The sequence below is a fragment of the Stenotrophomonas sp. GD03877 genome (genome assembly GCF_029840555.1).
In the GTDB taxonomy this organism is placed as follows: domain Bacteria; phylum Pseudomonadota; class Gammaproteobacteria; order Xanthomonadales; family Xanthomonadaceae; genus Stenotrophomonas; species Stenotrophomonas geniculata.
Genome location: NZ_JAOCCT010000002.1, coordinates 113644 through 171314 on the forward strand (window position 1 = coordinate 113644; position 57671 = coordinate 171314).

Sequence of the window (57671 nt, forward strand, 5' to 3'; positions counted from 1 at the left end):
CGCTTTCTTAGGAGATTGCAATGGGTTGGGATCAAATCATCATGATTGCCGTGTCGCTGCTTATCAGCTATGCGACACGCACCAAGCCGCCGACTCCAAGGCCGGCAGCGCTGGAGGAATTCAACGTGCCCGTAGCAGAGGATGGTCGCGAGTGCGCAATGATCTTCGGCACGGTCTGGATTGATGACCCGAATGTTCTTTACTACGGTGATCTGCGCAATACGCCGATCAAGGTTAAGGGCGGTAAGAAGTGATGGACGTCCTGATCTGATGACCATCGAAAACCAGCAGTGCACGCGGAACGGCACGCCGCACATTACCTGCATCAGCGTTTGGAGTGACCGCCGCGCTATATCTGTCAACAAGAGCAGTCGCAATTTTGCTTCGATCCGTCAGGTTTTGGGAGGATGACGTGGCAAATAGTGATTCGAAGACGCATATCCGCCACAAGAAAGGTGGTGCCACGCTTCCAGACAGGTGTCAGACACCCGCGACTGCCGCCAGTGCTATCGGTGGGCGAACCCAGAGCCGGCATGGAACCGTGGGCGGTCTCGTTGCCTCGCCCCATGAGGGTTCCGGCGTGCTTGAGAGCTTGGGTGGGGCCGTTGAGCTGGCGCTGCGTAGCTTGCGTGCCGAGGTAGATATCCCCACGGTTGTCCAGGCAGTGGTCCAGCGCATCGCCGATGAGTACGGCGGGGCCAATCTTTGCTTTCCAGTTTCCGCCGAGAGCGCTGGACGCCTTAGCTATACGAGGGTGCGCCGCGACGGGTTCATGCAGTGCCTGAAAGACGAGGTCATTGCTCAGTTGGCGAAACTGGGCTGTGACCAGGCACGCCGGGAATCTGCCGGAGGAGCTGCGGTGGCAGCAGTGGCCACGACATTCTCTGGCGGCTCGGTCTATATCCCTTCGATGGCAGCTGCCCGCCAGGCCGAGCAGCACGTGGCAATTGTTGCTCGCTACCGCGCAGGCGAAAGAACCCACGACATCGCCGCCACCTTTGGCATCTCTGAGCGCTCCGTTCGTCGCATCTTGCAGCGAACGCGCGAACGGAACAGGCGCAGTGCAAACAGCCGAGGAAGCGCTGATTAAGGCAGTGCATTCCAACCAGCACCGTTGACCAATCAGCGGCTATCCACCTATTGCGTGACAGGACTTCCACTATGGCACTACGTGCATTTCAGATATTTCGGGCGGGCACATGGAACTCTCAGTCCGGTCCCATCACCGTCGACAAACGGGCGGTCAGTGCCGTTGCGATCAACTACAGCCAGGCACTGAAGTCTGCGCCCCTGGTGATCGGACACCCTGACGATGAGTCGAACACCTTTGGCCAGGTGCGTGGTCTGGCCGATATGGATGGCGAGCTGTACGCCTTCGCCGATGTGGCTGATGGCCTGATCAGTTCTGTGCGGAGCGGCAATTACAAGAACGTTTCAGCCTCGATCTACTTTCCCAACACGCCAGGCAATCCCATGCCGGGTAGCTACTACCTCCGTCACGTGGGCTTTCTGGGCGCTCAGGCTCCGGCTGTGAAGGGAATGCAGCCTTTGAGCTTTGCAGAGCCAGCACATGGCGGCACTCCTGCTGCGGCGAACTTCTCCACACCCGTTGGAGTTCAGGTTGATCGCACGCAAATGCAGTTGTACGAGCTCGCGCGTGACGTGCAGCACGCCAATCCATCTATCGGCTTTATCCAAGCCGCGATCATGGCCCAAAGGGCCATCCAACGATAAGAGGTCACCATGAGCAGCATCACGGAAATCCAGTCCAGCATCGAAAGCCTGGGCGCGATCAAAGAGAAGATCAACACCGCCGTTGCCGAGCGCTACCAGCGACTGGAAGCCCTGGCGGCAGAGCGCAGCAAGATCACCTCACAACCCATTTCACGCACGGACTACATCGCGCTCATGTGGCGCATGTTGGATTTGAAGGCTGACCACTATCGTGCGCGGCTGACACAAAATCTCAGAAACAGTATCTTCGGGAGTCATGACCGCGCCGATAAGAAGCCCACGGTTGAGACGGCGATGAGCGTCAACGCAATGGATGCCGACGACATGTTGGGCACACTGCCGGGCGGACTACGTGGAGCCGTCTACGGCGGGGATTTTGACCCGGACCCGATGAGCCAGCTTGCCGCAACCTACTTCCTCTTGGATGAAATGAAGCTGGCTACGGCTGACGCCCTGGATGGCATCGCCAATTGGCCGAAGGCTCTTCCGTTGAAAGAGTCCCTGGCGAAGATCGGTGACATTGACCGGGAGATGCTGACCATCGAATCCGAGCTGGAGTTGCTGAAGAAGGATGCGCATCGCATCGGCCTGGCACTACCGCCCAAGCCGGTGAAGGTCGAACCGATGCAGCCGGGTAGTTGGGAGTGGCTGAATAAGATGACTGAAGACATGGCTCGCCGTCGGCGGCAGGAAGAGATTGATGATCCGCTCCGCGCCAAGGCAATCGTCGTGCGAGATGGTGTCCGGGGCTGGATGCGCTTGAACCTGGAGACCAACCTGGAGGAATTCGTTCCCGAGCGCTGAGCCAGGCGCTGACGGACAAGCGGTGCGTGTCCGTGGGCTGCGGCCCAAACAACGACCGCAGGGTGGGCCGCTCTTTCGGCCGTTGGCCGTTCGCCAGGTTCTCCGATGGCGGAGTCACGGGGCGGTGACCACCCGACCCACAAAGCTGTTGCATGAGAGGGCGTCGGGGTGTAGTGTTTCTCACGTCGCCCCACATGGGCGGCCGGGATTTGCAGCCCGGAATCACTCAAGGCGCACAAGCGCCCATCGCCCGATGAAGGCGCTTTTTTGTTGTCCCGCATCGGGCGGGGGCAAGCCGCAGTTTTCTATGGCGGGCGGTGCGTGGAGGCCTCTGTGCCTGCCGGTCCTTGAGCCGGTCTGCAAACCGCGTACCGTCCGCCACCCCGTTTTGCAGTGGGGTTGCGGTCCTTCATATCTCAAGGACCTGACAATGAACATGATTACCGCAAGCTCGCCGCAGTCCAACTCGCTCCAGCGGGCAGCATTCCAAGCCCATGATGACCTGGGCACCGTCTCTTCCGCTTTGAACGGCCTGCGCGATGCGCTTGAGGTCCGGCGCGGCCATGACGCCATCAACCGTGACAACCTTGCCATGCTCTTCTACGCCATCGAGCCACGTAACTTCCCTGAGGGTGTGGGCGAGGAAGGTGTTGCCGAAGCGCGGGCCGCTATCATTGACCTGATCTCGCCCGAGTCCAACCTGAACGGAATTTCGCGTGCCCGCGTGTGGTCGCTGGTCTGCCTGCTGGCCAAGTTGCAGGAGGCGGCCGTCAACCGGCTCGGGGAGATTGTGCACGGCCAGTCAGCTGCCGAGGCGTAAGCGCCGCCCACCGGCACAGGACTCAAAGAAAGACGCCCCGGCCTTCCGGGGCGTTTCTGTATCCGCAAATTCGTTGCACTCTCCGCAAACTGCGGCAGCATTCATTTATCGCGCGTTCCCTGCCTCATTTATCGCGCGCCTCTACATTCTGTCGGAGCACGGGGTAATTGCTCTTGGGGTCAGATCCGTTTTCCGAAGGAAAACGGATCTGACCCCGGATTCAACTCGATATCTGCCAGATTTCATCCACGCGTGGCGTGGATCTACTGGGCGCCGGAAAACTGTCGAAGGCGGGGCACTGTGGGTTTGCGGGGTGTGAGCCGCATGGATGCGGCGACCAAGGCTACATGGACGTACTTGCGCCGTCCCCGCAAACCCACAGTGCCTCGCCATCCCACGGAATGCACGCTGTTGCTGTTGCTTCGGTCGTTGCTGTTGCCGTTGCGTCTGCAGGTGCAGGGCGCAGCCCTGCCGAAAACCCTATTTCACCCGACGACCCGAGCGGTCGATCCGGAACCACTCTCCGCCTTCCATCGGCGTGTGGCCATCGGCATCCGGCGTGCCGCGACGGCAGCCGTTGCAGACCTCGGCCACGCCATCGCGGAACGGCCAGGCGAAATCGAAGGTGCCCGGCACCACCTGGCGGAATGTCAGATCGAAGTAGCCCACGCGATTACCGACGCGGCCGCGCAGCAGGCCTTCTTCCGGCATCTCCGGGCCGTTGTCCCAGGTCAGCACCGGCAGGCTGCGGCCCTTGCGGTCGACGTAGTGGAAACCCTGGTCGGCATACACCACGGCCAGGCCGTGGTCATCAAAGTTCAGGTCTTTCAGGGTGTCCGGCTGGATCTTCGGCCGGTGGTCGACCACTTCGCAGTTGGGCAGCGGCCACAACCCGTGTTCGTCGGTCAGCAGCTTGCACGCCGGTGCCTGCGCCAGCGCGTTGGCGCTGGCCAGCACGCCGAGCAGGGCCAGCGACCGCGCGAAGCGGCCGCTGGCAGGCGCAGGGCGGGCCTGCAGTGCGATCACTTGGCCTCGGCCTTGCGTTCGAAGGCCGTCGGCGCCGGCAGCTGCACCGGCACGCCCTTGTCATCGCAGGTGCCGGCCTGGCACAGGCGCTCGCGCAGGGCCGGGGTGGCCTGCACGATCATGTGGTAGATCGCGTTCTGTTCCAGCGTGCCGCGGATCGCCTTGCTGCCCGGGCCGCGTGCCCAGATGCCGACGTCTTCGCCGCCGTGCGACTCGGACTTCATCGGCACCAGTGCTTCCTGCATGTAGTCCGGATGCTCGGTGTCGACCTCGCGCAGGTTCGGGCGGCCGTTGGCCGGTTCGAAGCTGCTCGGGTTGTGCGGGTAGCGCTTCGGGCCGGCCGGCTGCTGGTTGCTGCTGCCGGTATGGCCCGGGCCATTGGCGTAGCTCAACGTGGTGTACGGCTGGCCGGTGCCGTCCAGCGCGTAATCCAGCTTGCCGGCGCCATCTTCGCCACCCTTGTCCTTCACCTTGCCCAGGATCGGGTTGCCGCGTGCCGGGTAGCCGACGAAGTTCAGCGTGTGCGAGTGGTCGGCGGTGACGATGATCAGGGTGTCGTCGGCCGAGGTCAGTTCGTTGGCCACGCGCACTGCATCGGACAGGGCCACGGTCTCGGTCAGTGCACGGTAGGCGTTGCCGCTGTGGTTGGCGTGGTCGATGCGCGCGCCTTCGATCATCAGTACGTAGCCTTCCTGGTGCTTCGACAGATTCCTGATCGCCGCAGCCGTCAGTTCGGCCAGGCTCGGCTCACCGCCCGGATCCTGCGGTCGCTCGTACTCGTAGCGCATGTGGTCCGGCTCGAACAGGCCAAGGATGGCCGGCGCATTGGTGGCGGCGGCCAGCTGCTTGCTGTTCCAGACGTAGGCGCCCTGCGGATGGGCCTGCTGCCATTCCTGCACCAGGCTGCGGCCATCCAGGCGCTGGCCGACCTTGTCGTCGTATTCCGGATCGCGCTCTTCCACGGTGGTGAATTCACCGCGGCCACCGCCGAGGGCGACCAGCGGGCCACGACCATAGCGTGAAGTCGATAGCAGCTGCTGGGCGATGTCCTTGCAGCCGGCGGCCTTGGCCGCGTCGGTCAGGTCGGTGTCGTTCTCCCAGTTGCGCTCGGGCGAGTGCGCGTAGGTGGCGGCCGGGGTGGCATGGGTCAGGCGTGCGGTGGACACCACGCCCGTGGCGAGGCCGGCGCTGTCGGCCAGCTGCAGCCAGGTCAGCAGGCCCTTGGACAGGCTGTCGGCGCAGTCGGTGCGGCTGCCGGCGCTGACGCCGATCGCGCCCATGTGGGTCTTCACGCCGGTGGTGATGGCGGTCATGGTGCCGGCCGAATCTGGGGTCTGCGAATCGGTGTTGTAGGTCTTGCTGAACGCCGTGGCCGGGAAGCGTTCCCAGGACAGCAGGTTCTCTTCGCCCGAGCCACCCTTCTGCTGGCCCTCGTAGATGCGCGAGGCGGCCACCGTGGTCAGGCTCATGCCGTCACCGAGGAACAGGATGACGTTCTTGGCCTTGCCGGACATCGCACCGTTCGCTGCAGCCTGGGCCGCGCCGCTGCGGTACCACCACTGCGGCGTCTCGCCGGCCGGGTGGGTAACAGGATCGACGGCGACCTTCAGGCCGGCCGGAGCGGACGCGGGGGCGGTGCTGGCGCAGGCGCCCAGCAGCAGGGTGGTGGCGCAGGCGGCCAACAGGGAGACGGAACGGCGCATGGACGCTGGGATCTCACAAACTGTAACGGGACGTTCATTATGCCCGCCCTCGCAAGGCACGCCGATGACACACTGATTTGCCGGCCGGGCGGTCGTTCTGCGGGCCGCCTTGGGCTATCGTGCCAATATCCCTTCCTTCCCCTCTGGATTGCCTATGAAGCTGGTCTCTGCCTGGCTGCGGATTCCATTCTGGCAGCGCGTGGTCGGTGGCTTCGTGCTCGGCGCGCTGGCCGGCTGGGCGCTCGGCCCGGCCGCGGAAACGTGGTTCGGCCCGCTCGGCGAGCTGTACGTCACCCTGATCAAGATGATCGCCGTGCCGCTGGTGTTCTTCGCGGTCATCAACGCGATCTCGTCGCTGCACGGGCAGAAGTCGGTCGCCGCGCTCAGTGGCCGCACCTTCCTGTGGTTCGTGATCACCGCCGCGCTGGCGGTGTGCGTGGGCCTGGCCGTAGGCACGGTGCTGCAGCCCGGCGCCGGTGGCCTGCAGTTGTCGATGGCCAGCAACTACGTGCCGCGCGAAGTGCCCAGCGTGGTGCAGGTGCTGCTGGACGTGGTGCCGGCCAATGTCTTCTATGCGCTGTCCGGTATCGGCACCAAGGTCAATGCCGCCGGTGAAACCGTGCTGGCCGCGGGCCGTGGCTCGATCCTGCCGGTGATCTTCTTTGCTGGTCTGGTCGGTTTCGCCATCGTCAAGCTGGGCGAGAAGGTGACCGAGGCGCGCAAGCTGGTCGGCCAGATGAGCGACATCATGATCCAGGTGACCCGCTTCGTGCTGGAAGTCACCCCGATCGGCACCTTCGGCCTGATCGCTGGCCTGGTCGGCAGCTACGGCTTCGAGAAGCTGCTGCCGCTGGGTCATTTCGTGCTGGCGCTGTACGTGGCCTGCGCCCTGCACATCGTGGTGGTCTACAGCGCGCTGCTGCTGGCGCACGGCCTGAACCCACTGAAGTTCTTCCGTGGCGCCGCGCCGGGCATGCAGGTGGCGTTTGTCAGCTCGTCCAGCTTCGCCGCGATGCCGGTGGCGCTGCGTTCGATCACCCACAACCTGGGTGTGAACAAGGACTACGGTTCGTTCGCGGTGCCGCTGGGCGCCAGCATCAAGATGGATGGCTGCGGCGCGATCTACCCTGCGCTGTGCGCGGTGTTCATTTCGCAGTACAGCGGTGTGCCGCTGACCCCGGAACAGTACGTGGTGGTGCTGATCGCCTCGGTGCTGGGCAGCTTCGGTACCGCCGGCGTGCCGGGTACTGCGGTGATCATGGCCACGGTGGTGCTGAGCGCGGCCAACCTGCCGCTGGAGACCATCGGCTACCTGTATGCCATCGACCGCATCCTGGACATGATGCGCACGATGACGAATGTGACGGGCCAGATGCTGGTGCCCGTGATCGTGGCCAAGGAGACCGGGCTGCTCGATCAGGCGGTGTATGACAATCCGTCCAGCAATGTCGGGGTGGACGATCCGGACCCGACGCCGCCGCGCGCCTGAGGTTGCGTGGAGATGAAAGGCCCGCCCAGACCGGCGGGCCTTTTGTTTGGGAGATGGCCGACGCGGTGCCGGCCAAGGTGGGCCCCTGGTAGATCCATGCCATGCGTGGATGGAGGCAGTGCCGACCAAGGTCGGCACCTACCGGGGGCGCAAACAAAAAAGCCGCTGCAGGGCAGCGGCTTCTCGCATCAGGCGGCGCGGAGGCGCCAGCGGGTGTGTCAGAGGTCGACCCGGCGGGCCTGCATGAACTTGTTGCCCCAGTAGCCGCTGAGCAGGGTGTCTACGCGGACGTCCTTGCCCGAGCTGGGCGCGTGCAGGAAGCGGCCATCGCCGACATAGATGCCGACGTGGTCGACGCGGCCCTTGCGGCCGAAGAAGACCAGGTCACCCGCCGCCAGCGCGGTACGGTCGTTGATCAGCTCGGCGTTGTCGTCGTGGGCCATTTCGCGCGAGACGCGCGGCAGCTCGATGCCCAGCGCCGAACGGAACACATAGCCGACCAGGCCGCTGCAATCGAAGCCGCTGTCCGGGTTGCTGCCACCCCAACGGTACGGGGTGCCCAGCAGGGTCATCGCGCGGCGCAGCAGCGACTGCACCTTGCCGTTATCGGCGGCGGTGCCGACAACGCTGCCATTGGCGGCGCTGCTGGTGTCGTAGTTGGCGAGCAGGCGGCTGAGATCGCCGGCCACCACGGCCGAGCGGTCCATCAGCGGAATGGTGTCGTTGGCGGCCAGGTGCGGCAGCAGGGCGGCCAGCGTGGCGCTGGCGGCGGCATCGACGCGGCTGCGCTGCGGAGCGGCAGTCTCGGCCTTGGCGGCCGGGCGGGCGGTGCTCTCGGCCACCGGGGCCGGGGTCACATCGGAACGGTTCGGAGCAGTCTGCGACCAGGCCGGAAGGCTGGTCAGACACAGTGCCAAGCCAAGCAACAGCGGGCGGGCACTACGTGAAGATACGGAAGTCTGGCCTTCGCTTTTCAGGTCGTCAGTCGTCACGCGTCGGTCACAGGAAAAAAACGATGGGGCATCATGCCCTGTAAAAGCGGCAATAAGTTAAAAATTCCGTTAGTAAATCGTTAGTTTTCGAGTGATGGGCGTCACAGTTTTGAACATATCGCCTGTTCATTTTAGCGAAGGACGCGTTTCGCCCCTGTGTAGTGGTCTTTCCAGTAGGGACCGCTGAGCGAGTCGAGGCGTACCGTGCCGCCGGTGCTCGGCGCGTGCACGAAGCGCCCTTCACCCACATAAATACCGACATGGGTGACGCTGCCGCGGCTGCCGAAGAACACCAGGTCGCCGGTGGCCAGGCGCTGCGGATCGATCTTCGGACCCTGTACTGCCGCCAGGTCGCGCGAGGTGCGCGGCAATTTCAGGTCCAGCATCTCGCGGTAGACGTAGGCGACCAGGCCGCTGCAGTCGAAGCCGGAATCCGGGGTGTTGCCGCCGTAGCGGTAGGGCGTGCCGACCAGGCTGATGGCGCGCATCAGCACCGAGTTGGCGGCTTCGGGGTTGTCCGGCACGGTCTTCGGCCAGTTCGCCGTCGGCGGGGGCGGCGCGGGGCGGGTGGCCTTGCCGCCGCCGCAGGCGGTCATCAGCACGGGCAGGGCCAGCAGCAGGGCCGGGGCGAGGAGCCGGCGCAGGCCGGACGAAACTGGCGTGATGTGCATGATCTCCGGATAATGCGCCACCTTAGGATTGGCCGTCATGATGGCGGCGTCCCCGCCGGGCGACAACCCGCCCCAACCCGCCTGCCTTCGGCAGATCCAGACAGAGTTGCGCATGAAGATCGAAAAAGACCGCGTTGTCCGCTTCCACTACACCGTTTCCGAAGCCGGCCAGGAGCCGATCGAATCGTCCAAGGACCGCGGCGAGCCGCTGGCGATCCTGATCGGCCACGGCAACATCATTCCGGGCCTGGAAAACGCCATGATGGACAAGGAAGCCGGCGCGACCTTCAGCGTCGACGTCACTGCCGCCGATGCCTACGGCGAGCGCCGCGAGGGCCTGTCCCAGCGCGTGCCGAAGAAGCACTTCGGCAACACCAAGCTGGCCCCGGGCCAGCAGGTCGTGCTGCAGACCAACTTCGGCCCGCGTGCGGTGACCGTGCAGAAGGTCGGCATGAGCGTCGTCGACGTCGACCTGAACCACCCGATGGCTGGCAAGGACCTGCATTTCGACGTGGAAATCGTTGACGTGCGCGAAGCCGGCAAGGAAGAGATCGACCACGGTCACGTCCACGGCGACGGCGGCCACCACCACTGATCGCAGCGCGATCGTGATGGCAGCAACGGCCCGCTTCGGCGGGCCGTTGCGTTTCTGGAACACGACGCGGCCATCCATGGCGTGCGGGCCGGCGGCATAATGGCGGACCTGCCTGACGGATGCCCCGTGAACGCCGCTTCTCCTTCCCTGCAGCCGATGGCTTCCGGCGAACGCATCGCCATACTGGACGTGCTGCGCGGTGCGGCGTTGCTGGGCATCCTGCTGATGAACATCGAGGCCTTCAGCGGACCGCTGGATCTGGCCTTCACCGGCATCGACACGCACTGGCAGGGCATCGACTACTGGGCCGATGCGTTCGTTTACGTGTTCGTGCAGGGCAAGTTCTTCACCCTGTTCTCATTGCTGTTCGGCGCCGGCTTCGCGGTGATGGCGCAGCGCGCCGAGGCCGCCGGGCGCGACTTCACCCCGTTCTACCTGCGCCGCAGCGCTGGTCTGTTGCTGATCGGCCTGTGCCACGCGCTGCTGGTCTGGTCCGGCGACATCCTGGTGATGTACGCGCTGGTCTCGTTGCCGCTGCTGGCCTGCCGCGAGGCGCCGCGCAGCTGGCTGCCGTGGATGGGCGTGACGGTCTACCTCGGCGGTATAGCGATGATGCTGCTGGTGGGCGCGATGGTGTCGATGGCTTCGACGGAAGACCTGCAGAAGATGCTCGCCGACGCGCAGCAGAGCATCGATCTGCAGCGCCTGGTGTACGGGCACGGCAGCTGGATGCAGGCCAATGCGCAGCGGCTGAGCGAGTTCGGCACGTCGATGGGCGCGCTGCTGATCACCGGCCCGGAGGTGTTGGGCATGTTCCTGATCGGCAGCTGGTTTGCCGGCAGTGGTGCGCTGGCGGCGCCGGAGCGCTTCCCGCGCCTGTACGCGACGCTGCGCTGGATCGCGCTGCCGTTGGGCCTGCTGGTCACGTTGATCGGTGTTGCCTGGAAACCCTACCTGGCACCGGGTGCCTATAATCTGCCGGTGACAGCCGCAATGGCACTGGTGACGATCGGTGGCCTGCCGATGTGCCTGGGCTACCTGGCGTGGATCGTGCATTGGCGTGCGCGGTTGGCCTGGCTGGCACCGGTCGGGCGTATGGCGTTGACCCACTACCTGGGCCAGTCGCTGCTGTGCACCTGGTTGTTCTACCACTACGGCCTGGGCGCGTTCGAAATGATGCCACGCAGCGTGCAGCTGCTGTTCGCACTGTTGTTGTTTGCCGTGCAGGTGGCCCTCTCGCACGCCTGGCTGTGCCACTTCCGTTTCGGGCCCATGGAATGGTTGTGGCGCGCCATGACCTACCGGCAGTGGCCGCCGATGCGGCGCGAGGCCGGGCAGGGCTGATCGATGCAGGGCGCGCGCGAGGATGTGATCGTGGTCGGCGCCGGTGCCATTGGGCTGGCCGCCGCGCTTGCGCTGCGCGCACAGGGGCGGCAGGTGCGGGTGATCGACCGTGGGCGCATCGGCGGCGCGACCTCGCATGGCAACTGCGGCACCATCACCCCCAGCCACGCGCCACCGCTGGCAGCGCCTGGTGTGCCGTTGCGGGCGCTGCGCTGGATGCTCGATCCGCGTGCGCCGCTGTACGTCCGTACACGCCTGGACCCTGCATTGTGGCGCTGGCTACTGCAGTTCGGGGCGCGCTGCAACGCGCGTGACTGGCTGCACTCCACGCGGGCACGCGGCGCACTGTTGAATGATTCACGGCTGCGCCTGGCGCAGTGGGTGCGGACGCATGCGCTGGACTGCGAATTCGAGGCGCGCGGTCTGGACTATGTGTTCGGTGACGCCCGCAATTTCGATCACCATGCAGCCGAGTGTGAGGCGCTGAACGCGCAGGGCATCGCCACGGTGCGCATCGATGGCGCCGACTACGCGCGCGACAATCCAGCGTTCCATGATCGCCTTGCCGGTGCGATCCACTTCCCCGGCGATGCGCAGCTGCGTCCGGACCGCTACACCGCCGAGCTGGCGCGCGTGCTGCGCGCACAGGGCGTGGTGATCGAAGAGCACTCGGACGTGCGGGATTTCAGCGCCGACGCGCAGGGTGTGCGCGTGCACGTCGGCGAACGCACGCTGCACGCACGCGAGCTGGTGCTGGCGACCGGGCCGTGGTCACCGCGCTGGGCACGGCAACTGGATCTGCGCGTGCCGATCCAGCCCGGCAAGGGCTATTCGCTGACCTGGTCGCGACCGTCGCAGGTGCCGCAGCGCCCAGTCGTGCTGAAGGACCATTCCGTGTTCGTGATTGCCTGGCGTGAAGCACTGCGACTGGGCGGCACCATGGAATTCTCCGGTGCCGACCCGCAGCTGCGCACGACCCGCCTGCAGGCCCTGCAGCACGCTGCCGACCACTACCTGCGCGCGCCGCGTGGTGCGCAGCTGCAGGAGAAGTGGTGCGGTTGGCGTCCCATGAGCGTGGACGATGTGCCGTTGATCGGCCGCGCGCCCGCACATCCTCACGTCTGGCTTGCAGCGGGGCATGGCATGCTCGGCATCAGCATGAGTGCCGGCACCGGCCAGCTGATCGCCGATCTCGTCTGCGGCCGCACGCCGGCGATCGATCCTGCCCCTTACCGACCCGAGCGATTCCGATGAGCACTGCACCCTATGATTACGACCTGATCGTCCTTGGCGGCGGCTCCGCTGGCCTGGCCGGTGCGATCCGCGCCGCGCAGCACGGCAAGCGCGTGGCGATGCTGGAGCCTGGCGAACTGGGCGGGACCTGCGTCAATGTCGGCTGCGTGCCGAAGAAAGCCATGTGGCTGGCGGCAGACCTGCACGAGCGCATCGGTCTGGCCAGTGCGATGGGCTTCAATGTCGAGGCGCGCCCGGCGCTGTCGTGGAAGGAACTGGTGATCCACCGCCAGGCCTACATCAGCAACATCCACACCAGCTATCACAAGCGCCTGGATGAAACCGGCGTGGTGCGCATTCCGGCGCGCGGTCATCTGCTCGATGCGCACACCGTGGCCTGCAGCGATGGTGTGCGTTACAGCGCCGAGCACATCCTGATCGCCACCGGCGCGCACCCGCTGCGGCCCGACATTCCCGGCGCGGAACTGGGTCTGGTCTCCGATGATTTCTTCGATCTGCGCGCGGCACCTGCCGAGGTGGCGATCATCGGTGGCGGCTACATCGCGGTGGAGCTGGCCGGCCTGCTGCAGGCACTGGGCAGCAAGGTCAGCCTGCTGGTGCGCGGCAAGCGCCTGTTGGAGCGCTTCGACTACGAGCTGACTGATCAGTTGGCCGAAAACCTCAAGCAACAGGGCGTGCGCATCCATTTCGGCTATCGCCTGCGCGAACTGCAGCGCGATGGCGAGCGTGTGCGTGCATTCGGCCATGATGGCCCGCTCGACAGCGTGTTCGACGCGGTGTTCTTTGCCACCGGCCGGCGCGGCAACAGTCGCGACCTGGGCCTGGAAGCGCTGGGCATCGGCATCGGCGAGCACCAGCAGGTGGAGGTGGACGAATGGCAGACCACCAGCGTGCCGAGCGTGCATGCGGTCGGTGACATCGCCGGCAAGGTCGGCCTGACGCCGGTGGCGGTGGCTGCATCGCGGCGCCTGATGGATCGCCTGTTCGGTGGCCGCCCGCAGTCGAAGATGGATTACGAGAACGTAGCCAGCGTGGTGTTCTCGCACCCGCCACTGGGCGCGGTGGGCATGAGCGAAGAAGAGGCGCGCGCACGTTTCGATCAGGTGAGCGTGTACCACAGCCGCTTCCGCCCGATGCTGCAGGCGCTGGCCAACGGTACCCAGCGCAGCCTGTTCAAGATGGTCTGCGTGGGCCCGGAAGAGCGGGTGGTAGGCATCCATCTGCTGGGTGAAGCGGCCGACGAGATCCTGCAGGGATTCGCGGTGGCGGTGAAGATGGGCGCGACCAAGGCCCAATTTGACGATACCGTGGCGATCCACCCGACCTCGGCCGAGGAAGTGGTGCTGATGCGCTGAGCCGGGCCGTTGTAGAGCCGAGCCATGCTCGGCTGCTTGTCGCCCAGGGTTGGCGAAGCCGAGCGCGGGCTCGGCTCTACAGGTCAGCGGGCGCCTCCATGCGACAATGATGGCCCCCATGCGTTTCCGGGCCGCTCCATGCGGCCCGCCGTCGTCCTGATGTCCAGCCCCGCTTCCCGTATCGCCACCGCTTCCTCGCGCATCGCGCTGGGGGGTATCGGCCTGGCCGCGATCGGCGCCATCGCCGCCTCCGGCAAGGCCATCATCGTCAAGCTCGGCCTGCGTCATGGCGTCGATGCCACCACGCTGCTCGCCCTGCGCATGCTGATGGCGCTGCCGCTGTTCGTGCTGATGGCACTGTGGGCTGCGCGCCGGGCAGAGCCGCTGTCCTGGGCCGACCGCGCCCGCGTTCTGTGGCTGGGCTTCACCGGCTACTACCTGTCCAGCCTGCTCGATTTCCAGGGCCTGCAGTACATCAGCGTGACGCTGGAGCGGCTGATTCTTTACTTGAACCCGACCCTGGTGCTGCTGATCAACGTGCTGCTGGCACGGCAGCGCCCGGGCCGCTGGCAGATCGGTGCGCTGGTGCTGAGCTATCTGGGCGTGCTGCTCGCCTTCGGCCACGATCTTCAGCGCGAGGGCGGGCAGATCATCGTCGGCAGCCTGCTGGTACTGGGCAGTGCGCTCAGCTACGCGCTGTACCTGTTCGGCAGTGGCCAGGTGGTCGCGCGCATCGGTGCGGTGCGCCTCACCGCCTACGCCAGCTGCGTGGCCAGCGTGCTGGTGCTGCTGCATTTCGCGGTGACCCATCCGCTGCCATTGCTGTGGCAGGCACCGGCGCCGGTGCAATGGCTGTCGCTGGTCAATGCCACCGTGTGCACGGTACTGCCCGTGCTGGCGATCATGCTGGCGGTGCAGCGCGTGGGTTCGTCGCTGGCCGCGCAGGTCGGTATGCTGGGCCCTGTTTCCACCATCGTGATGAGCCTATGGCTGCTCGACGAACCGATGGGGCCGGCACAGATCGCCGGCACCGTGCTGGTGCTGATCGGTGTACTACTGGTGACCCGCCTGCGGCGCTGACGCCGGAGCAGGCGCGGGCGCGCATCCTGGCGGTGATCCGCGCGATCCCGGCGGGGCAGGTGATGGGCTATGGCCAGGTGGCGATGCGTGCCGGCCTGCCGGGGCGTGCGCGCTTGACCGCGCGCATCCTCGGCCAGAACGACGATCCCGACCTGCCCTGGCATCGCGTGCTGCGTTCGGACGGGCGCATTGCCATGGAAGAAGGGTCGGCTGGTTGGCGCGAGCAGTCACAACGGCTGCGTGCCGAAGGTGTGGTGGTGGAGAACGGCCGGGTGCGGATGCCGGCCACCGATCCGGCCGCGGCGCTGGATGCCGCCGTGTGGGGCCCGGGCTGAGCACCGCTGGCGACTGAACAGGCTGCGCCTGCCGGTCGCCAACAACACACGGTGCTGCGGCTATGATGGAGGCCGTTCCATGCCGGTGCTCCCATGTTCCCGCGACTGCCTACCGTCACCAAGGCCCTGCTGATCGCCAACGCGATCCTGTTCCTGCTGCAGCAGCCGTTCCTGCTCGGCATGCAGACCTTCGAGCCGTTCATGCTGCAACCGCTGCAGCAGGGCTTCGATGCGTTCTCGCCGGGCGGCAACTTCCAGCCGTGGCAGCTGCTGACCTATGGCTTCCTGCATGGCAGCTTCGGCCACCTGTTCTTCAACATGCTGGCGGTCTTCATGTTCGGCGCGCCGCTGGAGCAGACCTGGGGCGAAAAGCGCTTCCTGCTGTACTACCTGGTGTGCGTGGCTGGCGCCGGTGTCTGCCAGCTGCTGGTGGGTACCCTGCTGGAGAATCCGGCCACGGTGCTGGGCGCCTCCGGCGGCGTGTTCGGCCTGCTGCTGGCCTACGGCATGCTGTTCCCGAACCAGCGGGTGATGCTGCTGTTCCCGCCGATCCCGATGAAGGCACGGACCTTCGTGATCCTGTTCGGTGTGGGTGAGCTGGTGCTGGGCATGACCGGCTGGCAGCCGGGCGTGGCCCACTTCGCGCATCTGGGCGGCATGCTGTTCGGTTGGCTGCTGATCCGCTACTGGCGCGGGCAGCCGCCATTCAACAAGCGTCGCCCGCCCGGCCCGCCGAAGCGCCCGAACCATCTGCGCAGCGTCAAATGATCCGAAAGATCATTTGACGCTGTAGGTGCCGACCGTTGGTCGGCACAGCTTCTCCCACGCGGGTAGGTGCCAACCTTGGTTGGCAATCATCCCTGTCGTTTCGTGCCAACCAAGGTTGGCACCCACCAATGGCAGGTCATGCATGCGGCGGGTACGTGCGCATCCACGCATGGCGTGGCTCTACAGATCCTGCAACACCACCTGCGCCGCATTGTGACCTGGCGCGCCGGTCACGCCACCACCGGGATGGGTACCCGACCCGCATAGATACAACCCGGGCAGGGCACCGCGATAGCCGGCCTGGCCAACCATGGGCCGTGCCGAGAACAACTGGTTGGCACTGAGCGCACCATGGAAGATGTCGCCGCCGATCAGCCCGAACGTGCGCTCCAGATCCAGCGGTGACAGGACCTGGCGGCCCAGCACGCTGTCAGCGAAACCCGGCGCATACCGCTCAACGGTGGCGATCATCAGATCGGCCACTGCTTCACGATGATCATCCCAGTGACGTCCGTCGGGCAGCACCGGCGCCACGTGCTGGCAGAACAGGCTGGCGACGTGCTGCCCCGCTGGCGCCAGCGAGTCATCCAGTGTGCTGGGAATCAGCATCTCCACGATCGGTTCGCGCGACCAGCCGTCGCGCCGCGCCTCCAGCCACGCGCGATCCATGTAGTCCAGGCTGGGGGCCAGGATGATGCCCGCGCTCAGGTGCGGGCCGGGGCCGGGCAGGGCACGGAAGTCGGGCAGCCGCGACAGCGCCACGTTCATCCGGAAGGTGCCGGAACCGCAGCGCCAGTTCGTCATGCGTTCGCGTGTGGCAGCTGGTACCTGCGCCGGCTCCAGCAGCTGTTCGTACAGCAGCTTCGGATTGACGTTGGCAACCACCGCGCGTGCACGCAGGGTTTCGCCGTTGGCCAGTTCCACCCCCACGGCGCGGCCCTGTTCGGTCAGTACCCGTTGCACGCCGGCATCCACGCGCAGTTCCGCACCGGCCTCGCGTGCAGCGGCGGCGATGGCCTGGCTGATCGCGCCCATGCCACCGATCGCATGGCCCCACGCACCTTTCACGCCATTGCACTGGCCGAACACGTGATGCAGCAACACGTAGGCACTGCCCGGCGTGTACGGACTGGCGTAGTTGCCGACGATGCCATCGAAGCCGAACAGCGCCTTGATCGGCTCGCTCTCGAACCAGCGGTCCAGGTACTCCGCCGCCGACAGCGTGAACAGGTCCAGCAGCTCCTGCCGCAGTGGTGCATCCAACGCCGCCAGTTCGCGGCCGAGCTTTCCCATCTGCCACAGTGCGGGTAGTGCGCGCCAACCACCCGCCACGCCCAGGTCCGGTGGTGTACGCAGGGCCCACGCACGCAGCACGTCGGCGAAAATCTCCAGTCGCGCTTCATATGCGGGCAGGCGCTGTGCATCCCGCTCGGAAAATTTCGCCACCTCGGCTTGGGTGCGGCCGGGCGCCGACAACAGGTGGCGGCCGTCCGGCAATGGCAGGAAGTTGTTGACGGGGCGCGCGACGATGCGCAGCCCATGCGCATGCAGCTGCAGGTCGTCGATCACCTTCGGCTGCAGCAATGACACCGTGTACGACGCCACCGAGTTGCGGAAGCCGGGATGGAACTCCTCGGTGACCGCGGCGCCGCCGAGCACACCACGCCGTTCGAGCACCAGCACCTGCTTGCCGGCGCGTGCCAGATAGGCTGCACAGACCAACCCGTTGTGGCCACCGCCGATGATGATTGCATCCCAGGACATCAGCACCTCGGGAAAAGGGGACGGAGGGGATCAAGTCGCAATTCGCATGGGGTCACCGGCAATGGGGAAAAACGACTTAATCCCCTCCGTCCCCTTTTTTGATCGCTGCTTCGATGGTGGCGATGTCGATCTTCTTCATCGGCATCATCGCGTTGAAGGCGCGCTTGGCCAGTGCCTTGTCCTTGCTGGTCACCGCTTCGATCAACATGCGCGGGCTGATCTGCCAGGAGATGCCCCAGCGGTCCTTGCACCAGCCGCATTGGCTCTCCTGGCCGCCATTGCCCACGATCGCGTTCCACAGGCGGTCGGTCTCGGCCTGGTCCTCGGTCTGGATCTGGAAGGAGAAGGCTTCGTTGTGCTTGAACGCGGTGCCGCCGTTGAGGCCGACGCAGGGGATGCCGCAGACCGTGAATTCGACGGTCAGAACGTTGCCTTCCTTGCCGTCGGGGTAGTCGCCGGGTGCGTGATGCACGGCGGTGACCGCGCTGTCGGGCAGGATACTGGCATAGAAGGTGGCGGCCTCGAGCGCGCCGTTGTCGTACCAGACACAGATCGTGTTCTTGTGTGCCATCAGCGTGGGCTCCGCAGCGGGGGAGATACCAGCGATAGCACGTCGACCGTTAATCCGGCATCTGCTGACACTCGCACGTAAAGACGCGTCAGGGGAGGGCCGGAGATGGCTGCAAGTGACTGAAAGATAAATTAAAAGCGGATTATTTTCACTATTGTGTCGAAATTTGTCTTTCAAGATCAAATGGTTACATTTGTTCATCTGCCGTTGCGGATTCGTGATTGATGAAATTAAGATCGGGTTCAGTTGTCGTAAGGCCTTCGCTTTGCTGCAGCGCAATTGCCACAGACGCCTGATCTCACTGAATCAAGGAAACTTCATGACCAGCCGCACCAACGTTGCACGGTTGAAGCGCACCGCCCTCGCAGTCGTCCTGACCTCATTCATTGGCGCAGCCGCCGCGCAGAGCACCACCGGCTCGCTGTTCGGCAGTGCCCCCGCCGGCACCACCATTGTCGTGCAGAGCGACACCGGCCTGACCCGATCAGCGACGGTCGACAGCAGTGGACGCTACAACCTCGGTTCGTTGCCGGTAGGCAAGTACACCATTACCCAGCAGCGCGATGGCCAGATCGTCGAGCGTCGCGAGAACGTGCTGCTGAGGGTCGGCGGCGGTACCGAGGTGTCGTTTGGCGGCGGTGCGGCCGGCGCGACTACGCTTGGCACTGTGAACGTGGTTGCGGCCAACGTGCCGAAGATCGACGTCAGCAACACGGTCTCCAAGTCGGTGATCACCTCCGAGCAACTCGACGTGCTGCCCCTGGGCCGTAGCGCTGAAGCCATTGCGCTGCTGGCGCCGGGCGTGGTGTCTGGCAGTGGATCATTCACCAACGGTTCGCGGTCGGTGTTGTCGTTCGGTGGCTCCAGCGTTACCGAGAACGCCTACTACCTCAACGGCTTCAACGCGTCCAACCCGCTGAGCAACCTCGGTGGTGTCAGCCTGCCCTATGGTTCGATCGACCAGCAGGAAACCTACATGGGCGGCTACGGTGCCGGCTATGGTCGATCTACCGGTGGCGTGATCAATCAGCTGGGCAAGCGCGGTACCAACGAATGGCATTTTGGTGTGCAGGCAACGTGGGCACCCGACTCGTTGGCTGCCTCCGCGGCGACGGTGATGTATCCGGACCGCGAGTTGCCCGCAGGCTACGCCTATACCAAGGATTCGCTGCGTGGCAGCCTCTATCGCTATCGTAAGGACGATGCCGCGACTCGCACCACGTACAGCGGTTATGCCAGCGGCCCGTTGATCGAGGATCGCCTGTTCATCCACTTGGCCGCCGAGAAGGACCGTACGGAAGGCGTGTCGACGAACAGTGCTGCGGCCTCGCAACAGGTTCGCAACCACTACACGATCGACACGCCGAAGTTCTACGGCAAGATCGACTGGAACATAAACGACAGCAATACCCTTGAGTACACCCGTGTGCAGAACACCGATCGCACTGGTGGCTACTACCGGTCGTTCGAGTACGACGACCTGACCGAAGGCGATCGCACCGGGACCTTCCCGAATACCACGAAGGTCAAGGACGATTTCGATATTTTCAAGTACACCGGCTACCTGACTGATGACCTGACCCTCAGTGCGGTCTGGGGACGCAGCAAGCAGAGCAACCTGGAATCCAACCCGGCCTCGTCCGGTATCCCCTATCTCAGTGCCCCGGGTAACCAGGACCCCGCCATCACGGGCGGACGTCCGATCCGCAACAGCCAGCCTGAGCTCTATGAAAAGGCTGCAGATGCGGGCAGCAAGACGCGTGGCTTGCGACTGGATCTGCAGTATCGGATCGGTGACCACGAGCTGACCGGTGGTATCGACAACATGTACTACCAGGGGCACAACGAAGGCCAGAAGGTCACGGGCCCCGGCTACGCGTGGATCTATGGACGCGTCGAGCCCGGCGAATCGCCGAGCCCGCGCTTTGACATCGCGCCACCGCCGGGTGATGGCTACTTCGTGCAGAAGTACATCTTCTCCACCACCACCAGCATGTCGGTCAAGCAGAAGGCCTACTATCTGGAGGATCGCTGGCAAGTCACGCCGAACTGGCTGCTGACCATCGGCGTGCGCAACGACAAGTTCACCAACTACAACAGTGATGCCAGGCCTTATGTGGAGAGTGGCGATCAGTGGGCGCCGCGCCTTGGTGCAAGCTGGGACGTGTTCGGCGATTCGTCGCTGAAGTTGTTTGCCAATCTCGGCCGCTACTACCTGGCACTTCCGAACAGTGTGGCTATTCGCGGTGCTTCGGCATCGACCTTCACTCGCGAGTACTTTGCCTACAACGGCATTGATGAGAACGGTGTTCCGACGGGCCTCACCGCGCTTGGCCCGGGTCCGGTGTCGTCCAACAACGAGTATGGCCAGACCCCGGATCCGCTGTCGGTAGCTCCAACAGACCTGAAGTCGCAGTATCAGGACGAACTCATTCTTGGTTTCGAGAAGACGCTGGGTGAGCGCTGGAACTCCGGTGCCAAATTCACCTATCGCCGCCTGCAGTCGGCCATCGACGACACCTGTGACTCGGACCGCATCATCGACAAGCTGGACGCGATGGGCGTTGATTCGAGCGATCTGGTGATCCCGGGTTGCGTGATCTTCAATCCCGGCAAGACGAACACAATCATGCTCAAGCATGCCGATGGCTCGGGCTATACGCCGGTACGGATGAGTTCGGCAGACTGGGGTTTCGGGAACAAGAAGGCCAAGCGCGACTACATTGCTGTGGACCTGTTCATCGAACACCCGCTGAGTGACAAGTGGTATGGCCGCCTGGACTACACCTGGTCGCGCAACTTCGGCAATACCGAGGGCCAGGTGAAGTCGGACATCGGACAGGATGATGTATCCAAGACGCAGGACTGGGATGCCGGGGCGTTGATGGAATACGCGGGCGGGTACCTCGCCAACGACCGACGCCACCAGCTGAAGGGCTACGGTGCATACATGTTCAATGACGAGTGGTCAGCGTCGGCGACCCTGCGTATCATGTCTGGAATGCCGAAGAGCTGCCTGGGCTACTACGGCACCGATGAAAGCGATCCTCTGGGTTACGATGCAGCGTATCACTACTGTGGTGGCACGCCTTCGCGTCCGGGTGACGCCGGCCGTACGCCATGGACCACGCGCGTGGATCTGGGGGTGATGTATCGCCCTGCGTTTGCCGATCACAAGTTGGCATTCGGTCTGGATGTCTTCAATGTGCTCAATCAGCGTCGTGCCGTGCAGACCGATGCGGTATATGGGGATGCCCCCTACACTGTGTCGAACACCTACGGTATGGGCACGTACTTCAGCGCACCGCGTTCGGTCCGTGTCAGTGCGTCGTATGACTTCTGATCGTAGTCGCGTGTCGACCTCTCCATGAGATGAATGGGACCCCGGCATTGCCGGGGTCCTTTTTTTAGAGTGACTGGCACAGGAAAAGGGCGCCCTGAAGGCGCCCTTTTCCTGTTGCCTGACCCGTCCTGAATTGGGTTGACACCTCTTCCCTACGGAAAAGGAATGTTCAATGAAATCAACAATCAGGCGCAGCCAACGGGACTATTCGCTGGCCTTCAAGCTGTCGGTGGTCGACCAGGTGGAGCGCGGGGAACTGACCTACAAAAAGGCGCTGGCGGAACGGATCAACGGGATACTCAAAGGAGAATTTCTGCTTCGTCGCCCACGGGACCTTGGGACAGGCCCGGCAGATGGTGGCTGAGGCAGTGGAGGTCTATAACGCGGAGCGACCCCATCTGTCCCTTAAAATGCAGACGCCCGATGCGGTGCATCGGGCGTCTTTGGCCGCCTGAGGGCGGCCAGATCATCCACCCCATAGGTGTCAACCTATGGCAGGACGGGTCAGCCGCTACAACCGCATGATCAGCGCCAGACCTTGATCTGTTCCGCTTCGCTGCGCTGCATCGGCTGGCCGGCCTTGCAGCTGAAAGTAGCACCGAACGCTGGCAGGTTGGCCAGCGTGCCGTTGCTGCGCCACAGGCCCGGTGCGCGGATGTCGGCGGTCAGGCGGCGCACGGCCTCGTTCGGCGCCAGCTGCTGCGCCCACAGTGCAGACCAGGCGCGGAAGAAGCCCTGCTGCTGCGCCTGCTTGGCCTTCGGCTCCTGCGCGACATACGCCGCCCAGGCCAGTTCCAGGCCGGCGATGTCGGCCAGGTTCTCTTCCTGGGTGAGCGTGCCGTTGACCTTGGCACCCTTCACGCCCGGGAAGTCGTAGGCGCTGTACTGCGCGGCCACGCGGCTGCCGAGCAGGGTCCAAGCGGTCTTGTCTGCCGGAGTCCACCAGCTGCGCAGCTCGCCCTTGGCGTCGACCAGCGCGCCCTTGGCATCGATCGCGCGGGTCAGCTCATGGCCGACCAGGCCACCGAAGCTGCCGAACTTGTCGGCAGCATCGGCCTTGGCGTTGAACACCGGGCCCTGCAGGATCGCGGCGGTGACGATCAGGCGGTTCTGCGCCAGGTCGTAGGCCAGCGACGGCTGCTGCGGCAGCACGTCCCAGCGACGGTCGGCGTTGCCCTTGCCGATGCGCTTCATTTCTTCGCGATGGCGCCAGGTCGAAGCAATCAGCATGTTGCCGCCGAACGAGCCGCGGCCCATCGGCTGCACGCTGTAGTCGAGGTCGCGCAGCGGGGTGCCGATCTCGATCTTCAGCGCGGCCAGCTTGGCCTGCGCTTCGGTCTTGGCTTCGGCGCTCATCCAGCTGCTGTTCTTGACCGCCTCGATCTGCACTTCGCGCACCTTGTCGACGATCCACGCCGCCTGGCGGCGATCTTCGGCGGACAGGTAACGGGCAGCGTACTCGCGACCGACCATCGGGCCGGCGGCCACGTTGATCGCCTCCAGCACATCTTCCCAGCGCTGCGGCGGCAGGGTTTCGCCACGCAGCACGCGGCCGCGGAATTCGAACTCGGCGTCGCGGTAGGCCTTGGACAGGTACGGCGCCATCGAATCGCCCACGCGCCAGCGCAGGTAGGCCTTCCACTGGTCCGGCTTGAGCTTGGTGACCATGCCGTCGAGCTGCTTGAACAGGCCCGGGTCGGCCAGCGAGACCAGGTCGTCGTCCACGCCCTGTGCCTTCAGGAAGGCATCCAGCTGCAGGTTGCGGTAACGGCTGTTGAGCTCCTTGGTGGAGATCGGCGCGTAGTTGTTGAACGGGTTGTTGATGCCGGCCAGCGACTGGGCATTGCGTGCCAGCTCGGTTTCCAGCGCGATCACCGCCTGCGACTCGGCATCCAGCTTGGCCGCCGGGGTGCCGGTCAGCGCCAGGATCTGCTTGACGTAGTTGCGGTAGCGGCCCATCAACGCCACGGTGTCGGCGTCGGTGCGGGTATAGAACGCCGGGTCCGGCAGGCCCATGCCGCCCTGCATGAAGTAGCCGATGTGACGGTCCAGCGCCTTCAGATCGACGTCCGGACCGAAGTTGAATGCCACCGGGATGCCGACCTGGTGCAGTGCGGCGATCGAGGCCGGCACATCCTTGGCCTTCTTGATGGCATTGATGCGGGTCAGCAGCGGGGCGATCGGGTTGGAGCCGTCTGCTTCCACGGCGGCTTCGTCCAGGCCGCTGGCCCAGAAGTCACCCAGCAGTTTCTGCACGTTGCCCTGCGGCGCCTTCATCGCGGCGTCGAGCAGTTCACGCTGCTGCTGGCGGCTGCGGTCGACAAGCTGGCCCAGCGCGGTGGTGGCGCCGGTCTGCGGCACCGGGTTGGCCTTCAGCCAGCCTGCATTGGTGGCGTCATAGAAGTCGCTGCACTGGGCACTGACAGCCGGGGCACGCGCGGCCTTTTTCTTGGCAGCAAACGCGTCGTGGGTCGGGACCAGGGTCGCCAGGCTGATGCCCAGGGCGATGGCAAGCGGACGGAAGTTGGGCATGTGGAACGAATCCGTGATGGATTGAGGGCGCGCGCACTATAGCAAGCCGGGCATCGACGCGGCATGCACGCGTCGCGGTGCATTCGCCGACCAAGGTCGGCAGCTACCGGGGAGCGCCGGGATCAGTAGATCCACGCCATGCGTGGATGAAAGACACCCCAGAAAAACAAAGGCCCGGGAATTCCCGGGCCTCTGCAGGTCTGCCTTGGCGTCAGCCGTGGCTTACCAGATCACCACCTGCTGCTCGCCAGTGCGGGCCATCGGCGAACCGGCCTTGCACTGGAATGCCGCGGCGAAGGTCGGCAGGTTCGACGGCGCACCCATGGCGCGGAACTGCGCCGGCGCGTGCGGGTCGGTCGCGAGGCGGACCTTGGCGTTTTCCGGGGTGTACTTGGTGCGCCACACGGTGGCCCAGTTGAAGAAGAAGCGCTGGTCGCGGGTGAAGCCATCGACCTTTGCATCTTCCTTGCCGGCGGAGGCCTTCTGCAGCGCGTCGTAGGCGGTAGCCAGGCCGCCCAGGTCGGCGATGTTCTCGCCCAGGGTCAGGTGGCCGTTCACGGCCTGGCCGTCGACCTTGTACTGGTCGAACTGCTTGACCAGCTTGCCGGTGAGGCCTTCGAAGTTCTTCTTGTCAGCGGCGGTCCACCAGTCTTCCATGTTGCCGGTCGGCCCGAAACGTGCGCCCTGGTCGTCGTAACCGTGGGTCATTTCGTGGCCGATCACCGCACCGATGCCGCCGTAGTTCAGCGCATCATCGGCCTTCGGGTCGAAGAACGGCGGCTGCAGGATGGCGGCCGGGAACACGATCTCGTTCTGCAGCGGGTTGTAGTAGGCGTTGACCGTCTGCGGGGTCATGCCCCACTCGGTCTTGTCCACCGGCTTGCCGATCTTGGACAGGTTGAACTTGTAGTTGAACTCGCTGGCCGCGCGCACATTGCCCAGGTAGCTGTCGCGCTGGGTCTGCAGGCCCGCCCAGTCACGCCACTTGTCTGGGTAACCGATCTTCGGGGTGAAGGTTTCCCACTTGGCGATGGCCTTGGCCTTGGTTTCATCGCTCATCCAGCTCAGGCCCTGGATGCGTTCCTTCAGCGAGGCGGCCAGGTTCTTCACCAGCTCTTCCATCTTCGCCTTGGCTTCCGGCGAGAAGGCAACCTTCACGTACAGCTGGCCGAAGGCTTCGCCGGCATCGTTCTCGATGGTGCCCAGCACGCGCTTCCAGCGCGGCTTCTGTTCCTTCTGGCCGTTGAGGGTCTTGCCGTAGAACTCGTAGTTCTCCTGCACGAAGGCGTCGGCCAGGTACGGCGAGGCGCTGTCCACGGTGTGGAAGCGCAGGTAGGCACGCCACACCGACGGATCGGTGTCGCCCAGTGCCTTGCTCACTTCCTCATGGAAGGCCGGCATCGCCAGCGAGAACTTCTCCGGTGCGGCCACGCCCTGCGACTTGAAGAACTCGGTCCAGCTGAAGTTCGGGGTCAGCTTGTCGGCGTCGGCCAGGGTGACCGGGTTGTAGTACAGCTCGACGTTGCGCGACAGCTCGACGCGCGACTTGGAGGCCTTGGCCAGGCGGGTCTCGAACTTGACCACGTCCTCAGCCTGCTTGGCAGCGTCGGCAGCGGCGACGCCGGACAGCTCCAGCACCTTGGCGACGTGCGCCTGGTAGGCCTTCAGCTTGTCGGCGTTCTTGGCATCGGTGTAGTAGGTGCTGTCCGGCAGGCCGAGGCCGCCCTGGCTGGCGTAGGCCAGGTTGACGGCCGAGTTCTTGAAGTCGGCTTCGGCGCCGAAGCCAAACAGGACGTTGTCACCCTTGGCCGCGCTGCTGCGCAGGTAGTCGGCGATGGCCGCCTTGTCCTGCAGGCCATCGATTGCCGTCAGGTCGGCCTTCAGCGGCTCGATGCCCTGGGCGTTGATCTTGGCTTCGTCCATGCCGGTGGCCCACAGGTCGCCGACGATCTTCTCAATGTGGTTCGGGTTCTTGACCTGCGCGACCTGTTCAGCCAGCTGGTGCTGCACGGCCACCGAACGCTCGTCGAGGATGGTGAACGCGCCCCAGCTGGTGCGGTCGCCCGGAATTTCATTGGCGGCCAGCCACTTGCTGTTCACGTAGTCGCCGAAGGCGCCGCAGGCGTCCTTGCTGGTATCCAGATCGCTGGGCTGGAAGGCGTTGTAGGCCGGCAGCTTGCTCTCGTCCAGGGTGTACTGGGTGGCTTCGGCGGCAGCCGGCGTGGAGGCGGTGGCGTCCTTGGCCGGGGTTTCGTTCTTGCCGCAGCCGACCAGCGCGGCCGAAACGGCCAGGGTCAGCAGCACGATCTTGGGAGTACGGGTCACTTTGATGGCCTCCAGGCCGAGTGAGTCAGGGAAGGGCCGCGGGGACGGCCGTGGGCCGAACAATACGCCGCCGGCCTGCCCTGCAAGGGTGTCGAAGGTCATGGCCGGGCGCAAGGGGGCCGTTTCGTGGCCCGGAAAAGACAGACCCGGCAAAAGCCGGGTCTGTCGGGGTGCTGCGATCAGGCGTGGATCAGAACTTGTAGTTGACGCCCATGTACATGAAGCGGCCGACGTTGTCGTAGTACGCCGAGCCCAGGTCCGCGCCGAAGTAGTTGACCGGCGGATCCTTGTCGAACACGTTGTCCACGCCGAGGTACACCTCTACGCCGGAGTCAGCCATTTTGTAGCCGACCTGCATGTTGTGATAGGTGAACGACGGGTTCCAGATCGGGCTCTGCGAACCCGGATTGCTGTTGTAGCTCTCCGGGAACACGCGCAGGTTGCGGTGGATGTACACCATGTCCCAGCTGGCGCGGAAGTTGCCCAGCGTGTACTTGGCGGTGAACTGGCCACGCCAGCGCGGGTTGGTCACGTAGTTCGAACGTTCCTTGTATTCGTTCGGGAAGTCCTGGAACTCCCACTCACGCGATTCCAGCAGGCGGGTGCCGACCAGGCGCAGGTTGGTGTGGCCACCAAACATGCCGAAGTCGTAGTTCATTTCCAGGTCGATGCCGGTACGACGGCTCTTGGCCAGGTTCTCTGCGATCGCAGTCCAGTCGTAGATGCTGTATGCCGGGAACTCAGCACCGTTCGCACCGACCGCACCGCCCACCGGCGCGCGCTTGATGTTGCCGCAGAAGGCGTTGTTGATGCCCCCCGGCGAATCGACACAGCGGGTTGCCAGGGTTTGGGCGTTGACCGCACCGATAGCGTCCTTCAGGGTGATACGCCAGTAGTCGACCGACATGCCGAAGCCTTCGAAGAACTCCGGCTGCCAGACGAAACCAATCGAGGTGGACTCGGCGCGCTCCGGCTTCAGGTTCGGATTGCCGCCGCTGACGCCTGGACGGTTGGCGCTGTACGAGTCAACCCAGTTTGCCGGAATGCCCAGAGCCGCGCAGTTGGCGGCGCGCAGGGCCGGATCGCCAGCGGTGCCCGGACGGTTCGAATTGGTGGCGTTGGTGTTGCAGGGGTCGGCGATGGTCGCGAAGTTCTGCGACTGCTCGTCATACAGTTCGCCGATGTTGGGTGCGCGGATGGCCTTGGCCAACGTACCGCGAACGCGCAGTGACGGGATCACTTCCCAGTCCAGGCCGACGTTCCAGGTCTTGGTCGAACCGATGGTGTTGTAGTCCGAATAGCGGCCAGCCAGATCCAGCGACAGGCGGCGGATGCCCGGGATGTCGGCCAGCAGCGGGATGTTGGTTTCGGCGAACACTTCCTTGACGTTGTACGAACCGCCACCGCCGTTGATGGCGTTGAGGAAGGTGGCACCGGAGGCTGCCAGCGGATCGGTACGCTCCTGGCTCTTCTCCTTGCGGTACTCGGCGCCGGCCGCAATGCCGACATCACCGGCCGGCAGCGAGAACAGCGCGTTGTTGCTCACCGACGCGCTGAACACGGTCTGCTGCAGTTTGCCGAAGTAGTGCGAACGGGTATTGAACCAGTCGGCCGCATTCTGCGGCACAGCGCCATCACCGAAGATGCTGAAGGGAATGCAGCCCGAACCGATCAGGTCGCGGTTGTAAGCGCGGCCACCGGCATTGGCGTTGGTGGCATTGGCATCGCGGTCGACACGGCAGACGATCTTGCCGCTGGAATCGCGGACTGCGTCCAGACCGGCCTGCCAGCGCTCGTTGATGCGGTTGTTGACGTTGACGCGGTTGATCTCGGTCTCGCCATAGTTGCCAGAGGCCTCGTAGCTCCAGTTGTCACCGAACATGCCTTCCACGCCGAAGACGAAGCGCTTGGTCTCGCGCTTGACTTCCTCGCCGCGGCGGCCCGCGTCGACATTGAATCGGGCTATCTGCAGCTGGGTCAGACCGTTGGCATCCATCAGGGCGCCCAGCTCAGGGCTGATGAAAGCATTGTCGCGACGGATGCGGATGGTGTTGTCGAAAGCGGGCTGGCCGAAGAAGGTCGATTCCGTCTTGGTGTACTTGCCTTCGAAGAACAGGCGGTGCTTGTCGTTCAGGTCGAAGTGGGCGACGGTGTTGACGCTCAGGCGGTCGAACTTCGGCTGCAGGTCGGCAACAGCGTTCAGATCGGTGAAGTCACAGTTGACGCACGAGGAAGGGCTGACCACTGGCCCATCGAAACGGTTGCGGCTGAAGCTGCCATCCGGATTGAAGTGATAGCGGTACTGGTAGGTGTTGGGCTTGGTGAAATCGAACGTGCCACCGGCTTGGAACGAACCGCCGTAGGAGGTGGAGTAGTTGCCGCCCGGGCGGGCCAGGACGGTCTGCGGGTTGCTCTCGCTCGGCGGCTTGGTGCGATCGAAATTCGGATTGGGCACGGTCACGTCGTAGCGTTTACCGATCGAACGGTCGCCACGGCCGAAACGATCCTGCTGGCTGTACTCGACCGCCACGGCGACATTGCCTCGGCCGTCGGCGAAATTGGTGCCTGCGGTAGCCGACACGAAGCCGCGATTGAAGCCGCCTTCGCCCGCAATACCCTTCTGCGCGCGGGCCTCGAAGCCCTCGTAGTTCTTCTTCATGATGAAGTTGACCACGCCGGCCACGGCGTCGGCGCCATAGATGGCCGATGCGCCGCCGGTGATGACTTCAACGCGCTCGATCCACTCCACCGGGATGGTGTTGACGTCGACCGCGGTGCTGCCGGGATTGGCACCGACATGGCGACGGCCGTTGACCAGCACCAGGGTACGGTCGTAGCCCATGCCGCGCAGGTCCATCAGGCCCAGGCCGGCGGTACCGATGTAGCGGGTGGAGTTGCCCAACGTGAACGACGGTGCCAGCTGCGGCATCTTGTTCATCAGGTCGCTGATGGTCAGAGCGCCGGTCTGGCGGATTTCTTCTGCGGTGATGGCGGTAACCGGCGAAGAGGTCACGAAGCCCGTACGCGCAATGCGCGAGCCGGTCACGCTGACGCGGTCCAGATCGACCGGGTTGGAGGAGGCTTCCTGCGCGAAGGCGGGCGCCGAAGTCACGGCCAGCAGGCCGACGAGCAGGGCGCTGGTCAGCGGGTGGCGGCCAGGTGAGCGGTTGTACGTCATCGTGATGGATCCCCTATTGAAGTGAAGCGTGCCATTCCGTCCGTTCGTTACATCTGAGTTCAGATAACGGGCGTTGTTCATGGAACCTAACACGGTCTTAACGAGAAATGCATGCCAATGTCACGCAATGTCTCTGAAGTCACTCCAAAAGTACATGAAAGTGCAATAATTACAGTCACTTAGTATCACTTGTGATTTGCGGATAAAGGCTTGATGACGCGTAGCTGAATGTGGGAGTCGGGTCGCTTTGCGCAAACAGGCTTTTCAGTAGTCCGGAACAGGTGCTTTCCAGCGGGGGGCGGAAGGGCTGGCATAACGGTTCATTCAGCCGATTCCTCGGGCACTGATCGCGGCGGCGCAAGCGCGTGGTGGGCCGTTGGCCCCTGCTTGAGGCGCCACCTGCAGATGCCGGTTGCTCCTGGCGCAGGGCGCTGGGAAGGCGCCTGCCAGGAGGTTCCACCACGAATCGGGTGTCTCCAGCTCTGCGGTGGGAGAGCGACCAAAAAAAAGGCCCCGCCGAAGCGGGGCCTGGTCCAGACACGAAGTCCGGAAAACGACGGGATCAGAAGTTGTACTTGACCTGGGCCGAGATCTGGCGGCCGTAGACGCTGTAGAAGCCGTCATTGAACGGGGTCGATTCGTTGCCCGGGTAGTTGTAGCGCTGGCCTTCCGGCAGCTTGTTGAACACGTTGTTGACCATCAGCGACAGGACCAGATCGTCCTGTGCCTGGTAGTTCATGCTCAGGTTGTACGTGGTGTACGAACCCCACTTGCCGGCCTTGGCGCCGGAGGAGTGGACATAGCCGTAGCTGCGGCCGGTGTAGGCCAGGTAGTTCGGGGTGCTGCCGACGTAGTTGGCGTACACAGTGGTGGTGAACTTGGCGATGTTCCAGGCCACCGACAGATCGCCGCGGACCTTGGCGAAGTTGTCGTAGTACCACATGTTGTACGGGTCGCTCAGCAGGTCGAGCTTGGCGGCGCCCGGCATCGGCTGCACTTCACGCTTCAGCATGTTGGTGTAGTTGCCGGAGAACATCAGCGAGCCGAAGCGGCCGATATCCTGCTGGTACTTGGCCGCCACGGTCACCGCTTCCAGGTTCTGGCTGGCAACGTTGAGCTTCGGCGTGTATACGCGGGTCAGGTTGCCACCGGCGTCGCGGGATATCCAGTTGGTCACGTCACCGCAGCTGGCCGAGGTGTTGTTCGGCAGGCCGTTGTGGCACTGGTACTCGGCCAGCAGCAGCTGGTCCGAGCTCAGGGTCTTGACCTCGTTCTTGATCTTCCAGTTGTAGTAGTCGGCCGACAGCGAGAAGTTGCTGACCGGAGCCCACACCACACCTGCGCTCCAGACATCGGCGGTGATCGGCTTCAGGTCCGGGTTGCCGGACTTTTCGCTGTACACCGAGGTGTTCTTGTAGAACGAGCAGGCCTCATCACGCAGGCCGTAACCCATCTGGCTGCAGCGGTAGTAGTCGTTCTGGCCGGACGAGTACGAACCGCTCATGCCCTGGAAGGCATCGGACAGGGTCGGTGCGCGGAAGGCGGTACCGTACTTGCCGCGCAGCAGCAGGCTCTCGATCGGACGGAATTCCAGGCCGATGCTGTAGGTGGCCTTGTCGACGGTCTTGTCGGCGATCTTGAAGGCGTCATAGCGGCCCGAGGCGCTGACGGTCAGGGTGTCGTGCAGCGGCATGCGCAGTTCGCTGGTGACCGCGTAGTTGCTGCGGTGGCCGGCGCCGGCGACGGCGGTGGTGCCCCACACGTTGCCCTTGACGAACGCCTGGTCCGGCGAGTAGTCCCAACCTTCGCTGCCACCTTCCAGCACGACGGCCAGGCCGGCGTCACCGCCCGGCAGGCTGAACAGCGAGCCGTTGGTCACCTGCACGCGACCCAGGTTCTGCCAGGTCTTGCTGCGGTGGGTACCGTAGCCGGTGAAGCTGGCGAACTGGTCAGGGGTGATCGGCGAGTAGAAGGCCGCGTAGTTCGGGTTGTAGATGTCGAAGCCATCAGCGGTAGTGCCCAGCTTGGGGCCCAGCACGTTGTCGACGAAGAAGCCATCGATCTTGTCTTTCCAGCGCACGAAGCGGTTCTGGTCCAGGCGGTACTCGCCACGGGTGAAGCTGGCGCTGTAGTCCCAGTCGCCGACCATGCCCTTGCCGCCCAGGGTAACCTGGTAGGCACGGCTTTCGTCGGAGTTCATGATGTTGTTGTAATGGCCCGGGCCGATTTCTTCCGGCGCGAAGGCGCGCTGCAGGTTCACGACCTTGCCCAGGCCCTGGTCGTAGAAGCTGCCCAGGCTCGACTTGGTGCCCCACCACAGGGCGCTCGAGCCGGAGGTGAACTCGGTCTTTTCCTTGCTGTACAGCACGTCGGCGAACAGCTGGAAGTTGTCGTTCACGTCGAAGGTCATCGACGAGTAGAACTGGCCGCTGTTCTTGCCGTTCTTCAGGGTCTTGTAGCCGGCGCTGTACACCGAACCGCAGGACTCGCCCGACGCGCGCTGGCCGACCACGGTGGTGCCGTCATACAGCCCAGCGACGTTGGCGCAACGGCTCGGGTCCATCATCAGCAGCTTGTTGTCAGCGTTGGTGATGACGGCGAAGTCGTTCGACGGAACCTGGGCGGTGTAGCCGACCGGGTTGTTCTGGCGGGTGATGTCGCGCTGGTAGCCCCAGATCGGGCTGCCGTTCTCGATCTGCACGTTGAACAGCGCATGGAAGCGGTCGTCGAAGGCGTTGATGCCCTTGGCAGCGCTGAAGCGGATGTTGCTGCCGCCGCCTTCGGTGTAGGTGCCGCCACGGAGGGTCATGGTGCCGCCGTCCATGCGCTCCTTCAGGATGATGTTGACCACACCGGCGATCGCGTCCGAGCCGTACAGCGAGGACTGGCCGCCCGGCAGCACTTCGATCCGCTCGACGATGTCGATCGGAATGCCGCTGATGTTGTTGAAGGTTTCGCTGCCGTTGTACAGCGCCGGATACGAGAGCATCGGGCGGCCGTTGATCAGGTACTTGGTGTAGCCCGGATTCAGGCCGAACATGCCGGCGGCTTCGGCGCCCTGGGTGAACGAACCCGAGGTCTGGCCGCCCTGCAGGCCGCCAGTGGTCAGCGACGACTGCTGCAGCACTTCAGCAACACTGCTGAAGCCGCGGGTCTGGATGTCTTCGGCGGTGATGGACATCACCGGGGTCTGGGTTTCAACCTGGGTCTGCGGGATCAGCGAACCGGTGACGGTGATCTTGTCCAGGTTGGTCGCCTTGTCCTGGGCCATTGCCGGGGCGGCGGCCATCAGAGCGGAAATCAGGGCGACGGCGAGCGTGTTGCGACGTGCGGTGTTGCTTACGTAGTTCATGTAGTTCCATTGGAGAGCAAAAACAAAAACGGCACTGCGCATGCGCCATCGCGCGGGCTGGAAATGCCAGCTCCGCAGCCCAAAACAGTGCGGGTCGAACGTAACATGAACTTAACAATCTGTGCACGAATCTGTAGCAATCCTGAATTTCAGTCAGGTTACGTCCAGCTTGTATGATGCTCGGTTATTCCCCCTGACCCCGCCGGTGCTCGTTGTGAACAGTTCTCCCCGCCGTCCCCATGCAAGCCAGGTCCAGAAGGGACTCACGCCGCATGCCCGCATCCGCAATGTGATCGCGGTTGGTTCGGGCAAGGGCGGCGTCGGCAAGTCGACCACCGCGGTCAATCTGGCCGTGGCGCTGCAGCAGCTCGGCGCGCGCGTGGGCGTGCTCGACGCCGACATCTATGGCCCCAGCGTGCCGGCAATGCTGGGCCTGTCCGGCCGTCCGGAAAGCCCGGACAACAAGAGCATCGAGCCGCTGCGTGCGTTCGGCGTCGACACCATGTCGATCGGCTACCTGATCGAAGAGGACACGCCGATGATCTGGCGTGGGCCGATGGCCACCTCGGCGATGACCCAGCTGTTCAACGACACCCTGTGGGACGACCTGGACTACCTGCTGATCGACCTGCCGCCGGGCACCGGTGACATCCAGCTGACCCTGACCCAGAAGATTCCGCTGGCCGGTGCGGTGATTGTCACCACGCCGCAGGACATCGCCACGCTGGACGCGAAGAAGGCGCTGAAGATGTTCGAGAAGGTCGAGGTGCCGGTGCTGGGCATCGTCGAGAACATGGCGGTGCATACCTGCAGCAGCTGCGGGCATGTCGAGCACCTGTTCGGCGAGGGCGGCGGCGAGCGCATGGCCGCGCAGTACGGCGTGCCGTTGCTCGGTTCGCTGCCGCTGCAGATCGGCATCCGCGAGCAGGGCGATTCCGGTACCCCGATCACCGTGGCCCAGCCGGATTCGGTTCCGGCCCAGGCCTACCGCCATGCCGCGCAGCGCCTGATCGAGGAGGTTGGCAAGCGTCCGCGTGCCTCGATCCCGATCCTGTCGTCGCTGCTGTAAGTGCCCGGGCAGGGGCCGCCGGCGACGCCCGGCCCCCTGCTAGAATCCTCGCGCCCCCTCGCACCCCAGGACAAAGCATGAGCATCAAGAGTGACCGTTGGATCCGCCGCATGTCCGAGCAGCACGGCATGATCGAGCCGTTCGAGGCCGGGCAGGTCAAGCAGGCCAACGGCGAGCGCATCGTCAGCTACGGCACCTCCAGCTACGGCTACGACGTGCGCTGCTCGCGCGAGTTCAAGGTGTTCACCAACATCAACTCGACCATCGTCGATCCCAAGCACTTCGATCCGGGCAGCTTCGTCGATATCGTCGGCGATGAATGCATCATCCCGCCGAACAGCTTCGCGCTGGCGCGTACCGTGGAGTACTTCCGCATCCCGCGCGACACCCTGGTGGTGTGCCTGGGCAAGAGCACTTACGCGCGCTGCGGCATCATCGTCAACGTGACCCCGCTGGAACCGGAATGGGAAGGCCACGTCACCCTGGAATTCAGCAACACCACGCCGCTGCCGGCACGCATCTACGCCAATGAAGGCGTGGCGCAGATGCTGTTCTTCCAGGCGGCCGCCGATGACATCTGCGAGACGTCGTACCGCGATCGTGGTGGCAAGTACCAGGGCCAGACCGGCGTGACCCTGCCGCGGACCTGAAGATTGCAGGCGATTTGTGAAGCCGAGCATGGCTCGGCTTCAAGGCAGGGCAGCCGAGCATGGCTCGGCTCTGCATGAAGGAAGGCGGCGCAATGCGCCGCCTTCCTTATTTGCCGCGACCGAACAGCATCGCGATGCCGACACCCACCAGTGCCACCGGCCACCAGGTCAGCAGCAGCTTGGACAGGTTCAGGTGCGTCCAGCCGAGGTTGCTGGCGAGCATGAACAGGCCGATCAGGATCAGCAGGACGGCGGCAACGAGGTTGAATCGCATCGGGTCGGCAAACGCTCAGGACTGGGCTGGATATCCTAGCCGTTCCTTCCAGTAGGCGACATGCTGGTCCAGTGCACCCGGCTCGTAGCGGTGCGCGGGGCCGCTGCCCCAGACCGGGCCCGGCCACGCGGGGTCGCCGTCATGGCGGCCGATCACATGGAAATGCAGCTGGCGCACGATGTTGCCCAGCGCACCGATATTGATCTTCTCCACTCCGTCGGCGCCCTTCAGGGCCTTGCAGGCGCGGTTGAGCTCGGTGCGCAGCTTGTCCTGCTGCTCGCCGTCCAGCTCGATCCACTCGGTCACCCCGGCAAGGCGCGGTACCAGCACCAGCCAGGGGAATCGTTCGTCGTTCATCAGCCGCACTTGCGACAACGGTCCTTCCGCCACCAGCACGCTATCGGTGGCCAGGCGTGAATCGAGTTCGAAATCGCTCATCCAAGATGCTCCGAGAAGAAGTCCAGGGTGCGTTGCAGCGCCAGGGCGGCGCTGTCTGGATCATACGCATGTCCGACCTCCCGGTTGAAGGCGTGGTCGGCCGGATAGACGAAGGTGGCCATCTGCGGCAGCTTCTCGCGATGGGCCTGGACCGCCTCCGGCGGGATGCTCTTGTCCTGGGCGCCGAAGTGGAAGATCACCGGGGCCTTGGGCGTCTCATCCAGGAACTGGACATTGCGCGCACCGTAGTAGCTGGCCGAGGGCAGGCCCAGGCGCAGGGCCGACAGCATCGCCACCGTGCCGCCCCAGCAGTAGCCCACCGTGCCGACCTTGCCATGGGGTGCCAGCCGGGTGGCGGCCGCACGCACGACCTCCAGCGCCTTCTCCATGCCCAGTGCGGTCACCCGTTCCAGGCCCTGCTTCACGCCTTCGGCGTCATAGGGCAGGGCATCAGGATCGGCTTCTGCACCGTCAACCAGGTCGAAGAACGACGGCGCCAGCACCGCGTAGCCTTCGGCCGCGAAGCGCTCCGCTACGCCGCGGATGTGCGGGTTGGCGCCGAAAATTTCCTGCACCACCACCAGCCCGCCACGCGGGGTGCCCTCCGGCAGGGCCTGCCAGGCCCGTACCGGGCCGTGATGCGTATCCAGGGTGATCCACTCGGCCATCGTTTCCATCTCGTTGTGGGGAACAGAACGGCATTGTCGGTGCAGCGTGGGTTAGCGCGATGTCAGCGGCTGTGCGGGATCGGGCGGCTGGCCATTCAGAGCGCGGCCGCCAACCCCGGTATACTGGCGCCCTTTCAGGCCCCGGCCCCCAGGAACCCCTGCCACGACGGCAGGGGCCCAGGCCCCCAGAGTCCCGCGATTCCATGTCCCAGCTGAACCCCAAAGTCGGCTTCGTCAGCCTTGGCTGCCCGAAGGCCCTTGTCGATTCCGAACGCATCCTTACCCAGCTCCGCTCGGAAGGCTACGACATCGTGCCGTCCTACGATTCGGCCGACGTGGTGGTGGTCAACACCTGTGGCTTTATCGATTCGGCGGTGACCGAATCGCTGGACGCGATCGGCGAGGCGATGAACCAGAACGGCAAGGTCATCGTCACCGGCTGCCTGGGCAAGCGCCCGGAGCAGATCCGCGAGGCGTACCCCAACGTGCTGGCGGTGTCCGGCCCGCAGGACTACCAGAGCGTGATGGAAGCCGTGCATGAAGCACTGCCGCCCAAGCACGACCCGTTCGTGGACCTGGTGCCTGACTACGGCATCAAGCTGACCCCGCGCCACTACGCGTACCTGAAGATTTCCGAAGGCTGCAACCACAAGTGCAGCTTCTGCATCATTCCGTCGATGCGCGGCAAGCTGGTCTCGCGCCCGGTGGATGAGGTGCTGCGCGAAGCCGAGCGCCTGGTGCGCGGCGGCGTGCGTGAGCTGCTGGTGGTTTCTCAGGACACCTCGGCCTATGGCGTGGACGTGAAGTACGCCGAGAAGATGTGGCGCGACAAGGCCTACCAGACCCGCCTGAAGGCGCTGTGCGAAGGCCTGTCCGAGCTGGATGCGTGGGTGCGCATGCACTACGTCTACCCGTACCCGCACGTGGACGAGGTGGTGCCGCTGATGGCCGAGAACCGCATCCTGCCGTACCTGGACATTCCGTTCCAGCATGCCAGCCCGCGCATCCTGCGCCTGATGAAGCGCCCCGGTGCGGTCGAGAAGACCCTGGAGCGCGTACAGAACTGGCGCCGTATCGCGCCGGACATCACCGTGCGTTCGACCTTCATCGTTGGCTTCCCGGGCGAGACCGAGGCCGAGTTCGAAGAGCTGCTCTCGTTCCTGGACGAGGCGCAGCTGGACCGCGTCGGTGCGTTCGCCTATTCGCCAGTGGAAGGCGCCACCGCCAACGACCTGCCCGATGCGGTGCCGGAGGAAGTGAAGCAGGAGCGGCTGGCCCGTTTCATGGAAAAGCAGGCGCAGATTTCCGCTGCGCGCTTGGAGGCCAAGATCGGCACCGTGCAGCAGTGCCTGGTCGACGCCATCGAAGGCGATATCGCCGTGGCCCGCTCCAAGGCCGATGCCCCGGAGATCGATGGCCTGGTGCACATCCAGAATGCCGACCAGGTGCCGCTGCGCGTGGGTGAGTTCGTCGACGTGGAAATCACCGAGAGCGACGAGCACGACCTGTACGGTGACGCGCTGCCGGCCGCTACCCGCCCGGCATTCGATCTCAAGATGCTGTGACCACGGCGACGACCGCCGCCGGTGACGGCAGCGGTGTCCGCCGCTTCGTGCCGCCGCCGCGTGCGGCGGTCGATCCGCAGGTGCTTGAACATCCGCTGTTCGCCGGCTTGCAGGACTTCCGTGATCTGCTGGACGATGCGGCATGGCCGTCCATCGCAGCGCTTGATGCGCGGCTCGGGTTGCCCGGCAAGCGCCTGGTGGAACAGGACGCCGCGCTGCTGGCCGACGGCCTGCATTACGAGGCGCGCATCGCGCAGGGGCATATCGCCACCCGCACCGACAACTGGCATGACCTGTTCAATGCACTGGTGTGGGCCCGTTACCCGCAGCTCAAGCAGGCCCTCAATGTGCAGCAGTGCAGGCATATCGAGGCCATGCCGCCGGGCCAGCGCAACCGTGCGCAGGCCGCGCTGACCCAGTTCGATGAGACCGGCGTGATCGTGCGTGTGCGCGATCACGCGCCGCTGACTGCCTGGGATGCCCACGACTGGCGTGCGCTATTTGAATCGAGATATTGGCTGAGCGGAGACATCGCCATCGCTGCGGTATTCGGGCACGCGCTGATGGAGCAGGCGCTGCTGCCGGGCCGCCGGCTGGTGGGCAAGTGCGTGGTGGTGCAGGGCGATGTCGATGATGCCTGCGTTGACGCAGTGACTGCGGCCATCGCCGAGGGCAGGGCAGTGACCGATCCGCTGCAGCTGCGTCCGCTGCCGTTGGCCGGAATCCCGGACTGGTACGAGGGACAGGATGTCGCCTTCTACGCAGATGCCGCGTACTTCCGCCCGCTGCGTGCCGGCCGCCAGTACCCGCCGCCGTTGATGTCCTCCCTGTAGAGCCGAGCCGATGCTCGGCTGCGTTTGCCCATCAGCCGAGCATCGGCTCGGCCCTACACTTGCGGGTACTCCACCCCGATTACCGCAAAGGTGAACTGGCCGCCGGGCAGTTCCACCGAAAATTCATCATCCAGCCGCTTCTTCAGCAGCGCACGTGCCAGCGGCGAATCGATGCTGATCCAACCCAGGCCTGCGTCGGTCTCGTCCGGGCCGACAATGCGATAGCGGCTGGTGTCGCCACTGTCCACGTTCTCCAGTTCCACCCACGCGCCGAAAAACACCGCCTGCGGATCGGTCGGCGTGGTGTCGACCACGCGCAGCGATTCCAATCGCTTCGTCAGGTAGCGCACGCGACGGTCGATCTCGCCCAGCTGCTTCTTGCGGTAGGTGTACTCGGCGTTCTCGGAACGATCGCCTTCCGCGGCGGCTGCGGCCAGCGCCTTCACCACCTCTGGGCGGCGGACCCGCCACAGGTCATCCAGTTCGGCCTTCAGCCGTGCGTGGCCGGAGGCGGTGATCAGGGCGGTACTCTTTTCTGCAGGGGGACGCCAACGGGACATGCGGTAAGACTTCTTTTCAGGGGAACGATGGGGTCGGAGCCCTTTCCCGTGGAAAGAGCTCTGACCGCCAGTGGCGGTGAATCAGCGCTTGCCGCCGAAGATGCCGCCCAGCAGGCCACGCACGATCTGGTTGCCCAGCTTGGTGCCGACCGTGCGCGTGGTCTGCTTGGCCATTGTCTCGATCATGCCCTGGCGGCGCTTGGTGCCGAAAATCGCATCCTTGATCGCCTGGCCGAAACCGCCTTCCTGCGCTTCGTCCTGCTCGCGGCTGCGGGCGGCCGGTGCCTGCGCCTGCTCGACCGTCTTCTGCGCGCGCTGGGCCAGCAGCTCGGCGGCCGATTCACGGTTGATCGCCGTGTCGTAACGACTGCCGACCGGGCTGCCGGCACGCACCTGCGCGCGCTCGGTCTCGGTGATCGGTCCCATCCGGCAGCGCGGCGGCGCGATCATCGTTTGCTGCACCGGCATCGGCACGCCCTTGTCCTGCAGCGTGGATACCAGCGCCTCGCCGGTGCCGAGCTGGCTCAGCACCTTGGCCACGTCCAGCTTCGGGTTCGGCACGAAGGTTTCGGCCGCGGTCTTCACCGCCTTCTGGTCGCGCGGGGTGAACGCACGCAACGCGTGCTGCACGCGGTTGCCCAGTTGGCCGAGGATGTTGCCCGGCACGTCGTCGGGGAACTGCGAGCAGAAATACACGCCCACGCCCTTGGAGCGGATCAGGCGCACCACCTGCTCGATGCGCTGCACCAGCGACGGCGGTGCGTCGTCGAACAGCAGGTGGGCCTCGTCGAAGATGAAGACCAGCTTCGGCTTGTCCAGGTCGCCCACCTCCGGCAGCTGCTCGAACAGCTCCGACAGCAGCCACAGCAGGAAGGTGGAATACAGCTTGGGCTTGAGCACCAGTTGGTCGGCGGCGAGGATGCCGATCACGCCGCGGCCGTCGTGATTGACCCGCATGATGTCGGCCAGTTCCAGGGCTGGCTCACCGAAGAAGTTCTCGCCGCCATCCTGCGCCAGGCGCAGCACCGAACGCTGGATCGCGGCGATCGACTGCGCACTGACCAGGCCGTACTCGGTGGAGATGTCCTTGCGCTCCTCGGCCACCAGACCGAGCAGGGCGCGCAGGTCGTCCATGTCCAGCAGCAGCAGGCCACGGTCGTCGGCCAGCTTGAACACGATGTCGAGCACGCCGGACTGGGTGTCGTTCAACTCGAGGATGCGCGCCAGCAGGGTCGGGCCCATCTCGCTGACCGTGGTGCGCACCGGATGGCCGAGCTTGCCGTACAGGTCCCAGAAAATGGTGGGGCTGGCGGCCGGCGCATAGTCGGCCACGCCGATCTCGGCAGCACGCGTCAGCAGGTTCTCGGCGCCGGTGCCGGGCACGGCCAGGCCGGACACATCGCCCTTCACATCGGCCAGGAACACCGGTACGCCCAGCCGCGAGAAGCCCTCGGCCAGGGTCATCAGGGTCACCGTCTTGCCGGTACCGGTGGCGCCGGCCACCAGGCCGTGGCGGTTGCCGAGTTTCGGCAGCAGGGTGACGGCAATATCGTCGGTAATGCCTTTGCCGAGCAGAATCGGATCCATGGTCCAGCCCTTGTGGTGAATAGCCCAATGTTAACCGCCGGCGGTGGCGGTCCGAAGGTCGGCTTGCCCGGACCTTGGCGGCGCCGCTACTCTGCCTGCCTGTTTCGCACACAGTGCCATCAATGCCCGTTCCTGTCCTGATTTCCCGCGGTTGGCCGCTGCTGGCCCTGGCCGGCCTGGTTTCCCTGGCGCCCGACGCCCATGCGCAGCGGGTTTCGGCCCGGGACAAGGTGAAGGTGGATGCGCTGCAGCAGCGCATGACCGTCGCCGAAAAGCGTTACAGCGACGCCCTGCTGCTGGTCGCCAATGCCGACCCGAAGGGCAGCAACGAGGCCGATGCCGCGCTGGAAGACATGGAAGATGTCCTCAACGACTGCGTGAAGCAGAAGGGCTGCCAGATGGGCACCCTGCTTGCCAGCTACAAGCGCCTGCTCAAGCACGACGCTGATGCCGCGGCCAGCGATGACGTGGCGGACGAAGGCGGCGACCGCCTGGAAGCCGACCCCGACCATATCGGCCCCCTCACCGCCGACGTGCCGGAGGCCGCGCGCGCTGCCGCACTGCTCAACGACAAGCGGCACGCCTTCGACAGCATGGTCGAATACAACCCGGCGGTGCAGGCCGGCATCCGCCGCTGGCTGACCGACATGCGCCCGGCGCTGCTGACCAGCTATGAGAACTACCAGAACCTGCGCGCGGTGATGTGGCCGGAGTGGGAGAAGCGTGGCCTGCCCGAGGCACTGCTTTTCGGCATCATGGCCAAGGAATCCAACGGTCGCGTGCATGCGTCCTCGCGCGCCGGCGCCGCCGGGCTGATGCAGTTCATGCCGGCCACCGGCCGCCGCTTCGGCCTCGGTCCGGATGGCACCGGCTTCGATACCCGTTTCGATGCGCGCAGTGCTGCTGAAGCCAGCGCCAGTTACCTCAACGAGCGTCTGCGCGAGCTGAACAACAACGTGGAAATGTCGGTGGCCGCCTACAACGGTGGTGAAGGCCGTGCCGCGCGCGTGTTCAAGCAGAGCGCCGGCCAGAGCTTCTGGACCGACAGCGTCTACAACCAGTTCCCCGGCGAGACCAAGGACTATGTGCCGATGGTGATCGCGGCGGCCTGGATATTCCTGCACCCGCAGCAGTACGGCGTGGAATTCCCGAAGATCAGCGCGCAGCCGGCCACGCTGCGCCTGGCCAAGTCCACCACCATCTACGAACTGACCATCTGCCTGGGCAGCCACGGCACCCGCGATGGCTACATGCGCGCGCTGCGCAACCTCAACCCGCGCTATGAAGCCGACGGCTGGATTCCGGCCGGCACGCTGATCAACGCCACCACCCGCATCGCCGGCCTGTACCAGCGCAACTGCGTCAGCGGCCCGCGTGCCGACCTGGCCCGTACCCTGATCACCGCTGATCTGAACGCAGCGATCAAGCGTCCGACCGCTGCCAGCTACACCGGCAGCGTGGCCGTGGGCGGTGTGGTGCCGGTGGCCGATGCGGCCGCGTCCACCAGCGTGCCGACCACCCCGGTGGCGCCGGTGGCGGCCCCGCACCCGGCGGCGCGCCCGAAGCCGGTGCGCAGCCACAAGGTGGGCAAGGGCGAGACCCTGGGCGCCATCGCCGCGAAATTCCAGTGCGACGTGCCGACCCTGGCCCGCGCCAACGGCCTGAAGGCCCCGGCCTACAGCCTGCGCCACGGCCAGACGCTGAAGCTGCAGGGCTGCGACAAGTAATCCCCCCGACCCCTGGAATCCGCATGGACCTCGAAGACACCCGCAACCTGTTCGCCAACCTCCGCGAAAACACCGACTGGGACATCACCGGCCCGTTGCTGTGGGGGTACTTCTTCGTGCATTCCACTGCTGAGCCGTTGCAGGTGCTGGCTGACCATCTGCAGGCGCAGGGTTACACCTTCGTGGAACTGTTCGAGCAGGAGCCGGAAGAAGGCGACGCGCCGTTCCACGTGCTGCATGTGGAGCGCGTGGAGATTCACGACGAAGCCTCGCTGGACCGTCGCAACCAGGAGTTCGCGGCGCTGGCCGCGGAGAAGGGCGTGGAAGACTACGACGGCATGGACGTCGGCCCGGCCCCGTCCCTGCAGTAGCGCGCTTCTGGCTGTAGAGCCGAGCCCATGCTCGGCTTCCTTTGCCCACAGAAATGCATGACCGGTTGCAGCCAGCAGCCGAGCATGGGCTCGGCTCTACATGTACCTCAGCGCAGCGTCGCCAGTGCCTGGCCCAGCTGCACCGGGCTTTCGGCGCCCAGCTGCGGCGCGAACTCGGCCACGCCCGGCGGCAGCAGCACGATCACGGTCGAACCGTAGTTGAAGCGCGCCATCTCGGCGAAACGCTCCAGCTTGATGCCCTGGCCGCGGTAGTCCTTGCGGGTGATGCGATCACCGTAGGCCGGGATCTCCTCGCCGCTCCACACGGTTTCCACGCCGGACACCAGCAGTGCGCCGACCATCACGCTGACCATCGGGCCGAAGCTGGTGTCGAAATGGCAGACCAGGCGCTCGTTGCGGGCGAACAGGCGCGGCACGCCATTCACTGCGGCCGGGCCGACGCTGAACAGGCGGCCCGGCACGTGCACGGTCTCGCGCAGGGTGCCGGTCCACGGCATGTGCACGCGGTGGTAATCGCGCGGCGACAGGTACACGGTGGCGTACAGGCCGTCGTTGTACGGCTTGGCGTCTTCGTCGCTGCCCAGCAGTTCGGCGGCGGTGAACGACTGGCCCTTGGCCTGGAAGATCCGGCCGGCCTCGATCTTCCCCAGCTGGCTGATGCGGCCGTCGGCCGGCATCACCAGGCTGCGCGGATCGGCATCGGCCACGCGCGCCCCCGGCTTCAGCGCACGCGTGAAGAACTGGTTGAAGGTGGCATAGCTGCGCGGGTCCGGGTTGGCCGCTTCGTCCAGGTTGACGTTGAACTTGCGGGTGACGGTGTCGATCAGCCAGCGCGACACGCGCGGATCGTCCGAGTACGCCAGCGAACGCGCCATCGAGGACAGCAGGCGGTGGGGCAGGGCGTACGTCAGGGCGGTGGTGAGGCTCATGGGGCGGTTTTCTCGGTCAGCTTCTGCAGGTCGCGGGCAATGGCCGGCGCGTTGAACGGGGGCCGCACCAGGCCGGCAAGGCGGCCCTGCGGGTCGAGCACGGCCAGGCTGGCCGAGTGCTCGACGGTGTAATCCTCGGGGTTCTCGTCGAAGTGCTTGCCCGGCACCTTCTGGAACACGAAACCCAGCGAAGTGGCAAAGCGCTCCAGCGACGGGATATCGGCGGTGGCGGCCAGGGTGTCCTTGTGGAAGCCGTGCACGTACTCGCCCAGGCGTGTGGCGCTGTCACGGTCCGGGTCGACCGAGATGAACAGCACGCGCGGGCGCAGGCTGTCGGGCAGGGCCTCCCACTGGTTCTGCGCGCCGGCCAGCTCGGCCAGAGTGGTGGGGCAGACGTCGGGGCAGAAGGTGAAGCCCAGGAACACCAGGGTCCAGTGGCCCTTCAGCTCGCCCGGAATCAGGCGGGTGCCGTCGGACTGGGCCAGGTTGAAGTCGGGCAGTTCGCGCGGCTGCGGGTACAGCGTGATCGCTTCGGTGGCCGGGGCGTTGGCCGGTGGCTTCGGCGCGAACACCTGCTGGGCGGCCAGCAGGCCCAGGCCCGCCGCCAGGGCGATCAGCAGGATGATGCCGGCGTTGCGATTGAACATGGGAGCCCCCGCGCGAAGTGGGCTCCATCATACCGGCTGCGGCCCGATCGTTTCTGCCGCAACGGATGCCGCCGCGGGCGCCAGCCCCTATAATCGGGGGCCACTTTGCCCGCAGTACCGCCATGACCGCTGAAACGGCCGCCGAACTCCACACGATCATCGATCTGATCCGCTACGGCACCAGCCGTTTCAACGAAGCCGGGCTGACCTTCGGTCACAGCTACGACAATGCGCTGGACGAGGCCACCCAGCTGGTGCTGCACAGCCTGCACCTGCCGCACGATCTGGGCCCGGCCTATGGCCAGGCGCGCCTGCTGCAGGCCGAAAAGCTGCGCGTGCTGGAACTGTTCCAGCGTCGCATCGATGAACGCATCCCGGCCGCCTACCTGACCGGCGAGGCCTGGTTCGCCGGCCTGAGTTTCAAGAGCGACACGCGCGCCCTGGTGCCGCGCTCGCCGATCGCCGAACTGATCGAATGCGGCTTCGAGCCGTGGCTGGCCGGCCGCGATGTCAGCCGCGCGCTGGACCTGTGCACCGGTTCGGGCTGCATCGCCATCGCCATGGGCCATTACTACCCGAACTGGGAAGTGGATGGCGTCGACCTCAGCGACGACGCGCTGTCGCTGGCTGAAGAGAACAAGGAGCGCCTGCAGGCGCACAACGTCACCCTGATCAAGTCGGACCTGTTCAACGGCCTGACCGGCCGCCACTACGACCTGATCGTCACCAACCCGCCGTACGTCACCAACGACGAGACCGATGCCCTGCCGCAGGAGTACTCCTACGAGCCGGAAATGGGCCTGCGTGCCGGCGACGACGGCCTGGACCTGGTGCTGAAGATCCTGCGTGACGCGCCGCTGCACCTGAGCGAAGACGGTCTGCTGATCTGTGAAGTGGGCGAGTCCGAACAGCATCTGGTCAAGCTGCTGCCGGAAGTCGATTTCGCCTGGATCGAATTCAAGGTCGGCCAGATGGGCATCTTCGCGGTCGAATGCCGCGAGCTGATCGCCCACAGCGCCCGCATCACCGAACTGGCGGCGCAGCGCCCGTGAGCTCCAATTCGTTCGGCAAGCTGTTCACCGTCACCACGTTCGGCGAGTCGCACGGGCCGGCCATCGGCTGCGTGATCGATGGCTGCCCGCCGGGGCTGGCGCTGGACGCGGCCGAATTCGCCCACGACCTGCAGCGTCGCGCAACCGGCAAGAGCCGGCACACCTCGGCGCGTCGCGAGGCTGATGAAGTCGAAATCCTGTCCGGCGTGTACGGGGGCCTGACCACCGGCACCCCGATCGCGCTGCTGATCCGCAACACCGACCAGCGCAGCAAGGACTACGCCAACATCGGCCAGCAGTTCCGGCCGGGTCATGCCGACTACAGCTACTGGCACAAGTACGGCATCCGCGACCCGCGCGGTGGCGGCCGTTCCTCGGCACGCGAGACCACCATGCGCGTGGCCGCCGGCGTGGTCGCCAAGAAGTGGCTCGCCGAGCGCTTCGGCGTGACCGTGCGTGGCTACCTGTCGCAGTTGGGCGACATCACGCCGGCCGGTTTCGACTGGTCGGCGGTGGAAGACAATCCGTTCTTCTGGCCGCACGCCGCACAGGTGCCGGAACTGGAGGCGTACATGGATGCGCTGCGCAAGTCCGGTGATTCGGTCGGTGCGCGCGTGGACGTGGTCGCCGACAACGTGCCGCCGGGCTGGGGCGAGCCGATCTACGGCAAGCTCGATGGCGAACTGGCCGCCGCGCTGATGAGCATCAACGCGGTGAAGGGTGTGGAGATCGGTGACGGTTTCGCCAGCGCAGCGCAGAAGGGCACCGAGCACCGTGACCTGCTGACCCCGCAGGGCTTCGCCAGCAACCATGCCGGCGGCATCCTCGGTGGCATTTCCACCGGCCAGCCGGTGGTCGCCTCGATCGCGTTGAAGCCGACCTCCAGCCTGCGCCTGCCGGGTCCGTCGCTGGACACGGCCGGCAACGTGGTCGAGGTGGTCACCACCGGTCGCCACGATCCCTGCGTCGGCATCCGCGCCACACCGATCGCCGAGGCGATGGTGGCGATGGTGCTGATGGACCAGGCACTGCGCCATCGCGCGCAGTGCGGCGATGTCGGCACCATCACTCCGCGCATTCCCGGCCAGCTTGATGGCTGATACGCGGCCGACGGTATGGGTGAGCCAGCCGCTGATCGATGCGGCCATCGCGCCGCTGCGCGATCGCGTGCAGCTGCGCACCACCGACACCGTCACCGCCTGGTCGCCCGACCAGATCGCCGAACAGCTGGCCAGCGCCGACGGCGCCATCATCACCCTCAACGAGCGCATCGGTGCAGCGCAGGTGGCCGATGCCACGCAGCTGCAGGTAATCGCCAATGTCGGCGTTGGCTACAACAACCTGGATGTCGACGCGCTCAGTGCGGTCGGCATCCTCGCCAGCAACACGCCGGACGTCCTGACCGAGACCACCGCCGATCTCGGCTTCGCGTTGCTGATGGCCACTGCACGCCGCATCACTGAATCCGAGCGCTGGCTGCGCGAAGGGCAGTGGCAGCAGTGGTCGTTCCAGACCATGCTCGGCGCGGATGTCCATGGCAGCACGCTGGGCATCCTCGGCATGGGCCGCATCGGCCAGGGCATCGCCCGCCGCGGTGCGCATGGTTTCGGCATGAAGGTGCTGTACCACAACCGCTCGCAGCTGCCAGCCGCGACCGAGGCCGAGGTCGGGGCCCGTTACGTTGACCTGGACACCCTGCTGGCGCAGTCCGATCACCTGCTGCTGGTGCTGCCGTATACCCCGGCCTCGCACCACCTGATCGATGCCGCCGCGCTGGCGAAGATGAAGCCGTCGGCGACGCTGGTGAACATCGCCCGCGGTGGCCTGGTCGATGAGATCGCGCTGGCCGATGCGCTGGCCCACGGCCGCTTGGCCGCTGCCGGCCTGGATGTCTACGAAGGAGAGCCGAAGGTGCGCCCCGAACTGCTGGCGCTGCGCAATGTCGTGCTGACTCCGCATATCGGCAGCGCCTCGCTGGCCACGCGCACGGCGATGGTACAGCTGGCCGTGGATAATCTGGTTGCCGGGCTCGGTCTGGACGGCGGCCCGTCGCGCATGCCGAGCGCGATCAACGCTGACGCGGCGATGGCCGCGCGCGTGACTCTGGGCAAAAAAACCGGGAAACGATAGGGAACCTCCGCGCGCCCCGCTTGAGGAGGTTCCCCGAACCCAGCTGTCGTGCGTGTTTCTTCCCCATTCCCGTTTTCGTGAGAGTTTCCCCCATGAGCAATGCACAGCGCAGTTTCCACGTCGCCGTCGTCGGTGCCACCGGTGCGGTCGGCGAGACCATGTTGTCGATCCTGGCCGAGCGTGATTTCCCGGTCGGTACCCTGAGTGTTCTCGCTTCCGAGCGTTCGGCCGGCGGCGAGATCGAGTTCAACGGCCAGAAGGTCAAGGTCCAGGACCTGGCTACCTTTGACCCGAGCGGCGTCGAGATCGCCCTGTTCTCGGCCGGCGGCAGCGTGTCCAAGGAATACGCGCCGAAGTTCGCAGCAGCGGGCGCTGTGGTGATCGACAACTCCTCGGCCTTCCGTTACGACGATGACGTGCCGCTGGTGGTGTCCGAGGTCAACCCGGAGCAGGTCGCCAACCGTCCGCGCGGCATCATCGCCAACCCGAACTGCTCGACCATGCAGATGCTGGTGGCACTGGCACCGCTGCACCGCAAGTACGGCATCGAGCGCATCAACGTCTCCACCTACCAGTCGGTGTCTGGCGGCGGCCGTTCGGCAACCGAGGAACTGGGCAAGCAGACCGGCCAGCTGCTGAGCTTCCAGGAGATCGATCCGCAGCGCTTCCCGGTGCAGATCGCCTTCAACCTGATCCCGCACATCGATGACTTCCAGGACAACGGTTTCACCAAGGAAGAGATGAAGCTGATCTGGGAGACCCGCAAGATCCTCGGCGACGACAGCATCCTGGTGAACCCGACCGCGGTGCGCGTGCCGGTGTTCTACGGCCACTCCGAATCGGTGGCGATCGAAACCCGCGACAAGGTGACCGTGGCCGAAGCGCGCGCGCTGCTGGAACAGTCGCCGGGCGTGGAAGTGGTGGACCGCCATGAAGCCGGTGGTTATCCGACTCCGGTCACCCATGCCTCGGGCACCGATGCGGTGTATGTCGGCCGTATCCGTGAAGACCTGTCGCATCCGCGCGGCCTGAACCTGTGGATCGTGTCGGACAACGTGCGCAAGGGCGCGGCGTTGAATGCCGTGCAGCTGGCGGAGCTGGTCGCCGCCGAGCAGCGCTGATGGAGAGGCCGGGCAATGCCCGGCCTTTTCTGTAGAGCCGAGCCCACGCTAGGCTCAGGCCATGCAGCCGAGCATGGGCTCGGCTCTACATGGGTGCGGACCCCGGTCCGCACGCTTTATAGTGTCGCCCATGAATAAACGGGCCAAGGGCGCAAAGCGCCCGCTCACCTATCTGTCCGCCGCACTGCTCGCCTTGGCCAGCAGTTCGGCGCTCGCCCTGGGGTTGGGTGACATCCGGGTCCTGTCCAAGCCGGGCCAGCCCCTGCTGGCTGAAATCCCGGTGGTCTCGGCCGATCCGTCCGAGCTGGAAAACCTGCGCGTGGCGCTGGCCTCACCGGTCACCTTCGAACGTGTCGGCCTGCAGCGGCCAACCGGACTGGTCAGCGAACTGCAGTTCGAACTGACCCGCGACACGCAGGGCAGGGCAGTGGTGCGCGTCACCTCGCAGGCGCCGGTGGAGACGCCGTCGCTGAGCTTCCTGATTGAAGCCGACTGGGGTCAGGGCCGCCTGGTGCGCGAGTACTCGGCGCTGGTCGATGCGCCGCCCAGTGCGCTGGCCGTGGCCGAGCCGGAGATCGTCGCGCCGGCCGGCACGCTCTCCAATACCATCGTGCGCGAACCTGCACCGACTTCAGCTTCGGCAACGGTCCCGGCAGCAGAGACGCCCACTGCGCCGCCACCTGCGGTGGTGCCTGCATCGGCACGCCCGCGTGCGGCCTCCGCACCGGTTGCTGCACCAGCGGCCGATGGCAGCATCACCGTGCAGCGCGGGCAGACCCTGTCGCAGATCGCCAGTGCAGTGGCACGTGGCAACCAGGTCAGTCGCGACCGCGCGATGATCGCCCTGCTGCGTGCCAATCCCGAAGCCTTCATCCGGGGCAACGTCAACCTGCTCAAGCAGGGGGCGGTGCTGCGCATGCCAGGCAATGATGCGCTTGCTGCGGTCGACGCTGCCGAAGCGGCGGCGCTCGTGCGCGAGCACGCTGCGCAATGGCGGCAGGCGCGTACCGTGCCGCAACCCGCGGGTACCGTCGCCCCGGTCGCCAAGGCCGCAACCACGAACGCTTCTTCCCCGGCTGCCGCCAACGGGGCACGACTTGAGATCGCTCCGGCGCTGGCGTCCGACGCCGCGCACGCGGGCACAACCACCGGCACCGCTGCCGGCAGCGAGGGTGACATGCTGGGCAACGAACAACTGCGCCAGGCGCGTGAGGACATCGCCACCCGCGATGCCGAGATCGGCGAGCTGAAGCAGCGCGTGGCCGACCTGGAAAAACTCAAGGAACAGCAGCAGTCGCTGATCGCGATGAAGGACAACGACCTGGCCGCCGCGCAGCAGCGCCTGGCGCAGGCACCGGATGCCCGCGATGCGGCAACGCCGTGGTACTGGCTGGGGCTGCCGGTACTGCTGCTGGCGGCGGGCGCGGCCTGGCTGCTGCGTCGTCGCAAGCCGTCGCCGCTGCCGCCGCTGCGTGAGGAAGACGATGCCGCCGGCCTGACCGCGGCGGTGCCGGCGGGTGCGGTGCTGGATACGCTGGCCGAGCAGTCCTCATGGTCGTCGGCTGTTGCCGACAACGGCCGCCAGGAACCGGCGATGCCCGCGTGGGCGACCGAAACCGAAGTGCACGACGTGGTGATCGCCGAACCCGTTGCCGAGGACCTGGCGCGGGCCGACTGGCAGGCCGACACGCTGCGCGACGAGGACGCGGTGGCATTGCCCGAAGCGGTGACCGATCTGCCGCGCTGGGACGATCCCGCAACCACCGGCGACGAGGTTGTCGCCGCCGAGCCGCTGCAGGACGAACGCGTTGTACCGCAGGCGCCGGCCGAAGTGGCGGTGCCGGACTACGCACTGCATGCCGAACAGCAGCCGCAGTTCCGTGGAGTGTTCGATCTGCCGGCCGACACGCATGAGAACGAGGCTCCGGTGGACGCCGCCCGTCGCGAAGCCATCGACTGCATCGACCATGGCACCGTCGAGGCCTCTCATTCCGACGCCATCGCGTCGAGCGCGGCTGCGCCTGCCGGCGACGCGGGCTGGTCGCCACGTGCCGGCCAGGAGCGCCTGGAACTGGCCATTGCCTACCTCGATCTGGGGGACGCGCAGACTGCGCGCACCCTGTTGCTGGAAGTCGCCGAAGGCGGTGACCTGCACAGCCAGGCCCAGGCCCGCGAACTGCTGGCGCGCCTGCCGTGACCGAACCTGCCGACAAGGACCTTGCCATGAGCCGCGAACGCCGCATCGACTACGTTGAATTCGCGTCCAGCGACCCGGCCGCCAGCCGTGCCTTCTTCGAGAAGGTGTTCGACTGGTCGTTCGTCGACTACGGCAGCGACTACACGGCGTTCGACGATGGCCGCCTGCAGGGCGGCTTCTTCCGTGGCCAGCCGCAGCGGGCCAGCGACAGCGGTGCACCGCTGCTGGTGCTGTATGCCGACCAGTTGGCACCGGTCGAGGCCGCCGTGCGCGACGCCGGCGGCGAGATCGTGCGCCCGGTGTTCTCCTTCCCCGGTGGCAGTCGCTTCCAGTTCGTCGAGCCCGGTGGCAACGAACTGGCGGTCTGGTCCGAACGCGATCCGGCCTGAGCGCCGCCCCATCCGCAACATCGAGGTAGCACATGCGTTATGCGCTTGGCGTCGAGTACGACGGCAGCGATTTCAGGGGCTGGCAGAACCTGGGCGAGGGTGGTCCCAGCGTGCAAGCCAGCCTCGAGCAGGCCCTGTCATCGGTGGCTGATGCGCCGCTGCAGGTGGTCTGCGCCGGCCGCACCGATGCCGGCGTGCACGGCCAGTGCCAGGTCGTGCATTTCGATACCGACGTGGTGCGCGATCCGCGCGCCTGGATGCTCGGCACCACCACCCGCCTGCCGCGCTCGATCGCGGTGCGCTGGTGCGTGCCGGTGGCCGATGATTTCCACGCCCGCTTCTCCGCACGTGCGCGCCGCTACCGCTATCGGCTGCTCAACCGCGAGGTACGGCCGGCACTGGACCGGCAGACCCTGAGCTGGGAGCGCCGGGCGCTGGACGAGACCCTGATGCACGCCGCCGGCCAGGCCCTGCTTGGCGAGAACGACTTCAGCGCGTTCCGTTCGGTGCAGTGCCAGGCGCTGCATGCGCGGCGTGAACTGCAGTCGTTGCAGGTCAGCCGCCATGGCGAAGTGATCGAAGTCGCAGTACGTGGCAATGCATTTCTTCATCACATGGTCCGCAATATCGTCGGATCGTTGATCCTGGTGGGCAGCGGTGAAAAACCGGTGGAATGGATCGCCGAACTGCTGGCCGGGCGCGACCGCACCGTAGCTGGTCCCACCGCACCGCCGCAGGGCCTGGTGTTCCTTGGGCCCCTGTACCCCGACAACTGGCATCTGCCCGCCGAGGTCACGCTATGAGCCGTTCCTACTACCGTACGCGCATCAAGTTCTGTGGAATGACCCGTGCCGGCGACGTCCGCCTGGCCGGTGAGCTGGGCGTGGACGCAGTGGGTTTCATCTTTGCCCGCGAGAGCAGCCGCCGGGTCGCACCGGCCGAGGCCCGCGCGATGCGCCAGGCGATCGCACCGATGGTCGACGTGGTGGCGCTGTTCCGCAACAACAGCAAGGAAGAAGTGCGCGAGGTCCTGCGCACGGTGCGGCCGACCCTGCTGCAGTTCCACGGCGAGGAAGACGAGAGCTTCTGCCGCAGCTTCAACATGCCGTACCTGAAGGCGATCGCCATGGGGGGCCGTGAAGAGGTCAACGCCCGCACCCTGCAGTTGCGCTACCCCAGCGCTGCCGGCTTCCTGTTCGACAGCCACGCTCCGGGAGGCGGTGGCGGCACCGGCGTGGCATTCGACTGGGGCCGCGTTCCGACCGGATTGCACCGGCCGTTCCTGCTGGCCGGTGGCCTGAACCCGGAAAACGTCTACGACGCCGTGCTGGCGACGCTGCCGTGGGGCGTGGACGTCTCCAGTGGCATCGAACTGGAACCGGGCATCAAGGACGGCTACAGGATGCGCACCTTCGTCGAGGAAGTGCGTCGCGCGGATTGCACCGTTCTGGAGTGATTTGCGCCACCTGAGTGTGATGGGAGTCACGCTTCCGGGTGGTTCAGGTTCCAGCGTCAAAAAGTCGACACCCCCCGAACATCTGATCGGACACAATGCGCCCAGCCTTACCTGGCCGGGTGCGATGCCGTGTGCGTGTCGCTGGCCGCACCCTTGAGATACGACTTACCTTTCGAACGAGGACGCAATGGATATGCCCCATCTTTCTTCCCACCGTCTCCGCCTGGCCCGCCTGACGCTCGTGCCCGGCCTGCTGCTCGCCTTGGGCGCGTGTGCGGCTGGTGACTCATCCGCCCCGACAGCATCGGCACCGGCCGCTGCCACACCGGCGGCCGCACCTGCCGCAGTGCCGGCCACAGCTCCGGCTGCCGACGGCCTGGCTGCGCTGATCCAGGCCAGTGGCGTGAAATGCAGCAACGCCAGTACGGGCAGCGGCTGCACGGCCGGTGATGTGGACAGCGGTGATTTCTACGATGTTGAACTGTTGCCGGACTGTGGCGACCAGGGTTTCTTTGCCGGCGTAGCCGACGCCAAGGGCGTGGAGACGTTGAATGCGGTGCCATCCACCGGCAGCAAGGCCAGCGTGACCGCGAAGCTGTCGAAGGGGCAGCTGGTCTGCGTGCAGGGCATCGGGCGCACCGGACAGAATCCCCTGTTCTATTACGTGGTTGCGGTTCCCGCTGCGACGGTCGGCAAGTGCAAGGGCAACACGTTGTGTGACACCTATGGCGACAGGCCGATCACTGGCTTGGCCAGCACAGGGGGCGAGGCCTGCCATGCGGCGGCGCCGGGACGTTACGCCGGGAACTGCGCACAGGGCTGGGTCAGTGCGGACGTGCTCGACGTGTTTTCCAACGGAATGTAATCACCGCCAGGGGAGCGGTCCAATCAACTACTGGCAAAGGAACAGCTCATGTCGGATCCAAAAATCACCCGGCTGGTCAGCAGCGTAGGTACCACGCGCACGCTGGAAATGGACGATGGCAGTGTCATCGAACGATCAGGTGGCAGCGTCTCGTGGCGCAACAACAATCCTGGCAATCTCAAGTTTGAATTCGCCGGCAGCGCGGACAAGACGGTGACCAATCCGCGTACCCGCGAGCAGGCGCTGGAATCGGCGCAGGGGCGCTACAAGGGCGTGGTCGATCTCGACCAATGGGGCAACGCGGTCTTCGAAAGCTATGAAGCTGGCCGGGTGGCGAAGATCCAGCTGCTCGAACGCCGGTTCGGCGACAAGACCGTGGAGGAAATGCTGCCGAGCTACTCCACGAAGGATTACAGCGGCACCACCCACCACAAGGAGCAGGCGGCCACCATCTATGCCGAAGGCGATCGCCAGGGTGTCGATCTGCGCTCGAAGACCGTCGGCCAGATGAGCGTGCGCGAGCGTGAAGTGCTGGCCGACGGCATCCGCCGTTTCGAGGGCTGGCAGCCGGGTGAGGTTGCCACGCAGCAGCCACCCACGCGCGCACAGGCGGCCACGCCCGTGCAGACCCAGGCCCAAACGCAGGTACAGACGCCTTCGGCAGCTGCGCCCGCGGCGGGCCAGGCCGCGGCTGCAGTTGGCAGTGCCGCGCTCTACAACGAGGCCTATCAGCATTTCATGGCCTCGGGCCGCCAGTACGAATACGGGCGCCCCGACCATCCGCGTCCCGGTCGCGACAGCAGCCGGCTGGAGCGTGACCTCGATGGTGACGGACGCTTCGGCGTGGATTGCTCGGCATTCGTATGGCGTGGGCTGAAGAACGCAGGTTACGACGTGCGTGGCGAGAACGCCGCAGGGTTCACTACCTCGACGCTGTTCAATGGCGCGAACACGACCGCTTACGCACGCGAGCATTTCGATGTGACCTCGGCTGCCGAAGCACGCAAGCCGAACGGATCGCTGAAGCAGGGCGATATCCTGATGTTCTCCTCGTCGCAGGGCCAGCATGTCGGTATTTTCAAAGGCTACGACGCGCAGGGAAACATCCAGTTCATCGGCTCGCAGGGAAGCACCGGGCCGGCCGAAGTCACCATCCGGCCGGGCGGGTACTGGGATGGCGGAAGCACCCGCATCGTTGGTGCGCTGACACCGAAGCCGGAATTCCAGGTGCGCGCGCCGCTGCATGGCAATGGCGAACCTGCGCTGTCCCGGCCTGGCGCCACCGTGCAGCCGGCTGCATCACACCCGGCGGCCACCAGCGAGGTGATGAAGCAGGGGCAGCGTGGCACCGACGTGCAGGCGTTGCAGCAGACCCTCAATCAGCTCGGCGTGCGTGATGCGCAGGGCCATCGGTTGTCGGAGGATGGCCGTTTCGGTGACCACACCCGCGAAGCGGTGATCGCGTTCCAGAAGCAGCAGGGGCTGGCGGCCGATGGAATTGTCGGTCGCCAGACCACAGCCGCACTGGCGGCGGGCCGTGCGCAGGGCCATGAACCTGCAGCGGCTGCACCGAAGGGGCCGTCGCTGAACGATGCATCGCATCCGGACCACGCACTGCACAACGCCGTCCGCAGCAAGCTTCCCAGCGTGTTTTCCGAAGAGGCTGCGGCCAGTATCACCCTGCATGCAAAGCAGAACGGTATCGACGCGGCCGACAAGCTGCAGAGCATCACGGTGCAGGATGGCAAGGCGTTCGTGATGGGCACGACGCCGGGCTTCCGCACCGCCGTCGATCTGGCCCAGGCGCCGCCGTCACTGGAGCAGACCAGTGCCAAGCTGCTGGCAGATCCGTCGCACCAGCAGCAGGTGCATGAGGAGCAACAGCGGGTCGCGATGGGCGGTCGCTGAGGCCTGCGTTGCCGGCTCCGGGAGGTGAATGCCGCCCGGGGCCTCGTCTCATCGCAGTTGCGCTGCAGCCCAGTCGGCCAGGGCGTCCACCCGTGCATCGGCCGGGCCATCCGGCCGCGCCAGCACCCAGAAGCCGCCGGTGGCGGCAAACCCCCACGGTGCGACCAGCCGGCCTGCTGCCAGATCTTCGGCCACCAGCGGCTCGGGCGCGATCGCCGGGCCCAGCCCGGCGACTGCTGCTTCCAGCAGGTAATAGAGATGTTCGAAAGCGGTGCCCAGCTGCAACTTTGATGGGTCCAGGCGATGTGCCTGCGCCCATGCCGGCCACGCCTGTGGCCGCGAGCTGGTGTGCAGCACTGTTTCCTGCAGCAGTGCCGAGGGCGGTGCCTGCCGCAGGCGCTGCGCCGCCGGATGTGACGGGGCCACCACCACGCCAACCCGCTCCGGTGCCAGCTCGCGGACCTGCCAGCCCCGTGGCCACGGACCCTGCGCCAGCAGCAGCACGGCGTCCAGCGCCGCCTGCGCTTCGGTGAAACTGCCATCCAGCGCCGACCACTGCAGGCGCACGCCGGGCAGGGCGGCCTGCAGCACGGGCAGGCGCGGAATCATCCAGCGCGCCAGTACGCTGCCGCTGCAGCCCAGTACCAGTGCTGGGGAGGCCGCTGGCCGGCGCAGCTCGCGCACGCAGTCCTCGATCCCGCCGAAGGCCTCGCTGCACGCCGCCTGCAGGCGGGTGCCGGCCGCTGTCAGTCGCAGCCCGCGACCGGCACGCTGGAACAGCGCCAGGCCGAGATGGTCTTCCAGCAGCTTCAGTTGTCGGCTGACCGCGCCGTGGGTGACGTGCAGGTCCTGTGCGGCGCGGCCCACGCCACCGAGGCGTGCGGTGGCCTCGAACGCGCGCAGTGCATTGAGCGGCGGAAGCAGGGAACGGCTCATGTGAGATTTCCTGACGATATGCGCCAGATAATATCCATTTTCCGGTCACGACCCGTGCGCTAGAGTATCCACCTGTCTGAACCACCGGTCGTATCCATGTCTGCCTCCCCCATTGCCGACTACCACGCCTTCCCGGATGCCCAGGGTCACTTCGGCCGCTACGGCGGCAGTTTCGTTGCCGAAACCCTGGTCGGCCCGCTGCAGGAACTGGCCCAGGCCTATGACCAGGCCCGCCAGGACCCCGAATTCCAGGCGGCCTATGACCGCGACCTGGCACATTACGTGGGCCGGCCGAGCCCGATCTATCACGCCCAGCGCCTGAGCGATCACGTCGGCGGCGCGCAGATCCTGCTCAAGCGCGAGGACCTGAACCACACCGGCGCGCACAAGATCAACAACACCATCGGCCAGGCGCTGCTGGCGGCGCGGATGGGCAAGAAGCGCATCATCGCCGAGACCGGTGCCGGTCAGCATGGCGTGGCCAGTGCCACGGTTGCTGCGCGACTGGGCCTGGAATGCGTGGTGTACATGGGTGCCACCGACATCGAGCGGCAGAAGATCAACGTCTACCGCATGAAACTGCTCGGCGCGACGGTGGTGCCGGTCACCTCCGGCTCGGCCACCTTGAAGGATGCGCTCAACGAAGCGATGCGCGACTGGGTGACCAACGTGCAGGACACCTTCTACATCATCGGCACCGTGGCTGGACCGGATCCGTACCCGCGCATGGTTCGTGACTTCAATGCCATCGTCGGCCGCGAAGCGCGTGAGCAGATGCTGGCCGAGTACGGTCGCCTGCCGGATGCGATCACCGCCTGCGTCGGTGGCGGCAGCAATGCCATCGGCCTGTTCCATGCCTTCCTCAACGACCGCCAGGTCGAGATCGTCGGCGCTGAAGCCGCCGGTGACGGCATCAGCACCGGGCGCCACGCCGCATCGATCGCTGCCGGTCGCCCCGGCGTGCTGCACGGCAACCGCACCTATGTGCTGTGCGACGACGACGGCCAGATCATCGAGACCCACTCGGTCTCGGCCGGCCTGGACTATCCGGGCGTCGGCCCGGAGCACGCGTTCCTGGCCGATACCGGCCGTGCGCGCTATCTCGGCATCACCGATGAAGAAGCGCTGCAGGCCTTCCACCTGCTGGCGCACACCGAAGGCATCCTGCCGGCACTGGAATCCAGCCATGCGCTGGCGCAGGCGATCAAGCTGGCGCGTGAGCGTCCGCGTGACCAGATCGTGC

The 57671-nt window shown here is 65.5% G+C and carries 49 protein-coding genes and 1 pseudogene (1 of these 50 running past the window's edge); 32 read left to right on the top strand and 18 right to left on the bottom strand.

Going from position 1 to position 57671, the window contains the following annotated elements; genetic code table 11:
- Window positions 1-20 precede the first annotated feature (20 nt).
- From N5D20_RS01735 to N5D20_RS01755, 5 genes are all read left to right on the top strand, one after another.
- Window positions 21-254, top strand: coding sequence for a hypothetical protein (locus N5D20_RS01735; RefSeq protein WP_065427636.1), 234 nt, complete (start codon window positions 21-23; stop codon window positions 252-254).
- A gap of 326 nt (window positions 255-580) precedes the next feature.
- Window positions 581-1090 carry a Mor transcription activator family protein gene (locus N5D20_RS01740; protein WP_049395772.1) on the top strand — a complete coding sequence of 170 codons (510 nt, stop codon included), beginning with the start codon at window positions 581-583 and terminating at the stop codon, window positions 1088-1090.
- Between the two features lie 71 nt (window positions 1091-1161).
- A complete protein-coding gene (locus N5D20_RS01745; RefSeq protein WP_053091919.1) occupies window positions 1162-1734 on the top strand; it encodes a hypothetical protein in 573 nt (190 codons plus the stop codon).
- A 9-nt stretch (window positions 1735-1743) separates the two neighbouring features.
- Complete coding sequence (locus tag N5D20_RS01750; protein ID WP_049398621.1) at window positions 1744-2538, top strand: hypothetical protein; 795 nt, start codon at window positions 1744-1746, stop codon at window positions 2536-2538.
- Window positions 2539-2968: 430 nt separating this feature from the next.
- Window positions 2969-3358 carry a hypothetical protein gene (locus tag N5D20_RS01755; protein ID WP_049398622.1) on the top strand — a complete coding sequence of 130 codons (390 nt, stop codon included), beginning with the start codon at window positions 2969-2971 and terminating at the stop codon, window positions 3356-3358.
- A gap of 480 nt (window positions 3359-3838) precedes the next feature.
- On the opposite strand, the gene N5D20_RS01760 is transcribed toward N5D20_RS01755, so the two are convergent.
- Both N5D20_RS01760 and N5D20_RS01765 read right to left on the bottom strand, forming a co-directional pair.
- Entirely contained in the window at window positions 3839-4384 is a 546-nt protein-coding gene (locus N5D20_RS01760; RefSeq protein WP_010482979.1) for a WG repeat-containing protein, read from the bottom strand.
- Window positions 4381-6087 carry an alkaline phosphatase gene (locus tag N5D20_RS01765; protein WP_197578307.1) on the bottom strand — a complete coding sequence of 569 codons (1707 nt, stop codon included), beginning with the start codon at window positions 6085-6087 and terminating at the stop codon, window positions 4381-4383. The genes N5D20_RS01760 and N5D20_RS01765 overlap by 4 nt, the downstream gene beginning before the upstream one ends.
- A 154-nt stretch (window positions 6088-6241) precedes the next feature.
- Between N5D20_RS01765 and N5D20_RS01770 the strand changes: the two genes are divergently transcribed.
- On the top strand, window positions 6242-7576 hold the full coding sequence (locus tag N5D20_RS01770) for a dicarboxylate/amino acid:cation symporter (RefSeq protein WP_049409184.1): 1335 nt from the start codon (window positions 6242-6244) through the stop codon (window positions 7574-7576).
- A gap of 218 nt (window positions 7577-7794) precedes the next feature.
- On the opposite strand, the gene N5D20_RS01775 is transcribed toward N5D20_RS01770, so the two are convergent.
- Window positions 7795-8502, bottom strand: coding sequence for a C40 family peptidase (locus N5D20_RS01775; RefSeq protein WP_230080614.1), 708 nt, complete (start codon window positions 8500-8502; stop codon window positions 7795-7797).
- Between the two features lie 197 nt (window positions 8503-8699).
- Window positions 8700-9278, bottom strand: a complete 579-nt coding sequence (locus N5D20_RS01780; protein WP_065428014.1) for a C40 family peptidase — start codon at window positions 9276-9278, stop codon at window positions 8700-8702.
- Between the two features lie 73 nt (window positions 9279-9351).
- Between N5D20_RS01780 and N5D20_RS01785 the strand changes: the two genes are divergently transcribed.
- From N5D20_RS01785 to N5D20_RS01815, 7 genes are all read left to right on the top strand, one after another.
- The gene (locus N5D20_RS01785; RefSeq protein WP_049436806.1) at window positions 9352-9834 is read left to right on the top strand and encodes a peptidylprolyl isomerase; all 483 of its coding nucleotides are present in this window, start codon (window positions 9352-9354) and stop codon (window positions 9832-9834) included.
- A 99-nt stretch (window positions 9835-9933) separates the two neighbouring features.
- Window positions 9934-11178: a DUF418 domain-containing protein gene (locus N5D20_RS01790; RefSeq protein ID WP_197578308.1), complete on the top strand. Its 1245-nt coding sequence runs from the start codon at window positions 9934-9936 to the stop codon at window positions 11176-11178.
- A 3-nt stretch (window positions 11179-11181) separates the two neighbouring features.
- On the top strand, window positions 11182-12432 hold the full coding sequence (locus N5D20_RS01795) for an FAD-dependent oxidoreductase (protein ID WP_197578309.1): 1251 nt from the start codon (window positions 11182-11184) through the stop codon (window positions 12430-12432).
- Window positions 12429-13787, top strand: coding sequence for a glutathione-disulfide reductase (gene gorA / locus N5D20_RS01800; protein WP_197578311.1), 1359 nt, complete (start codon window positions 12429-12431; stop codon window positions 13785-13787). The genes N5D20_RS01795 and gorA overlap by 4 nt, the downstream gene beginning before the upstream one ends.
- Window positions 13788-13946: 159 nt before the next feature.
- Window positions 13947-14867, top strand: a complete 921-nt coding sequence (locus tag N5D20_RS01805) for a DMT family transporter (RefSeq protein WP_197578312.1) — start codon at window positions 13947-13949, stop codon at window positions 14865-14867.
- On the top strand, window positions 14864-15202 hold the full coding sequence (locus N5D20_RS01810) for an MGMT family protein (RefSeq protein ID WP_224329410.1): 339 nt from the start codon (window positions 14864-14866) through the stop codon (window positions 15200-15202). The genes N5D20_RS01805 and N5D20_RS01810 overlap by 4 nt, the downstream gene beginning before the upstream one ends.
- A gap of 93 nt (window positions 15203-15295) precedes the next feature.
- Entirely contained in the window at window positions 15296-15970 is a 675-nt protein-coding gene (locus tag N5D20_RS01815; protein ID WP_005410509.1) for a rhomboid family intramembrane serine protease, read from the top strand.
- Between the two features lie 180 nt (window positions 15971-16150).
- On the opposite strand, the gene N5D20_RS01820 is transcribed toward N5D20_RS01815, so the two are convergent.
- On the bottom strand, window positions 16151-17734 hold the full coding sequence (locus N5D20_RS01820; RefSeq protein ID WP_197578313.1) for an NAD(P)/FAD-dependent oxidoreductase: 1584 nt from the start codon (window positions 17732-17734) through the stop codon (window positions 16151-16153).
- Window positions 17735-17810: 76 nt separating this feature from the next.
- Window positions 17811-18305: a VOC family protein gene (locus N5D20_RS01825; protein ID WP_057503579.1), complete on the bottom strand. Its 495-nt coding sequence runs from the start codon at window positions 18303-18305 to the stop codon at window positions 17811-17813.
- A 319-nt stretch (window positions 18306-18624) separates the two neighbouring features.
- On the opposite strand from N5D20_RS01825, the gene N5D20_RS01830 reads away from it, so the two are divergent.
- Together N5D20_RS01830 and N5D20_RS01835 are read left to right on the top strand one after the other, a co-directional pair.
- Window positions 18625-21648 (top strand): TonB-dependent receptor, encoded by a 3024-nt coding sequence (locus N5D20_RS01830; protein WP_049482146.1) that lies wholly within the window; start codon window positions 18625-18627, stop codon window positions 21646-21648.
- A gap of 262 nt (window positions 21649-21910) precedes the next feature.
- Window positions 21911-22103: pseudogene (locus tag N5D20_RS01835) on the top strand (integrase core domain-containing protein); the annotation flags it as partial.
- 70 nt (window positions 22104-22173) lie between these two features.
- Here N5D20_RS01835 and N5D20_RS01840 read toward each other — a convergent pair.
- From N5D20_RS01840 to N5D20_RS01855, 4 genes are all read right to left on the bottom strand, one after another.
- A complete protein-coding gene (locus N5D20_RS01840; protein WP_197578314.1) occupies window positions 22174-24180 on the bottom strand; it encodes a M13 family metallopeptidase in 2007 nt (668 codons plus the stop codon).
- Between the two features lie 222 nt (window positions 24181-24402).
- A complete protein-coding gene (locus tag N5D20_RS01845; protein ID WP_019338610.1) occupies window positions 24403-26505 on the bottom strand; it encodes a M13-type metalloendopeptidase in 2103 nt (700 codons plus the stop codon).
- 190 nt (window positions 26506-26695) lie between these two features.
- Window positions 26696-29683, bottom strand: coding sequence for a TonB-dependent receptor (locus tag N5D20_RS01850; protein ID WP_197578316.1), 2988 nt, complete (start codon window positions 29681-29683; stop codon window positions 26696-26698).
- Window positions 29684-30245: 562 nt separating this feature from the next.
- A complete protein-coding gene (locus tag N5D20_RS01855; protein WP_197578317.1) occupies window positions 30246-33035 on the bottom strand; it encodes a TonB-dependent receptor in 2790 nt (929 codons plus the stop codon).
- 214 nt (window positions 33036-33249) lie between these two features.
- Here N5D20_RS01855 and apbC point away from each other — a divergent pair, with 214 nt between their 5' ends.
- Together apbC and dcd are read left to right on the top strand one after the other, a co-directional pair.
- Complete coding sequence (apbC, locus tag N5D20_RS01860; protein ID WP_026347084.1) at window positions 33250-34104, top strand: iron-sulfur cluster carrier protein ApbC; 855 nt, start codon at window positions 33250-33252, stop codon at window positions 34102-34104.
- Window positions 34105-34181: 77 nt separating this feature from the next.
- Window positions 34182-34754, top strand: a complete 573-nt coding sequence (gene dcd / locus N5D20_RS01865) for a dCTP deaminase (protein WP_010483020.1) — start codon at window positions 34182-34184, stop codon at window positions 34752-34754.
- A gap of 106 nt (window positions 34755-34860) precedes the next feature.
- Here the strand turns inward: dcd and N5D20_RS01870 are convergent, their stop codons facing one another.
- Genes N5D20_RS01870 through N5D20_RS01880 form a run of 3 tightly spaced genes read right to left on the bottom strand, consistent with a single transcriptional unit; the run spans window position 34861 to window position 36134 of the window.
- On the bottom strand, window positions 34861-35028 hold the full coding sequence (locus tag N5D20_RS01870; protein WP_005418011.1) for a DUF5668 domain-containing protein: 168 nt from the start codon (window positions 35026-35028) through the stop codon (window positions 34861-34863).
- Window positions 35029-35043: 15 nt separating this feature from the next.
- Window positions 35044-35466 (bottom strand): HIT family protein, encoded by a 423-nt coding sequence (locus N5D20_RS01875; protein ID WP_010483023.1) that lies wholly within the window; start codon window positions 35464-35466, stop codon window positions 35044-35046.
- Window positions 35463-36134: a dienelactone hydrolase family protein gene (locus N5D20_RS01880; RefSeq protein WP_197578318.1), complete on the bottom strand. Its 672-nt coding sequence runs from the start codon at window positions 36132-36134 to the stop codon at window positions 35463-35465. Before N5D20_RS01880 ends, N5D20_RS01875 begins: the two co-directional genes overlap by 4 nt.
- A 203-nt stretch (window positions 36135-36337) precedes the next feature.
- On the opposite strand from N5D20_RS01880, the gene rimO reads away from it, so the two are divergent.
- Together rimO and N5D20_RS01890 are read left to right on the top strand one after the other, a co-directional pair.
- Window positions 36338-37699 carry a 30S ribosomal protein S12 methylthiotransferase RimO gene (rimO, locus tag N5D20_RS01885; RefSeq protein WP_049436796.1) on the top strand — a complete coding sequence of 454 codons (1362 nt, stop codon included), beginning with the start codon at window positions 36338-36340 and terminating at the stop codon, window positions 37697-37699.
- Entirely contained in the window at window positions 37696-38532 is an 837-nt protein-coding gene (locus N5D20_RS01890) for a DUF3025 domain-containing protein (protein ID WP_197578319.1), read from the top strand. Before rimO ends, N5D20_RS01890 begins: the two co-directional genes overlap by 4 nt.
- Before the next feature lie 53 nt (window positions 38533-38585).
- Here N5D20_RS01890 and greB read toward each other — a convergent pair whose 3' ends face one another.
- Window positions 38586-39092 carry a transcription elongation factor GreB gene (gene greB / locus N5D20_RS01895; RefSeq protein ID WP_049436794.1) on the bottom strand — a complete coding sequence of 169 codons (507 nt, stop codon included), beginning with the start codon at window positions 39090-39092 and terminating at the stop codon, window positions 38586-38588.
- Window positions 39093-39173: 81 nt separating this feature from the next.
- A complete protein-coding gene (locus N5D20_RS01900) occupies window positions 39174-40679 on the bottom strand; it encodes a helicase HerA-like domain-containing protein (RefSeq protein ID WP_049436793.1) in 1506 nt (501 codons plus the stop codon).
- 122 nt (window positions 40680-40801) lie between these two features.
- Between N5D20_RS01900 and N5D20_RS01905 the strand changes: the two genes are divergently transcribed.
- Window positions 40802-42406 (top strand): transglycosylase SLT domain-containing protein, encoded by a 1605-nt coding sequence (locus tag N5D20_RS01905; protein ID WP_197578320.1) that lies wholly within the window; start codon window positions 40802-40804, stop codon window positions 42404-42406.
- A 23-nt stretch (window positions 42407-42429) separates the two neighbouring features.
- Window positions 42430-42777 carry a ribonuclease E inhibitor RraB gene (locus N5D20_RS01910; RefSeq protein ID WP_049436791.1) on the top strand — a complete coding sequence of 116 codons (348 nt, stop codon included), beginning with the start codon at window positions 42430-42432 and terminating at the stop codon, window positions 42775-42777.
- A gap of 107 nt (window positions 42778-42884) precedes the next feature.
- Here the strand turns inward: N5D20_RS01910 and asd are convergent, their stop codons facing one another.
- Window positions 42885-43727 (bottom strand): archaetidylserine decarboxylase, encoded by an 843-nt coding sequence (asd, locus tag N5D20_RS01915; RefSeq protein WP_197578321.1) that lies wholly within the window; start codon window positions 43725-43727, stop codon window positions 42885-42887.
- Entirely contained in the window at window positions 43724-44374 is a 651-nt protein-coding gene (locus N5D20_RS01920) for an SCO family protein (RefSeq protein WP_010483041.1), read from the bottom strand. Before N5D20_RS01920 ends, asd begins: the two co-directional genes overlap by 4 nt.
- A gap of 122 nt (window positions 44375-44496) precedes the next feature.
- Here N5D20_RS01920 and prmB point away from each other — a divergent pair, with 122 nt between their 5' ends.
- The 10 genes from prmB (at window position 44497) to N5D20_RS01970 (ending at window position 55492) form a co-directional block, all read left to right on the top strand.
- Window positions 44497-45426 (top strand): 50S ribosomal protein L3 N(5)-glutamine methyltransferase, encoded by a 930-nt coding sequence (gene prmB, locus N5D20_RS01925; protein ID WP_197578322.1) that lies wholly within the window; start codon window positions 44497-44499, stop codon window positions 45424-45426.
- Window positions 45423-46526 (top strand): chorismate synthase, encoded by a 1104-nt coding sequence (gene aroC / locus N5D20_RS01930; RefSeq protein ID WP_197578323.1) that lies wholly within the window; start codon window positions 45423-45425, stop codon window positions 46524-46526. The genes prmB and aroC overlap by 4 nt, the downstream gene beginning before the upstream one ends.
- Window positions 46519-47556 carry a D-glycerate dehydrogenase gene (locus tag N5D20_RS01935; protein ID WP_197578324.1) on the top strand — a complete coding sequence of 346 codons (1038 nt, stop codon included), beginning with the start codon at window positions 46519-46521 and terminating at the stop codon, window positions 47554-47556. The genes aroC and N5D20_RS01935 overlap by 8 nt, the downstream gene beginning before the upstream one ends.
- A 92-nt stretch (window positions 47557-47648) precedes the next feature.
- A complete protein-coding gene (locus N5D20_RS01940) occupies window positions 47649-48677 on the top strand; it encodes an aspartate-semialdehyde dehydrogenase (RefSeq protein ID WP_010483049.1) in 1029 nt (342 codons plus the stop codon).
- Between the two features lie 130 nt (window positions 48678-48807).
- A complete protein-coding gene (locus N5D20_RS01945) occupies window positions 48808-50874 on the top strand; it encodes a FimV/HubP family polar landmark protein (protein ID WP_197578325.1) in 2067 nt (688 codons plus the stop codon).
- Between the two features lie 26 nt (window positions 50875-50900).
- Complete coding sequence (locus N5D20_RS01950; RefSeq protein ID WP_032952441.1) at window positions 50901-51263, top strand: VOC family protein; 363 nt, start codon at window positions 50901-50903, stop codon at window positions 51261-51263.
- Window positions 51264-51295: 32 nt separating this feature from the next.
- Entirely contained in the window at window positions 51296-52066 is a 771-nt protein-coding gene (gene truA / locus N5D20_RS01955; RefSeq protein WP_049398724.1) for a tRNA pseudouridine(38-40) synthase TruA, read from the top strand.
- Window positions 52063-52719, top strand: a complete 657-nt coding sequence (locus tag N5D20_RS01960) for a phosphoribosylanthranilate isomerase (protein WP_010483057.1) — start codon at window positions 52063-52065, stop codon at window positions 52717-52719. The genes truA and N5D20_RS01960 overlap by 4 nt, the downstream gene beginning before the upstream one ends.
- Window positions 52720-52906: 187 nt before the next feature.
- A complete protein-coding gene (locus N5D20_RS01965; RefSeq protein WP_100049987.1) occupies window positions 52907-53584 on the top strand; it encodes a hypothetical protein in 678 nt (225 codons plus the stop codon).
- 48 nt (window positions 53585-53632) lie between these two features.
- The gene (locus tag N5D20_RS01970) at window positions 53633-55492 is read left to right on the top strand and encodes a peptidoglycan-binding protein (protein ID WP_197578326.1); all 1860 of its coding nucleotides are present in this window, start codon (window positions 53633-53635) and stop codon (window positions 55490-55492) included.
- A gap of 48 nt (window positions 55493-55540) precedes the next feature.
- Here the strand turns inward: N5D20_RS01970 and N5D20_RS01975 are convergent, their stop codons facing one another.
- Window positions 55541-56428, bottom strand: a complete 888-nt coding sequence (locus N5D20_RS01975) for a LysR family transcriptional regulator (RefSeq protein WP_049436785.1) — start codon at window positions 56426-56428, stop codon at window positions 55541-55543.
- A gap of 96 nt (window positions 56429-56524) precedes the next feature.
- Between N5D20_RS01975 and trpB the strand changes: the two genes are divergently transcribed.
- On the top strand, window positions 56525-57671 hold the 5' portion of the coding sequence (gene trpB / locus N5D20_RS01980; RefSeq protein WP_019336660.1) for a tryptophan synthase subunit beta. The gene runs 71 nt beyond the window's last position; only the first 1147 of its 1218 coding nucleotides appear in the window; its start codon is at window positions 56525-56527; its stop codon lies beyond the right edge, outside the window.

What these genes read in the sequence shown, in the direction of transcription:
- N5D20_RS01735 (WP_065427636.1), top strand. Translation starts at nt 21, where the DNA reads ATGGGTTGGGATCAAATCATCATGATTGCCGTGTCGCTGCTTATCAGC.
- N5D20_RS01745 (WP_053091919.1), top strand. Translation starts at nt 1,162, where the DNA reads ATGGCACTACGTGCATTTCAGATATTTCGGGCGGGCACATGGAACTCT.
- N5D20_RS01750 (WP_049398621.1), top strand. Translation starts at nt 1,744, where the DNA reads ATGAGCAGCATCACGGAAATCCAGTCCAGCATCGAAAGCCTGGGCGCG.
- N5D20_RS01755 (WP_049398622.1), top strand. Translation starts at nt 2,969, where the DNA reads ATGAACATGATTACCGCAAGCTCGCCGCAGTCCAACTCGCTCCAGCGG.
- N5D20_RS01765 (WP_197578307.1), bottom strand. Translation starts at nt 6,087, where the DNA reads ATGCGCCGTTCCGTCTCCCTGTTGGCCGCCTGCGCCACCACCCTGCTG.
- N5D20_RS01770 (WP_049409184.1), top strand. Translation starts at nt 6,242, where the DNA reads ATGAAGCTGGTCTCTGCCTGGCTGCGGATTCCATTCTGGCAGCGCGTG.
- N5D20_RS01780 (WP_065428014.1), bottom strand. Translation starts at nt 9,278, where the DNA reads ATGACGGCCAATCCTAAGGTGGCGCATTATCCGGAGATCATGCACATC.
- N5D20_RS01785 (WP_049436806.1), top strand. Translation starts at nt 9,352, where the DNA reads ATGAAGATCGAAAAAGACCGCGTTGTCCGCTTCCACTACACCGTTTCC.
- N5D20_RS01790 (WP_197578308.1), top strand. Translation starts at nt 9,934, where the DNA reads ATGGCGGACCTGCCTGACGGATGCCCCGTGAACGCCGCTTCTCCTTCC.
- N5D20_RS01795 (WP_197578309.1), top strand. Translation starts at nt 11,182, where the DNA reads ATGCAGGGCGCGCGCGAGGATGTGATCGTGGTCGGCGCCGGTGCCATT.
- gorA (WP_197578311.1), top strand. Translation starts at nt 12,429, where the DNA reads ATGAGCACTGCACCCTATGATTACGACCTGATCGTCCTTGGCGGCGGC.
- N5D20_RS01805 (WP_197578312.1), top strand. Translation starts at nt 13,947, where the DNA reads ATGTCCAGCCCCGCTTCCCGTATCGCCACCGCTTCCTCGCGCATCGCG.
- N5D20_RS01815 (WP_005410509.1), top strand. Translation starts at nt 15,296, where the DNA reads ATGTTCCCGCGACTGCCTACCGTCACCAAGGCCCTGCTGATCGCCAAC.
- N5D20_RS01820 (WP_197578313.1), bottom strand. Translation starts at nt 17,734, where the DNA reads ATGTCCTGGGATGCAATCATCATCGGCGGTGGCCACAACGGGTTGGTC.
- N5D20_RS01825 (WP_057503579.1), bottom strand. Translation starts at nt 18,305, where the DNA reads ATGGCACACAAGAACACGATCTGTGTCTGGTACGACAACGGCGCGCTC.
- N5D20_RS01830 (WP_049482146.1), top strand. Translation starts at nt 18,625, where the DNA reads ATGACCAGCCGCACCAACGTTGCACGGTTGAAGCGCACCGCCCTCGCA.
- N5D20_RS01840 (WP_197578314.1), bottom strand. Translation starts at nt 24,180, where the DNA reads ATGCCCAACTTCCGTCCGCTTGCCATCGCCCTGGGCATCAGCCTGGCG.
- N5D20_RS01850 (WP_197578316.1), bottom strand. Translation starts at nt 29,683, where the DNA reads ATGACGTACAACCGCTCACCTGGCCGCCACCCGCTGACCAGCGCCCTG.
- N5D20_RS01855 (WP_197578317.1), bottom strand. Translation starts at nt 33,035, where the DNA reads ATGAACTACGTAAGCAACACCGCACGTCGCAACACGCTCGCCGTCGCC.
- dcd (WP_010483020.1), top strand. Translation starts at nt 34,182, where the DNA reads ATGAGCATCAAGAGTGACCGTTGGATCCGCCGCATGTCCGAGCAGCAC.
- N5D20_RS01870 (WP_005418011.1), bottom strand. Translation starts at nt 35,028, where the DNA reads ATGCGATTCAACCTCGTTGCCGCCGTCCTGCTGATCCTGATCGGCCTG.
- N5D20_RS01875 (WP_010483023.1), bottom strand. Translation starts at nt 35,466, where the DNA reads ATGAGCGATTTCGAACTCGATTCACGCCTGGCCACCGATAGCGTGCTG.
- N5D20_RS01880 (WP_197578318.1), bottom strand. Translation starts at nt 36,134, where the DNA reads ATGGCCGAGTGGATCACCCTGGATACGCATCACGGCCCGGTACGGGCC.
- rimO (WP_049436796.1), top strand. Translation starts at nt 36,338, where the DNA reads ATGTCCCAGCTGAACCCCAAAGTCGGCTTCGTCAGCCTTGGCTGCCCG.
- greB (WP_049436794.1), bottom strand. Translation starts at nt 39,092, where the DNA reads ATGTCCCGTTGGCGTCCCCCTGCAGAAAAGAGTACCGCCCTGATCACC.
- N5D20_RS01900 (WP_049436793.1), bottom strand. Translation starts at nt 40,679, where the DNA reads ATGGATCCGATTCTGCTCGGCAAAGGCATTACCGACGATATTGCCGTC.
- N5D20_RS01905 (WP_197578320.1), top strand. Translation starts at nt 40,802, where the DNA reads ATGCCCGTTCCTGTCCTGATTTCCCGCGGTTGGCCGCTGCTGGCCCTG.
- N5D20_RS01910 (WP_049436791.1), top strand. Translation starts at nt 42,430, where the DNA reads ATGGACCTCGAAGACACCCGCAACCTGTTCGCCAACCTCCGCGAAAAC.
- asd (WP_197578321.1), bottom strand. Translation starts at nt 43,727, where the DNA reads ATGAGCCTCACCACCGCCCTGACGTACGCCCTGCCCCACCGCCTGCTG.
- N5D20_RS01920 (WP_010483041.1), bottom strand. Translation starts at nt 44,374, where the DNA reads ATGTTCAATCGCAACGCCGGCATCATCCTGCTGATCGCCCTGGCGGCG.
- prmB (WP_197578322.1), top strand. Translation starts at nt 44,497, where the DNA reads ATGACCGCTGAAACGGCCGCCGAACTCCACACGATCATCGATCTGATC.
- N5D20_RS01935 (WP_197578324.1), top strand. Translation starts at nt 46,519, where the DNA reads ATGGCTGATACGCGGCCGACGGTATGGGTGAGCCAGCCGCTGATCGAT.
- N5D20_RS01940 (WP_010483049.1), top strand. Translation starts at nt 47,649, where the DNA reads ATGAGCAATGCACAGCGCAGTTTCCACGTCGCCGTCGTCGGTGCCACC.
- N5D20_RS01945 (WP_197578325.1), top strand. Translation starts at nt 48,808, where the DNA reads ATGAATAAACGGGCCAAGGGCGCAAAGCGCCCGCTCACCTATCTGTCC.
- N5D20_RS01950 (WP_032952441.1), top strand. Translation starts at nt 50,901, where the DNA reads ATGAGCCGCGAACGCCGCATCGACTACGTTGAATTCGCGTCCAGCGAC.
- truA (WP_049398724.1), top strand. Translation starts at nt 51,296, where the DNA reads ATGCGTTATGCGCTTGGCGTCGAGTACGACGGCAGCGATTTCAGGGGC.
- N5D20_RS01960 (WP_010483057.1), top strand. Translation starts at nt 52,063, where the DNA reads ATGAGCCGTTCCTACTACCGTACGCGCATCAAGTTCTGTGGAATGACC.
- N5D20_RS01965 (WP_100049987.1), top strand. Translation starts at nt 52,907, where the DNA reads ATGGATATGCCCCATCTTTCTTCCCACCGTCTCCGCCTGGCCCGCCTG.
- N5D20_RS01970 (WP_197578326.1), top strand. Translation starts at nt 53,633, where the DNA reads ATGTCGGATCCAAAAATCACCCGGCTGGTCAGCAGCGTAGGTACCACG.
- N5D20_RS01975 (WP_049436785.1), bottom strand. Translation starts at nt 56,428, where the DNA reads ATGAGCCGTTCCCTGCTTCCGCCGCTCAATGCACTGCGCGCGTTCGAG.